Here is a 55919-nt window from a genome sequence, read left to right as displayed (position 1 = left end):
TGGGGACAGTTTTTTGCGTGAGACTCAGCGATGACGTCGCCAAGCTGAGGCTGTTTCTGCTGGTGCCAGAGGCGCGCGGCCTGGGGTTGGGTAAGACGCTTTTGACCGCCTGTATGAGCTTTGCACGGGCCAGCGGATACCGGCAAATGCAGCTTTGGACGCACGAAAGCCACGAAGCGGCCTGTGCGCTTTACAGGAAATCTGGTTGGCAGCTTGTGGACTCGAAACCGGTGCACAGCTTTGGTGTCGATCTTGTCGAACAAAGCTGGGAAATTACACTTTAGGCGCTTGCATTCGGGGCGCGGGTTGTCTAAATCGCCTGTGAGTGCCGCCTTAGCTCAGTAGGTTAGAGCGCCTGATTGTGGATCAGGAGGTCCCCCGTTCGAGCCGGGGAGGTGGTACCATCACCCCCCTTAGGGGCGGATGCAAACGGCGCAGGATGCGCCGTTTTTTGTTTTCTCAGGCAGTGTAGTCGAGCGGCAGTCCTTTGGTGGGCCATGTACCGTGGTACAAGACGCCCGTGCTCGAGGCCGTGATCCAGACATCCTGCATCTCTGGTCCACCGAAACAAAGGTTGGTGGTGAAGGGGTCCTGAACCTTAAGTTCAGACGTTTCGCCGGTTTTCGTATCAAAGGTGGTGATTCCGCCGCCTTCCATCGAAATGGTGCCGACGCAGACATTGCCGTCGGCCAGAACCTTGAGGCTATCCACCCAGTGAAAGCCGGACAGGGTCTGCACAGCTTTGCCGGGCATGTCGGGCAAGATGGTTTTTGCAACCTCGCCGGGGCCGGTGATTGCCAGCGCCCAGAGCCGCCCAAAGATCGTATCCGAGACATAAAGCGTGTCGCCATCTGGCGACAGGCCGACACCGTTGGGCGTGGTGATGGTGCAGACCTTTTTCAGAGGCGCGCCGTCGATGGTGCCAAAATACAGGCCGCCTTTCTGGATATGGTCGGGGTATTGCAGGCCGGTGTCGGTGAACCAGAAGCCACCACGCTTTTTGTCAAAGACGATATCGTCAGGCGTCAGCAGCGGCATGTCGGGGGTGCTTTTGTAGAGTGTCGTGACCGCGCCTGTTGCCAGATCGACGCGCTCGATCGCGCCGCTGGTGTAATCATCGCTGGGGCCCTTGGACGAAGGGATGCGCACGCCTTTCTGAATTTCATCGAAATCATAGACACCGCCGTTGTTGCAGATATAGGCGGCGCCATCCGGTCCGATGGCCGTGCCGTTGGGGCCGCCGGGAATATGGGCAATGGGTGTCACCGCGCCGTCTTTCCAGCGCGACAGGCTTTTTCCTTCGATCTCGACAAAAATCACGGAGCCGTCGTTCATGGCGACGGGACCTTCTGGGAACCCAAGGTTCCCGGCGACTGGTTTCAATTCCACGGTCAAAGTCATTGCTCCCCTAATCTGGTTGGTACTGAAATCTCGCGAGCACGCGGGGTTTCTGCAGGTTGGTCCCTAAGAGGTTGTGCCTATACCCATGGCTTAAACAAACAGAGACAATACATCTTTAGCGTAAAATCCCGTTTCGCGCTATCTTGGTGACTCAACATGGCACGCGGGCACGCGGTATCTCCATGTTTGTAAAGGGACTTTCACGTCGCAGTTTTCCTGAGATTTCCGCTGTGAGAACCGCGCGTGCTGTAAAAGGTGCACGCCGACGAAATGCTGCCCCGGTGATGTGGCGCAAAATCACAAATCTGGGTTGTGGCGCGGCCGGGTGGTTTTCGGAAAAATTGCGCGATTGCGATTTTCATGTTAACTATTAAGGCATTACCGCATTTCATGAGCTGCCAGAGGCAGTTGTTTTTTTGAAACGCCAATACCAGTGACAGGGTTACAGGAGCGCGCAGCCGGACCGGTGTTCACGGTTGGACACCCGGCCCTAATTGGCAAAATACACGTCCTGATGACCCAGCGGGCCCATGTGCCTTCGGGGGGACAAAACATGCACTACTCAGACCTTGCCAAGCGCATTGTGGATGAACTTTTGCGACCGGATGGCAGTGACAAACTAAGGCCGGTGCACACGATTGGCATTGGCGCAACGGGCTATTTCGAACCTTCGGAAGTGGCGCCGCAGTATTGCAAGGCAGACCATTTCATCACCCCGCGTACCAAGGCAACCTTGCGGTTCTCCAATGGTTCGGGCAGCAAAACCCAGCATGACGACTGGTCCGATGTCCGGGGCATGGCCACGCGGTTTCATCTGTCGGACGGCACGGACACCGACCTGATCATGATGACGCTGCCCGAGTTTTTCGCACGGACCCCCGAGGAATTTCTGGAGTTCACGCTGGCGGCCAAGCCAACAGAAGTGCATTGGGTCTCGCCGTGGAAGAAGATCTGGCAGATGTTGCATCTGATCCCGCCGCAGCCCGATCCCTATCCCGATGAAGAGATCAGCCCCAACGAAGGGGCCATCAAGTTTGCCAATGAAAACCGGTACTCGCAGCTGGCGGTGTTTCAGGCTGCTGCGATTGGGGCGCCGGTCAGCTACCTGCGGGCGGCCTATCATGCGGTGCATACCTTTGTTGTTACAGGCGAGGACGAGGTAGAGCGCTGGGTGCGGTTCACCTGGCAACCGATTGATGGGGTAAAGAATGAAAACCCGTTGGATCCACCGGGGGCGGACTATCTTCAGGGGCGTTTGCGGGACCGGCTGGCGGATCACACCTCGCGCTTTACGCTGATGATGCAGATCGGTGAGGTCGGGGATGCCTTTGACGACAGCACCAAGCCCTGGCCGCCGCATCGCCAGCGGGTGATGATGGGCACACTGACATTGGATCACGCGGCGGAGGATACCAAGGCGCAGGATGACTATTTTGAGAAGCTGAGTTTCAACCCGATGTTGCTGACGCCGGGTATCAGGGCGTCGGAGGACCCGGTGCTGCACATACGCAAAGAGGCTTATGCCTATTCGAGTGGAAAACGCGACGCCACCCCTTGCCCGTTCTCAGGAGGCGCAGAAGATGACCAATAAGGACACCTGGTTCAATCGTTATGTGAACAGCCTGCCGACACGGGGCTGGTTCAAGCTGTTGTCACGTTATGTGGTGGTGCCCTACTGGATCTGGCGCGACCCCAAGCCCAAGTTGCCGGGAGGGCCAAGAGAAAGCCCGCAGCCTAGTGAAAATACCCAGCGCATGATGAACCTGATCATGCCGCTCAAGGATCCGTCGCCCATGGGCCGTGCCATGGCCGCCATGGCCATTGCGCAGAACGTCGATGAGATCTTTTCGGGGCTCGACAACGTTGGCACCGTGCACACGGCGCGGTTTTTGATCCTGGGCGACAACCTGTGCATGATCTCGGTCTACGATGGGGATTTCAGCAATTACATCCGCGACTTCATCGAAACGATTGGCAGTGTGTTTGATGCCGTAATCTCGCAGATCAAGGGGGCTGAGCACATGATCCCGACCTGCGATCACGTTGAGGAGTTCATTGAATGGGTTCATGACCATGACCTGTTCCAGGCTCCGGACTTTCCCACCGATCTGTTTGCGCTGCAGGACGCGGCCAAGGGGTTGCCGACGGACGGGCCGGCGCATGAGATCATGACCCTGCCGCGGGATCTGATCCTGCAACTGCATGCCAATCCCAACCTGTCTCTGGGCGGGGGCTATCGGTCGTATCCGGGGTATTCTGCAGCGCAGGTGCGCGACAAATTTGGAGTGGGCTGGTGAACAAACAGGTGAAAAAAGACGTCGATATCGACGCGATCGAACGTGATGTTCAGGGCAACATCCTGCGCAGCTACAGCCGCCATCTGGTGCGCCACTTGATGCTCGAGGTCACGAACGTTGCGGCTGCGCGACGGTTCCTTGGGGTGGCCGCAAACGGGGGCAGCGAGGCTGTGCCCGCGATCACGCCGGGCAGTGACTGGGGCAAAGCAAAGCCTCCGTCCAACTTTAACATCGGCCTGACCTTTGAAGGGTTGAAGGCTTTGGGTGTCTCGCGGCGCACGCTGCAGACCTTTCCGGTGGAGTTCAGCCAGGGCATGACCAAGCGCGCCATGAAGATTGGTGACTTTGGGGACAGTGCGCCGGACAAGTGGCCCGCACCCTTTGACACCCCCGAAAAGGTGCATATCGTGGCCTCAATCCATGCGGATGAAGAGGGACAGCTGGACAAGGTCGAAGCGCAGGTGGCCAAGGCGTTCACCGTGCTTGGTGTGCGCGATGGGCGCGGGCTGGGACGCGGCAAGGTGTTCTTTGGCTACAAGGACAGCATCTCGCAACCGCGGTTCAAATGGGTCAAGGACCGCACGCAGGCCACCGCCGACGAGCCCTTGGATCCATTGGGGACCATTCTCTTGGGATACCCGACCTCGATGGAGGACATGAGTTTTCGCGTTCCGTACCCTGATGCTCTGGGTCTTAACGGCAGTTTCAACGCCTTCCGGATTCTGGCGCAGGCTTCGTATGATTATGAAATCTACCTCGATGAAGCCGCAGACTTCCTGTTGAAACACAAGGATGTGGACCTGCTGTTGCCGCCGGGTGCTGAAAAGAAGGTGGGCAAAGGGCTGGATCGCCACGCCGCATTGCGCGAGATCGTGGCGGCGCAGATGTGTGGGCGCTGGCGCAATGGCACGCCTTATGAAACCTCGCCGGACACCATGGACCCGGACCCCGATGTGTCCCCCACGAATTTCGACTATTCCGCCCAATCGAGATGCCCGGCAGGCGCACATATGCGGCGCGCCAACCCGCGGGGCGGGCACATTGTGCAGCGCATTGCCACCTACACCCGGCGGTTGGTGCGGCGGGGCATGTCTTATGGGCCGGATTTTGATCCCGATGACTTTGATCGCAAGAACCCCGACCGGCGTGAGCGCGGGCTGCTGGGCAACTTTCTCTGCGCCAACCTGGGTGCCCAGTTTGAGGCGGTGATGTGTGACTGGCTGAATGTCGGGCTCCAAACCCCCAGCATCACCGGCACAAACGATCCGCTGCTCGGGGCCAATACGGCTGAGACCAGCCGCTTTGACCTGACGTTGCCGGACAATGCAGGGACGATTTCGATCTATGGATTTCCCCGGTTCGTGACGGCACGCGGAGGAGCCTATACGTTCCTGCCAAGCCTGACTGCGATCCGCTATCTGTCAGAGCTTTAGCCGAGATCGGCCAGTTCCTTTTCGATGCGGTCCAGCATCGGAGAGGGGCCGGTCGGTGCGACGATGCGCTGGGCTTCGGTCAGGTGCTTGCGCGCCAGGTCGTGCTTTTTCTTGATCTTGTAGAGGCGCCCCAGAATCATTTCCGCGCGCCCGATGTGGTGGCCATCTGGGTCGAACATCGGATTGGCACGGGCTTTTTCGATCATTTGCGGGATCAGCTTGGGCCCCCGCAACATCACCTTGCTGAGCGAGCGGATATTGCGGACCAGAACGCCCAGCGAGGCATCGCCCTCACCGGCGAGGATTTCCAGGTAAACCTCGCATAGGAATAGGCGGTACCAGTCGGCGGCGATGTCATACCCTTCGGCCTCGCGGCGCGCGATGGAGGCTTCGATCAGGCGCAGGCCTTCGTCGATACGCCCCTCGATTGCCAGGGCGACGCCCATCATGGTGTCGGTGGTCGACGTGAACAGGGTCCAGCCCCGGTCGGCGCAGCGATCGCAATAGGCCTGAACCTGTTCGGCTGCACCGGGCAGTTCCAGTGGGATCATGGAGGCATAGCGCGCCGCGTCGGAAATGGTGATCTCAAACTGCACGCGCGACAGCACACGCGCCTGTTCGGAGATTTCAAAGGCCTGCTGGTGATCGTCGCTGGCCAGCGCAATCAGTGCCTTCATGCTGACGCCATATCCCAACGAGCGCGGGTCGTTCATCTTGCGGCCATGCACCACCATTTGTTCGGCAGCATCGCGCGCTTCGGCCACACGCCCACGGCAGACGGCATTCCAGCCGATATGTGCCAGGAAGAAGTTCTGGAGATAGGCGTCGTCCAGCCCTTCGAGAATGGTTTCGGCTTCGGCCCGCTTGGCCTCGAACGCGTCACTGGAGAGTTTGCCACTGTAGCAAGACAACACAAGCTCGCTGACAATGGCATAGGCAAGCGTGTCGCGGTCGCCTAGGCGTTCGGCCATGGCTGAGAGGTCCTGTTGCACGTCAACGGCGTCACGATAGCGGCCATTCCAGATCAGGCACGACACATAGTGGTGCAGGAAATGTACGTGATGCGGGCTGTCACCGAATTCGGTCAAGAAGGGAAGACCGCTGTCCGCCAGCTTCATCATCGTTTTTACCCGCAGGGAAATGTTGGAACACAGCGCGTAATCGGCCAGCAGTGCAGCGTATTGTTCGTCGGTGGCGCACCCGGGGTCTCGCTCATAGAGCTTGAGCGCGGTCGTCAGGTAGCGGTCAGCTTCGCCCAGAGAAAAGATGCCCAGTCCCTTGGCCCCGGCCATGGCCGCGAATTTGAACGCCTGATCCTTTCGGTCGGTCAGACTGTAATGGTAGGCCAGTGTTTCAGCGACTTCGATCAGACGCCCTTCTGCGCGGTTTTCAACCGCCGAGGCGATGGCGAGGTGCAGCTCGGTTTTTGCCTCTGACAACAGGCCTTGATAGACGGTTTCACGCAGCAGGACATGTTTGAAGGCATAGTCGTGGCTGTTGCGGTCATGGTAGACGATGTCGAGATCCCGCAGGCGCTCCATCTCGCGGTCCAGGTTGACAGAATGCCCAAGCACCACCGAGAGAAGCGCCGGCGCAAAGCGGCGACCTATCACGGCGGCGGCCTGCAAAAGGTTGCGTTGTTCGGGTCTCAGGCGGTCTATGCGGGCGGTGAGCAGCCCCTGCATGCTGAGAGGCAAGGAACTGGCGCCCTGCTCGGCGTCAAATGTAACGGTGCCATCAATGACATGGACAGCGCCTTCTTGTTTCAGGAAGGCGATGATTTCCTCGCCAAAGAGGGGATTGCCGCCAGCGCGCTCAGTCAGTTGCGAGACCAGGGTATCTGGCAGGTCTTGTGCCCCAAGGCGCTTTTGCGCGATGCGAATGATGTCATCATCACTCAGCGGTTGGAGGGCGATCTGTGTCACAGGTTTGGCGTTCAGCCAGTCCGGCACATACTCGGGTCGGCGGGTCTGTATGACCAGGAGGTTGGGCAGACTTGCGTCGTCCACCAGATTTTTGACCAGTTCTTGTGACGCGTTGTCGAGCCAGTGCACGTCTTCCAGATGCAGGATAACCGGCCCATTGCGGCATTGCGCAGCGAGAAGCGCCGGCAAGAGGTCGCGCGTGCGCAGACCTATCAGAACTCCGTCGAGCCCTTGCAAAGCGCCCGCAGGGGGCTGCATGCCAAGGAGATTGAGAAGCAGGCCGAGGTTTTCGTCGGAGAAAAGGTCAGCCCCTTCCAGCCCCTTGGTCAAGAGACGCAGGATGCGGTCGGGATCGTCGTTGTCGCGCAAATGAAAGGAACTGCGCAGGACTTCGAGAAAGGGGAAAAAGGGCACCTGCTGCCCGTCAGCCGAGCAATGCCCAGCCAGCACCGTTGCATTCTGTGACTTGGCGCGTTCCAGAAACTCGAACACGAGGCGGGTTTTGCCGAGTCCCGGCTCTGCGACCATATCCAGAAGTTGCAGCCCATGTGGCACGGCCTCGAGCACTTGGGCCATGGTTGCCAACTCGTCCACGCGGCCGACGTAGTCGCTGAGACCACGCGCAAGCGATGCGTCAAATCGGGTGGCCGCCTTTTTGATGGTGTGCAATTGCCACAGATCTTGCGGGTCAGCCACGCCCTTGATCTCATGCGCTCCGCCAAAACTGTGATCCACCTGCCATTCCACCAGGCGGCGCGTGGTGTCACAGAACAGGCTGCCGCCTTCGGGCGCGAGCGACTGAATGCGCGAGGCGAGGTTCACGGTGTTGCCAACGGCGGTCAGTTCTGCGCCTTCGACCGAGGCCATGACAGCGACGCCGGAGCTGATGCCGACCCGCATCTTGGGGCGCACATCAAAGCGGGACTGGATGTCATCCGCCGCATTGTCAAAGGCCGCGTGGATCGCCAGGCCTGTGCGGCATGCCCTGAGAGCCGCATCTTCCAGGGCTTCGGGGATGCCGAACACGGCCATGATGCTATCGCCCGCAAAGCCACGCACGGTGCCGCCATGGGCCTGAACCACGCTGGTCAGCGTATCATAGATCATCTTGGTGAAACCGACGGCGCGTTCCTCTCCCAGCCCGGCCACAATCGCAGTGTAGCCGACCATATCCGTGAACAGGACGGTAACCTGGCGTCGATCGCCTTGCGTGGTCATTTGGTCCATGGCAGATCCCGATGCGGGAAGGATTAATCTATTCATAGACCATTTGGCGCAAAATCGCTAGCGACCCAATACTTACGGCTTTGTGAGAGGATCGCCCCTCTGACCCCGCGAAAGAGGTTGCGACATCGGTGTATGCTGGCTGGTGATCGGGCTTGCTAGTCCGGCTCGGGTGCCAGGTGCACTGCCTTGGCAGCCAGTGTTTTGAAAACCTCGCGCTCTTGCGGTGTCAGACCCGCCAGAATGTCGTCTTGCAGCGCGATGATCACCGGCAGAATTTGCGCAAGAAGGGTTTCACCGGCCTCGGTCAGGCGCACCTCGCGGGCGCGTCGATCCTGTAACGAGACGTTGCGCGCAACCAGGCCCTTTTGAACAAGCCGGTCAATCACGCCTCCGATTGTGGCGCGGTCATAAGCGATCATGGTGGCGACCCCGGCCTGGTCGATCCCGGGGTGCGTTGCAATGGCGTCCATGGCTGCAAACTGGACTGGGGTCAGGGAAAACCCCGCCGCCTGAGCCTGCTGGGTGAACGTCTGAGTCGAGCGTTGGTTCAGGCGCCGGATCAGGTGCCCGGCCATATCATGTGTCCGCATGTCCACCTCCGTTTGGTAAGAGTATTGAATTAATAATGATAAAATACATATAGTTAGGAGAAAAAGATTTGTATACTTATTTCTCTTGACTGAAAATAGTAAGTATAGATACTAATTTCAACAACCAGATAGAGAAGGTGCGTGGCAATGAAGTATTATGTTGATGGATTTCGAGGGGGTGACCCGGATGTCAAATCCGGGGCTCTTGGCTGGAGAGAGCAGGGTGCCCATGCACCCTTGCCCGACGAAGTGGATGTCCTGATCGTGGGAACCGGCCCGGCCGGGTTGTGCCTGGCAGCACAATTGGCGCAGTTTCCGGAGATCCGCACGATGATCGTCGAGCAAAGCCCCTGCAATATTGAAAAGGGCAAGGCGGACGGAATCAACACGCGCACGATGGAGATGTTCCAGGCCTTTGGCTTTGCAGACAAGGTGAAGCGCGAGAGTTACTGGGTGAACCAGACGGCATTTTGGATGCCCAACCCGGAAAAGCCTGAACATATCCAGCGCATTGGGCGTGTGCAGGATGTGGCGGATGACAGTTCGGAGATGCCGCATATCCTGATCAATCAGGCGCGGTTGCACCAGTTGTTCCTGGACGTCATGAAAAATGCCCCGGCCCGGATGGCGCCGGACTACAGCTGGGGCCTCAAGAGCCTGACGGTAGACCCGGATGCGGATGACTATCCTGTCACTGTGACTCTGGAGGACACCGGCGTGAATTGGGGCGAAACCCGCAAGGTGCGCGCCCGCTATGTTGTTGGCTGTGATGGCGCGCGCTCAAAGGTGCGTGAGGCGATTGGCGGCAAGCTGGAAGGAGATGCCGCGCATCAGGCCTGGGGTGTGATGGACATTCTGGCCAACACGGATTTTCCTGACGTGCGCCAGAAATGTCTGATCACCTCGGCCAGTGAAGGCAATGTTCTGATCCTGCCACGCGAGGGCGGGTACCTGTTCCGCATGTATGTTGAGTTGGACAAGCTGAACCCGGACGAGCGGGTCGGTAGCCGGAACTTTACCCAAGATGACATGATCGCAGCCGCGAACCGCATCATCCAACCCTATTCACTGGACGTGAAAGAGGTGGTCTGGTGGTCGATCTACGAGATCGGGCACCGGATGACGGACCGTTTTGACGATGCGATCGAAGGCGAAGACCGCGCACCACGGGTGTTTACGGCCGGAGATGCCTGTCACACCCACAGCCCCAAGGCGGGGCAGGGCATGAATGTGTCAATGCAGGACACGTTCAATCTCGGGTGGAAGCTGGCTCATGTGTTGCAGGGGCGCGCTGATGCGCGGCTGTTGCACAGCTATTCCGGGGAGCGCTGGGTCGAGGCCAAGCGGTTGGTTGAGACTGACCACAAATGGGCGCGCATCATGTCCGCCCCTCCGGGTCAGTCGGATTTGGACAGCACGGACGAACCACGATTTGTGCAGGCGTTCAAAGAAAACCTCGAGTTCACCGGCGGGTTGGCCGTGACGTACGACGCGTCGAACCTGATAGGCGGGCCGGATCATCAGGCGCTGGCCACAGGGTTGGAAGTGGGTCGCCGGTTCCATTCGGCCCCGGTTGTACGTCTGGCAGATGCCAAGCAGATGCAGTTGGGACATGTGGCCGAGGCCGACGGGCGCTGGCGGATCTATGCATTTGCCGGGGCAGGAGATGACGGGCAGCAGGGTGGTGCAATCCACCAGTTGGCAAGCTGGTTGGCAGAGGATGCGCACTCGCCAGTTGTGCGGTATCGGCGCGCAGGTGAGGATGTTGACGCGCTGATTGAGACATTGGCGGTGTTCCAGCAGACCTTTGAAGTGCTGGCCTTTGAGCAGATGCCAGACTTGTTAAGGCCGGAGACCGGAAAACTGGGGCTGACCGACTACCAAAAGATCTATTGCGTCGATCACAAAGGGCTGGGCGATATCTTTGATATGCGGGGCATTGACCGGGCAGAGGGCTGCATGGTTGTGGTGCGTCCGGATCAGTACATCGCGCAGGTCTTGCCGCTGGGCGGGGTTGAGGAGCTATCGGCGTTCTTTGAGGGGATCTACGGTTAGGGGCTCTTCCGCCCTTGCGGGCATCCTCGCCATTAATTGGCGGGGATGAGCGGGATTTCCTGACGCAGGGCTCCGGTCAGCTGGTCGTAAATCAGGATGTGCTGATCGTCGGTCACCACGGCCCACCAGCCCTCGCCGATGGTCAGGGCAGTGGCGTTGACGCCCTCGGGAAGGGTGATTTGGTCCGGCATTGTCGGGCCATTTGCATTCAGGCGGATGACAATCAGCGCGACAACCACTACAAGCCCCACCATCATCACGGCGGTCATCGTCGTCACCAAGCGGCGCAGAAAGCGCAGGTTTGCCGGTTCGACCGGTTCAGGAGCTTCTTCCATGGCCACTCGCCTTGTCACGTTTCAGATTGCGGAGACCCCGCCCAAGCGTCTTGATAAGGCGCTTTCGCGCGATGTGCCAGAGGCGGAAGCCCTGTCGCGCACGCGTCTGGCGCGTTTGATGGCAGAGGGCCATGTGCGTCTGAACGGGGCCGAAGTGCGTGATCCCAAGGGCAAGGTTGCCGAGGGGGACAGTGTTGAGATCACCGTGCCGGTGGCGGATGAGACCCATATCGGCCCCGAAGATATCCCGCTGGATGTGATCTATGAAGATGACGATCTGATCGTCATCAACAAGCCCGCTGACATGGTGGTGCATCCGGCGCCGGGCACGCCAAACGGCACGTTGGTCAATGCGTTGCTGCACCATTGCGGCGATACGTTGTCCGGAGTGGGCGGCGTACAGCGTCCCGGCATCGTGCACCGGATCGACAAAGAGACCTCGGGTCTGCTGGTGGTAGCTAAATCGGATCGCGCGCATCAGGGGCTGGCGGCGCAGTTCGAAAAACACAGCGTCGAGCGTTATTATCGCGCGGTTGTCTATGGCGTGCCGGATGCCAATGACCCACGCCTGCGCGGCGTGCGAGGGGTGAGTTTCGAATCCGGCAATATCATGCGCGTCACCACCATGCTGGCGCGGCACAAGACCGACAGGCAGAAACAAGCGGTGTACTTTGATCAGGGACGCCATGCGGTGACGCGCAGCCGCATCGTCGAGGCGTTTGGAACACCGCCAGTGGTGTCGCTGATCGAGTGCTGGCTGGAAACCGGACGTACGCACCAGATCCGTGTGCACATGGCCCATGCCGGTCATGGCCTGGTCGGAGATCCGACCTATGGCGGGCGGCGTAAACTGGCGGAAAAGGCTATCGGGGCAGGGGCACTGGCCGCGGTTCAGGCCTTTCCCCGGCAAGCGCTGCACGCGGCAGTCCTGGGGTTTGAACACCCCGTCAGCGGTGAAATGATGCGCTTTGAAGCGCCGTTGCCCGAGGATATGGCGGGGCTGATTGAGGCGCTGGGTCCACGGTAGGGAACCCTGATTCAGGTGCGACATCAGGCCCGGAAATGGCGGGCTCTCTCACGTTGATATTGAGCATCCTTCCTGTAGGTTGATTTTCAGTAACCTCTTAAACCACCAGGAAATTTTATGAAGTTTTTGACCCTTTTGGCTGCGGGCGCAGTCGCTTTGACTCTGTCTGCCTGTAACAGCACGACAAACGAGCCCAAGCAGAGCCCGACACCAGAGCAACAGGCCGAGCTGGAGCAGGCCCGCGCCGAGATGATCAAGGCAGAGTGCAATCTCTACAAAGAAGCGATCAAGCGAGACCCCAAAGTGACACTGCCCGAGCAGTGCATCGGGCTCTGACAATGTGCCAATCCCCTGCCACAAAGCCTGCGTGGCGCCGCGCGGTGCGGGAGTTGGGGATGTTTTGTGGTATCGGGGTCGGACTCTTGATGATCGCGGGCTGTGAAAGTGCCGAGCAGGTGCAGGCCCGCGAAACCCAGTTCAATGGTCTGCCGCTCACCCAGGTGATTGCCCGGATCGGTGCACCCCAACATCAGGACGCGTCCCGTGCCGTGTGGAAACATAACGAAAAGGTCACTCAGGCGATCCCGATTCAGACCTATCGGGATGGCAGGTATCAGTTTGACGGCTACCGCTATGAGACGCGCCACCTGACCTGTACCTATGTGGCGATCTTTCGCGCAGGCTATGTTCAGGAAAGCCATTACACGGGCAATGACTGTCGCCGCTATGCTCCAAAGCTTTAGAACTCTGAAAACCGGGGCGTGTGAAACGTGTTACTGACCCAGTGCAAAAGTCATGCCAGCGGTGATCACGGCACCGGTGTCACCGTTTGACTGCGGCGCGGGGATGATCTGGGCAAAGACGTTGCGATAGTTCATCTGAAAGGCCGGGAGAAACACGATATCCGAGCTGCCGAGCGTGTTGTCGAAATGCTGGGCATTGTCGCCATAGTCGGCAAAGATGACCGTCGCGCCAAGCCTGACCTGGCCCACGTCCCAGAGCTTGCCCACTGAGACCATGGGCGAGACGTCTTCGTAGCTGTTCAGAAACAGACCGGCGCTGTAGTCAAGCGTGCCCAGACGGTCCTCCCAGGTCAGGATCAGGCCCGGGTTGAACTCATTCCAGCTGTTCATGCCGGAAGCCGCGGGCGGATCGATGTTGACGTGGTGCGAGGCCAGTGGAACGTAAAGACGGTCCGGTTTGGCACCCTCAGCGAGTGCACTGGTTGCCAGACCAAGTCCCAAAAGAGCTCCGAAAAGCGGTTTCATTGTCGTCTCCTGCCCGAAGGACGCTGTTTCGCGTCGCATATTGCTGCCTAAAATACCCATCCCGCTTTTGCGGGTTCGTTAAAATTGTCATCTCTTCTGGGCGCCATGAGGGTAACAGTTTGGCAAAACAGCGACAGGGGGCACAAAGAGGTTTGCCAGAACCTGTGGTAAATAGGACTCGGCACAGGTGGCTTTGAAACAAATGCTGCACCTGCAACACAACGCCGTGAAAGCGCTGTCATAGTTATGGTAAAGCGGCTTCGAAGCCTTAATCTTTTCATAAGGAAATTTTGTTAGCGGTCCTTGAAAGGCCGTTAGCGCCAACCTAGATGAATGTTAAGACCTATAACATTCGACAGAACAGGGGGCATACTATGGGTAATTACGCAAACCTCCCGGCACCGACACCTGAAGGCGGCTTGAACCGCTACATGCAGGAAATCCGCAAATTCCCGCTCTTGGAGCCGGAAGAAGAATACATGCTGGCCAAGGCGTGGGTCGAAAAAGAAGACACAGCCGCGGCGCATAAGATGGTCACCTCGCACCTGCGGCTCGCCGCCAAAATCGCCATGGGCTATCGCGGCTATGGGTTGCCGCAGGCTGAAGTGATTTCCGAGGCCAATGTGGGCCTGATGCAGGCTGTGAAAAAGTTTGATCCTGAAAAAGGCTTCCGTTTGGCGACCTATGCCATGTGGTGGATCCGTGCCTCGATCCAGGAATATGTCCTGCGGTCATGGTCGATGGTCAAGTTGGGCACAACGTCGGCGCAGAAGAAACTGTTCTTCAACCTGCGTAAGGCCAAGGCGCGTATCGGCGCGCTGGAAGAGGGCGACCTGCGTCCTGAAAACGTTCAGCGCATTGCCACTGATCTTGGTGTGACCGAGGACGAGGTGATCTCGATGAACCGGCGCATGAGCGGTGGGGACGCCTCGCTGAATGCACAAGTCGGCTCCGAGGGCGAAGGCACGATGGAGTGGCAGGATTGGCTGGAAGACGAAGATGCCGATCAAGCCGCAGACTATGAGGCCAGGGATGAGTTGGATGCGCGCCGTGAACTGCTTGCGCTGGCCATGGATGTGCTGAATGACCGTGAAAAGGACATTTTGACCCAACGCAGGCTGAGCGAGAAAAACGTGACGCTGGAAGATCTCAGCACGCAATATGAGGTCAGCCGCGAACGTATCCGCCAGATCGAAGTGCGTGCGTTTGAGAAGTTGCAAAAGCGCATGCGCAGCCTGGCGGCCGAACGCGGTATGCTGACCGCGGGATGATTGCGGCGCTCTGACCGCGCAACACATTCTGAAACGCCCTGGTGAACACGCCAGGGCGTTTTGCTTTGGGCTGGGTGGGGCCGGAATTTGGCCAACGCCCACCCACCCACCCCGTTGCCCAAATTCCGGTCTCCGGTTAGGCTGCATTCTGGCAGGAGGACATGTCATGGCAACAGGTTGGGCCAAAGACGGGGCGGTTCAGGAACAGATTGAAGCGTCCATCAACGATGAATTGGCGCGTTTGAAGGCGCAGAAAACCCCGGTGGGGGAAAGCCTGCGGTTTTGCGCCGAGTGCGATGAGGAAATTCCCGAAGCCCGACGTCAGGCCGTCCCCGGGGTGAAGCTGTGCATCGATTGCATGCAGGAACGCGACGCCGCCCACAAGGCGCGCGGTGGCATCAACCGGCGCGGCTCGAAAGACAGTCAGTTGAAATAGGAACAGATGATGGGTGAACCGATCCGCTGGGGTATTCTGGGGTCTGCGAATTTCGCGCTGAAACACATGGCCCCCGCGATTCATGCCGCCGAAGGGGCCGAGCTGGTGGCTTTGGCCACACGCAATGCCGCGCGGGCCGCGCCGTTTCAGGCGTTTTGCCCCGGATTGCGGGTGCATGAGAGCTATGACGCCCTGCTCGCGGATCCGGATGTGGATGCGATCTATATTCCACTGCCCAATACTTTGCATGTGCCCTGGAGCACCAACGCGATGCAGGCGGGTAAACATGTTCTATGTGAGAAACCCCTCGCGATGCGGGCGGCAGAGATCGACGCGCTGATTGCATTGCGAGATCGCACAGGTCTGGTCATGGCCGAGGCCTACATGATTGTGCACCACCCGCAATGGCAGCGGGTCAAGGCCTTGCTGGCAAATGGGTTTATCGGTGACCTTTTACATATTAACGGTTTGTTTTCGTTCCGAAATACCGATCTCGATAACATTCGCAATCGACCAGAAATGGGCGGTGGCGGGCTGCCTGACATCGGTGTTTACACGCTGGGTGCGGCGCGGTTCGCAACGGGGCTGGAGCCTGAAATCCTTTCTGCGCGGCTGACCTATCAGAACGGCGTCGATGTCAAAGCCGAGGTGCATGCGACGCTGGGACCGGCGAGCCTGTTCACCATGGTGTCGACGCGTATGCAGCCCTATCAGGAAATGCTGTTTCATGGCACCGAGGGCTCCATCAAGATTCGGGTGCCTTTCAATGCGGGGGTTGCCGGTGAGGCGCAGATAGAGATGCGGCAAGGCAACGGCCCGGTGCAGGTCGAGAGTTGGCCGCAGGTGGCGCAATATGTCGAACAGGTCGAGGCCTTTGGGCGTGCGGTGCGCGGGCAGGCGGCCTTTCCCTGGTCGCTGGAGGATGCGCGGGGCACCCAGGCGGTGCTGGATCGGGTGTTCGAGATTGCGACACGGGTCTGAGCTGATGGCGAAGCTTCTGATTGTCTATCACTCGCGCACCGGCGGCAGCCGACAGATGGTTGAGGCTGCGGCAGAGGCCGCACGGAGCGAAGTTGAGGTGGAAGTGTTGCGAGCAGATGAGGCCGGGCCGGATGCCTTGCTTGCGGCACAGGGTTATCTCTTTTGCGCGCCGGAAAACCTCGCGGCCCTGTCCGGGCAGATGAAAGAGTTCTTTGATCGCTGTTACTATCCGGTGTTGGGTCAGATTGAGGGACGCCCCTATGCACAGATGATCTGTGCCGGATCTGATGGAGAGAATGCGGCGCGGCAATTGGCGCGGATCGCGACGGGATGGCGGCTGCGCGAAGTGCAACCCGCGGTGATTGTCTGCACCCATGCGCAAAGTCCCGAGGCGATTTTGGCAGAGAAAGTGATTAATGCCAAAGCGTTGGAACGCTGCCGCGAGATCGGCCTGGCGTTGGGCGCTGGGCTGGCAATGGGGGTGTTTTAGTTCGCCGCGTCACGGGCCAGCCGGTCGGCTGCGGTCAGCAAGGTCGGCAGGCGGTGGGGCCCGTGCATGGCCCGGATGCAGGATTTGGCATCCTCAACGGACATGCCAGCGGCGGTGACATAGAGCGGCTGCTGACTGGTGCCGCGCAGGAGTTCTGCGGTGTCGGGGGTGCCTTGGAATTGGGTTTTGGCGACGCCGATCACTGGGATTTTTTCGTTCAAGGCCCGGAAGAGGTGCATGCCCAACCCATCACGCTCTTCGGCCCCCAGAGTGACATAGCCGTCGATGATAATCAGGGTTGGCGGTGTCTGCATCTTGTCCAGAAGCGCGAAAATGCAGGGCAATTCACGTTTGTAAAACGCGCCCGGTTCATAGGCGGCAACGGGTGAGATCGTGGTGGTGAGGGTTTCTGAAGGGTCCTCGCGGTGCCAATCCGCAAAGAGAATAGCGGCGGCGGTGGCGGTGTCGCCTGCGTAATGCACGTCGACGACCATCAGGGGGCCTTCTTCTCCGTCGTCCTCTTCTTCTTCGTCCTCGGGCAGGACGGGGGTGATCTTGCACTCTTTGGAGAGAAACCATGCCGACGTGAGATCCCAGGGGTCAATCCAGACCGGGTAGGGATGTTTCAGGTGGCGGGGTTCGTGGATGTGGTGCTTGTCGTGCCAGTAAAGGCGGTAGGTCTGATCTTTCCATGTGAAGCGAAAGTCGTGATAGAGGAGGCCGGGCAGCTCTTTTCGCGGGCCACTGAATATGGCGTCAGCGGTGGTGAGTGAGCCTGCGTAGTGATCGGTTGTTTGGTGAAATGCATTCAGTTTCTTGCGAAACCGAAGAGGCGCGCCGGGCACGCGTGGGAGAGGGGCCAAGAGCCAGATGACGAGGCGGCGAAACGGGGTCAACGTGTCGGGTCCGAAGCTGGGTAATACGGGGGGGATTTGGCGGCAAATGCCGTGGAATTGCAAGCGGGCAGTGGGGATCACACAATAAGCGGGAGTGGTGCCTGAGGGGGCTTTTCTTTGCGGGGCGCAACGTGCAGTTATGGGACATCCATAGTGACAAGGCGGGCGGTGATATGAACAACAGCAAGGTTTTCTGGGGCGTGACGGTTGCTGTGCTGTTGTTGTGTGTCCTGCTGTTTCTGGCAGGGGTGCCGGTCACGGCAGAGAACCAGTTGATGGAAATCGCGCAGGTGGTTGTGTTGATCCTGGCGTTTCTCATCATGGCGCAAAGTCATGTGATGGCCTTTGGCAAATCCCCGCGCACATCATCCGAAAATGCCGATCTCTCTTTTGCCCTGTTCCTGTCGGTCATTCCCTTTGCGGGCGCGGGGCGGGAGCTGAACTTTGGTCGGATGCTGGGGGCTGGGCCGGATGTTGTCGGTGTTGTCGAATTGGTGATGGGGGCGATTGTCCTGATCCTGATCGGCTTCAGCCTGTTCCTGCTGGTCGCTCGGGTAAAAAACCGCTTGTCAGAGGCCAAGCGCATTTTCACCGGCCCGATCTGCCGCGCGATGTACCTGGCCACGGCGGCCTTTATCGTCGCGGATGTGTTCGAGAAGCAAAAGACCGGCACCGCGGGGATGGTGTTCATGGAAGAGGTAATGGAGGTCTTTGCCTTTTTCATGATCCTCCGTGCCGCGATTAATGTGCGTCGGCGGGTGCTGGAGTGGGGGTAGTCGGAATGACTTCGGGATTCGATTGTCGCGACCTTTAGGAAGTCGGATCAAGGCCCTGAAGCTTGCAATCAAGCGGCGTACTAATACCCGCTAGCTGAAAATGGTCAGGCGCCAGAAACGTAATCTCATCCCGGATCTGACCCATATTCAACCATTCTTTTTTTGCTTCTGCCACCAACTCTGGAGACGGATTGTCGTCATTTCCAAAACGAACGGAAACCACTTCGGTAACTTCTGTCAGCAAGACATTGCCTTTGAGGGACCACGTCTCCTTGGTGCTGATTTCGGTTTCCGACTCGTAATCCTGTTCGAAAAAAGTGAATTTCATGCGCGTGACACGCTCCAAGGTGCCAAGTGGGCGAAATGTCATCGCGACCATTGTCGCAATATGCGTTGGCGGATTTGACACTTCCGTCTGAGCGTCACATTCCCATCTCCCCAAAAGAGTGTTGGCTGCGACAGCAGTCCCAGCGAGGCAAAAGATGCCAAGACTGCCCAGAAAAGTTCTCACCCTTCCATCGCCTCCAACTCATCAATCATCTCGGAGATCATCGAGAGACCCTTGTCCCAGAATTTCGGATCACTGGCATCCAGACCGAATGGCGCGAGCAGTTCCTTGTGGTGCTTGGAGCCGCCGGCTTTCAGCATGTCGAAATACTTGTCCTCGAAGCCCTCGGCGCCCGAGGCATAGACCGCGTAGAGCGCGTTGACGAGGCCGTCGCCAAAGGCATAGGCGTAGACGTAGAAGGGCGAGTGAACGAAGTGCGGGATATAGGCCCAGAAGGTCTCGTATCCTTCCATGAAATCAAAAGCTTCGCCCAGGCTTTCCGCTTGTACGGACATCCACAGCGCGTTGATGTCATCGGGGGTGAGTTCCCCTTCGCGGCGCGCAGAGTGCAGTTTGCATTCGAAATCGTAAAACGCGATCTGGCGCACCACGGTGTTGATCATGTCCTCGACCTTACCGGCGAGCAGGATCTTGCGCTGTTCCTGGGTCTCGGCATTGTCGAGCATCTTGCGGAAGGTGAGCATCTCGCCAAACACTGAGGCAGTTTCGGCCAGCGTGAGCGGGGTGGAAGAGAGCATTTCGCCCTGATCTGCCGCCAGAACCTGGTGCACGCCGTGGCCCAGCTCGTGGGCAAGCGTCATCACGTCGCGTGGTTTGCCCAAGTAGTTCAGCATCACGTAGGGGTGCACGTTGGTGACGGTGGGGTGGGCAAAGGCGCCGGGGGCCTTGCCGGGCTTCACCGCCGCATCAATCCAGCCCTTGTCAAAGAAGGGTTCCGCCAGCTCGCCCATACGCGGGTCAAAGGCGGTGTAGGCATCCATCACCATCTTGCGTGCGGTGGGCCAATCGACGGTCTTGGTGTCTTCCATCGGCAGGGGCGCGTTGCGGTCCCAGACCTGCATGCGATCGAGGCCGAGCCATTTGCGTTTCAGCTCGTAATAGCGATGGCTGAGTTTTGGATAGGCGGCGACAACGGCGTCGCGCAGGGCCTCGACCACTTCTGGCTCAACATCGTTGCTGAGGTGGCGGCCGGTCTGGGCGCTGGGCATGTTGCGCCAACGGTCGATGACCTCTTTTTCCTTGGCGGCGGTGTTGTGCACGCGGGAGAAGATCTTGATGTTTTCCTGAAAGACCCGCGCCAGTTCACGCGAGGCTGCCTCGCGTTTGGAGCGGTCCTGTTCGGTGAGGTAGTTGAGCGTGGCCTCGATATTGAGATCTTCGCCCTCCATCTCGAACGTCAAACCGGCGATGGTTTCGTCAAACAGCCGTTCCCATGCGTCGCCAACCACACCGAGATCGTGCAGGAATTTCTCAAGCTCGTCCGACAATTGGTGCGGTTTCATTGCGCGAATGCGGCGAAAGACCGGTTCGTAGCGCGCCAGCTCGGCATTTTCTGCAAAGGCAGTGGTCAGCACATCGTCCTCCAACCGGTTCAGTTCCAGCGTGAAGAACACCAGCGGTGTGGTGAAATTGGTGATCGCCTCCTGACAGTTCGACATGAACTGCGCGCGTTCGGCATCGGTGGTCAGCTGATAATAACGCAGGCCTGCATAGGACATGACGCGACCTGCGACCTGATTGATTCTCTCGTTGCGCTGGACGCAGATCAAGAGACCCGCGGCGTCAAGGTCAGCCAGCTTCCCCTCGTAATCAGCGGCAAAGGCGGCGCATTCCTGTTCAAGCCACTCCAGATCCGCTGTCAGTTCAGGCGCGTCGTCGCCAGTGTAGAGATCGCTCAGGTCCCATTCGGGCAGGTCGCCCAGATTGTCAGAACCGTGGCTGGCATTGGCGTCTCGAACGGGAAAGGGCAGGTCGCGCATTTAGGGCCTCTTGGAAGGTGTACAATTGTCAGGTGACAGATAGGCAGAGGGGGCGGGGGGGTGCAAGGGGGCGCGGCGATCTGTGAACGTGCTTTTCCGTGGTGCCAAAGTTCATTAGGCAGGAAGCAACAGCAATGGGTCAGATATTGGAGGAATGCGCATGAAGTTTGTGAGGTTTGGCGATGTCGGCCAGGAAAAACCGGGTGTTCTGGACGCTGATGGGCACATTCGGGACCTGTCCGGTGTGATTGGGGACTTGGCTGGAGATACTCTTGCCAGCTTGCCTGACATCGACCCAACGGATCTGCCGCGCGTTGAGGGCACCCCACGGTTGGGCGCGCCGGTGGGGCAGGTCGGCAAATACCTGTGCATCGGATTGAACTATTCCGATCACGCTGCAGAAGCGGGGATGGCGCTGCCGGACGAGCCGATCCTGTTCATGAAAGCCACCAGTGCGATTGTCGGCCCGAATGATCCGATCATTCTGCCGCGCGGGTCTGAGAAATCCGACTGGGAAGTAGAACTGGGCGTGGTGATCGGAAAACCTGCGAAATATGTCAACGAGGCTGAGGCGCTGGATCATGTGGCGGGTTATTGCGTGGCCAATGACGTTTCGGAACGTGCGTTTCAGATCGAGCGGGGTGGTCAATGGACCAAAGGCAAGAGCTGTGACAGCTTCGGCCCGCTTGGACCGTGGTTGGTGACGCCGGACGAGGTGGGGGATCCGCAGGATCTGTCGTTGTCGCTGGATGTGAATGGTGCCCGGATGCAGTCCGGCAGTACCCAGGCCATGGTGTTTTCGGTGGCCCAGGTGATTTCCTACCTGTCGCAGATGATGACCCTGCATCCGGGGGATGTGATTGCGACAGGGACGCCGCCGGGTGTGGGCATGGGAATGACGCCGCCAAGGTTCCTGAAAGCCGGAGATGTGATGGAAACAACCGTCGAGGGGCTGGGGAGCCAGCGCAATAGGGTCATGGTGGACGCCTGAAGCTATCAGGGATGCTGGTGCTTACCGGTTGGCGTCGAAAAAAGCGGCAGTCCGGTCGTGGATCATCTCGCGAATGGCCGGGAGCTCCATCAGCACTTCGTGTTCAGCACCTTTGATCATCACCAACTCACCGTCCGGCCAGTTTGCCATGCGGGTGTGGATGGCTTTTGGCTCGACGATCTGTTCCAGGTCACCGAGAAAGGTCAGGCAAGGCACATCCGGAGACGGTTGCCCGGCGAGGTCTTTCATGTCACCCAGGGCCTCGTGCAGCCAGTGCAACGAGGGTCCCCCCAGCGCCATGTCCGGGTACCGGCGCATCTGTTCCTGCATGTAGCGGTACATATCGTCGTCGTGGGTCAGGTTGTTGCCCTCAAAAGGCTCGGCAAGGACGTAGGTGTGTGCCTTGGTGCCCGGGGTTAGCTTGTGGCCGATCCCGGTCTTTTTACTGGCCCAGCTGAGAGCCCATGCCGTCGGGCGCATGACCGCTGACATCAGGATGCCCCACATTGGCGCCGAGAACACGGCGGCCTTGATCGGAAGCCCCGACATCACCGCACGCAATCCAATAGCGCCGCCCATGGAGTGAGCGATCAGGAAATAGGGTTTGGGCAGGTCCAGATCCTCGGCTGCTGCCATCACCACAGCGAGGTCTTTCTGATAGTCGGCAAATTCCGCGACGTACCCCGAGTCGCGGTCCTCGATCAGACGGTCGGCAAGACCTTGTCCGCGCCAGTCGATGGCCAGCATTGCGTAACCACGCTTGCCAAAAGCCTCGGCCGTGCGTCCGTATTTTTCGACGTATTCCGTGCGGCCGGGGAAGAGCAGGATGGTGCCTTTTTCTTCTTCCGCCCGCCAGTGTGCCATGCGAATACGCACCCCGTCCGACGTGGTTAGCCAATGGGCGGTGCCGTTTTCCGGCCCGTCCGCCACATCATGATAAAACGGAGCGGGGTGCATCTGCATCAGGCGAGAACGGCGCCCAGTTTCATCGCCATGCCCATGTCGCCGTCAACGGCCAGACGTCCGCCCATGAAAGCAGCGGTTGGGTTCAGCTCACCTTCAAGGATCGCCTGAAAGGTTTCGGCGTCGGCGGTCATGGTGACGTCGGTTTCGTCGTCGGCGGCGCGCACGCCATCGCCATCAATCACGACGGCGCCTTCGTCTTCGATCACGAACTTGGCCGAGCCGTCAAATGCGTCGCCACCCAGTTTTTCGGTGAGGGCGGTGACAGCTGCGTTGATGATATCGCTCATTTGTGTTGTCCTTTGCTTGAAGCGCATCTGGTAAATACAGGGTTACGCGCTAATATCGTGATTGTTATGGGCATGCGAATTCGATTTCTCAAACTTACCGTGGCGGCAGTCTTGCTTGCAACTGTGTTTTTTCAACCTGTGGTTGTTAATGCGGGACAAGAAGAACTTGACGCGCTTTTGCTGGAGCTGCGTGAGGCTGACCCTGCGGACGCGACGCGTATTGCGAACGAGATATCCCTGGAGTGGCAAAAATCCGGGTCTGCCAGTGCAGATCTTTTGCTCAAGCGAGGTCGGGAGGCGATGGAGCGGGGCGAGTTTGAGGTGGCGATTGGCCACCTGACTGCGCTGGTTGATCACGCACCGGGGTTTGCCGAAGGCTGGCATATGCGGGCGGGTGCCTATTTCAATGTGGGTCTGATCGGCCCTGCGCTGAGCGATCTGGAGCAGACGCTGGCGCTGAATCCGCAGCATTACGAGGCGATTCTGGGTCTCGCCAGCCTGTTCGAGATGATCGAGCGCCCGGCAGAGGCCTATGAGGCCTATGTTCAGGTCAAGGCTATACATCCACACCATCCGGACGTTACAGAAGCGCTCGACCGACTCGAGCCGATGGTCAAAGGCCAAGAGCTCTAATCCACAAAAAGGCAGCGACATGTCCTTGCAGGGGCGCATCACGGCGGTTCTTGGGCCGACGAACACGGGCAAGACGCACTACGCGATCGAACGCATGCTGGGCTATCGCTCGGGTGTGATCGGCTTGCCTTTGCGGCTCTTGGCGCGCGAAGTTTATGATCGAATCGTTGCGGTGCGCGGGCCCTCGGTCGTGGCGCTGGTCACCGGCGAGGAACGGATTGTGCCGCCACGCACGCAGTATTGGGTCTGTACTGTCGAGGCGATGCCAGACGGCTTGGGGGCTGATTTCCTGGCCATCGACGAAATCCAACTGTGCGCCGATCCTGAACGTGGTCATGTCTTTACCGACAGGCTGCTGCGGGCGCGCGGTACTCATGAAACCCTGTTCCTGGGCAGCGACACGATGCGCGGGGCCATTCGCGAGTTGGTGCCGGAAGCCGAGTTCGTGCAACGCGAGCGAATGTCGACATTGAGCTATTCTGGTAGTCGCAAGATTAGCCGGATGCAGCCGCGCTCGGCCATCGTGGGGTTTTCGGTGGACAACGTTTATGCCATTGCCGAGCTGTTGCGCCGCCAAAAGGGGGGCGCAGCCGTGGTGATGGGCGCGCTCAGTCCGCGCACGCGCAACGCGCAGGTCGAGCTGTATCAAAACGGGGACGTGGATTACCTCGTGGCGACCGATGCGATCGGCATGGGGCTGAACCTGGATATTGACCATGTCGCGTTTTCCTCGCTGACAAAGTTTGATGGGCGGCGTATGCGCGCATTAGCTCCGAACGAGTTGGCGCAGATCGCAGGCCGCGCCGGGCGCGGGATGAGCCAAGGTACATTTGGAGTGACGGGCGAGGCACCACCTCTGGATGTCGGGGTGGCCGATGCCATCATGGAGCACCGCTTTACTCCGATCCGCAAACTCAACTGGCGCAATGCGCGGCTGGAGTTCGGTACGGTGGATGCGCTGATCCGCTCGCTTGAAGTGGCCCCGGATGACGAAATGCTGATGAAGGCGCGTGAGGCGGATGACCTCATGGCGCTAAAGACCGTGAGCCAGGTCGACGAGGTTTTTGCCCGCGCCAGTGATGCGCAGTCCGTGAAGCTCTTGTGGGATGTCTGCCGCATTCCCGATTTCCGTGGTATCAGCCATGCGGAACATGCTGGCATGATTGAGGGGATTTTCAGCGATCTGCACCAGTATGGCCGCGTGCCGGACGATTGGATGGCGCGACAGGTCAAACGGCTGGATCGCGCCGATGGCGACATTGACACATTGTCGAAACGACTGGCTTATATTCGCACGTGGACATATGTCGCGCAGCGAAATGGCTGGGTCAGAGACGAAAACCATTGGCGTGGCGAGACGCGCGCTGTAGAAGACCGCCTGTCAGATGCGTTGCACGCAAAGCTGACGGAAAAATTTGTGGACCGGCGTACAAGTGTTTTGCTGCGGCGGCTCAAACAGAAGGAGGCCCTTTTGGCCGATGTGAATGACAAGGGTGAGGTGACCGTCGAAGGAGAATTCGTCGGTCGGCTCGAAGGGTTCCGTTTTATCGCGGACAAGGAAGCAGCCGGAAACGAGGCCAAGACGCTGAAGCAAGCGAGCTTGCAAGCTTTGGCGCCGCATTTTCATCTGCGCGCGGACCGGTTCTATAACGCGCCTGACACCGAGATCGACTTTACCGATCAGGGTGGTTTGATGTGGGGTGAATACGCGATTGGCAAGTTGGTCAAAGGGGCCGACCCCCTGAAGCCGGGTGTTGCCGTGTTTGTCGATGACGAAGCCGGTGCCGAAGTTTCGCAAAAGGTCGAGCGCCGTTTGCAACACTTTATCGACCGCAAGGTTGCGGCGTTGTTCGAACCCCTTCTGAACCTTTCCCGGGACGAAGAGCTGACGGGTCTGGCGCGCGGCTTTGCGTTTCGCATGGTCGAAGGCCTCGGTATCCTGCCGCGTGGCGACGTTGCCACCGAAGTGAAAGAATTGGATCAGGACGCCCGCGGTGCGTTGCGCAAGCATGGTATTCGCTTTGGTCAGTTCACCATCTTCATGCCCTTGCTGCTGAAACCTGCCCCAACCCGTTTGCGTCTGGTTCTTTGGGCGCTGGCCAACGATCATCAGGAATTCCACGAAGCGCCGCCTCCGGGTCTGGTGACCGTGCCTGCAGGGCAGGGTGTGCCGCAGGGGTTCCATGCGATGTCTGGCTATCGGGCCGCTGGCGAACGGGCGATCCGCATCGACATGCTGGAGCGTCTGGCTGACATGCTGCGCGCCGAAGACAGCCGTGGTGGCTTTGAGGCCAAGGCGGACATGCTGTCGATCACTGGGATGACGTTGGAACAGTTTGCCGACCTGATGCAGGGTCTGGGCTATAACGCTGAAAAGGGCGAACGCGAGAAAGTCAAAGCGATTGCCGAGTCTCCGGTTGAAGCAAAGGCGGAAGCTGCGGCAGAAGGCGAAGCACCTGGTGAGGATGCCGTGTCTGCTGAAACTGAGACGCCCGCTGAGGTTCCGGCAGAAGCCGAGGCACCTGTTGCGGAAGCCGCTGTCGAAGCACCGGCTGAAGATGCCGCCGAAGAGGCGCCAGAAGACACTGGCCCCGAGATGGAGGTGTTCTACAGCTTCACCTGGGCGGGCAACCGCGGCAACCGTGGCCCACGCCGCGAGCGTGGTGGCCAGCAGGGTGGCGGTCGTCGCGACCAGGACAATCAGCGGGGCGACAAGCCACGCGGCAAAGGCAAACCCAAAGGCAAAGGTGGCCCGCGCCGTGATCAGGGACCCAAACAGTTCCAGTCACGCCCCCCGAAGAAAGAAAAAGCCATTGATCCCGATAACCCCTTTGCAGCCGCATTGATGGGTCTCAAGGACAAGGGCTGAACCGCACATAACCCCGATCTGCGCGACCCGTCTCGCGCAGATCACAGGATGCCTCTCTCGTGAGCGAACCCACCCCAAAAACCCGTCTCGACAAGTGGCTGTACCACGCGCGGTTCTTCAAGACCCGCACGCTGGCAGCCAAGCAGGTGTCTGGTGGGCACATACGCGTCAACAGCGACAAGGTTTCCAAGCCCAGCTATGGCGTCTCAATAGGGGATGTTCTGACATTTCCGCAGGGGCGATCTATCCGAGTCGTGAAGATTGAAGCTTTTGGCAACCGTCGCGGCCCTGCGCCCGAGGCGCAAACGCTGTACTCGGACTTGAGCGAAGTCAAAGAAAATGTCCCCCGTGCCCCTAGATACGAGGGAAAGGGGCGTCCCACTGGGCGAGATCGTCGCAAACTCGACCTTAAACGGGGCGAGGAACTTGAATGATCGGGCCTGCTGATTTAGCTAGTCCCCAAGAGAGCTTTAGAGAAGTCGAAAACCCATGACCTATATCGTCACTGAAAACTGCGTGGCCTGCAAATATACCGACTGCGTCGAAGTTTGCCCCGTTGACTGTTTCTATGAGGGCGAGAATTTTCTGGTGATCCACCCAGACGAATGTATCGACTGTGGTGTCTGTGAGCCGGAGTGCCCTGCCGATGCGATCCGTCCGGACACCGAGCCGGACATGGAAAAATGGGTGGAATTCAACCGCAAGTACTCGGAACTGTGGCCGGTCATCATCAGCAAGAAAGATCCGCTGCCCGACGCAGACGAGCGCGACGGCGAACCCGGCAAGATGGAGAAATACTTCTCCGAAGCCCCGGGCGAGGGCGGCTGATTCGCCCGCAATCGGGGGTTTTTTGACCTAAAAGTCGCAAAATCCCGCCTAAAACGCTGACAATCAACGGGAAATGGACCGTTTCCCGGTGCTCCGCTTTTATCGGGGTGTATTTTGTGTTATGGTCATTTCAGAAATGAAATATCGCCTGTGAGCCATCCGTCTGCTGTTGCCGAGGATGGCTTTTGTGCCAGAGAGACCAGAGCGCACGGGAAAATGCTTTTCCCGGACGTGTGATTTTGTCTGGTCTGTTTGGGCTCACCTTTGGAAAGGTCAAAATGAGCAAGAAGAAGAATGAATTCCGCCCCAATGATTATGTGGTCTACCCGGCGCATGGTGTGGGCCAGATCGTGTCGATCGAAGAGCAGGAAGTTGCGGGCATGGAGCTTGAGCTGTTTGTGATCTCGTTTGAGAAAGACAAGATGACACTGCGCGTGCCAACCAACAAAGCGACCGAGATCGGGATGCGTGGGCTGAGCAGCCCGGATGTTGTGAACCAGGCTATGACGACCCTCAAGGGTAAGGCCAAGGTCAAACGCGCCATGTGGTCACGTCGCGCGCAGGAATATGAGCAAAAGATCAACTCGGGCGACCTGATCGCAATTGCCGAGGTGGTGCGCGACCTGCACCGCACCGATGACCAGCGCGAGCAAAGCTACTCCGAGCGTCAGCTTTACGAAGCGGCACTCGAGCGTTTAACCCGCGAAGTCGCTGCCGTGGACGGTGGTGACGAGGTCGCTGCCGCCAAAAAGGTGGATGACGTACTGGTGTCGCGCGCTGCAGCTGCATAAGCGTCTTTACCGTGAATTTGGAAACCGCGTCTCTTATTCCCGAGGCGCGGTTTTCTTTTGCGCGGCTGGATTTTAGGTGCTCGCACCCGGTAAGAAAGCTTAGATTGCCAGAGCCATCAACAGCGCGACTTCGGTCAGTTGTTGCGTCGCGCCAAGAACGTCACCGGTCTGTCCGCCGATCTTAGACTTTGCGATGGCGAAGCAGGCCAAAGCCGTCAGGGCGGCGACAACAATCAGGCCAAAGGTACTTCCCCCGGACGTCAACACCAGTGCGGCAATGGCGAGTACGGCAGCCACAGCGGCGGTTTCACGCACAGGGCGGCCCTGAGATTGGCTGAGGCCAGTGTCGCGGGCATGGGGTAAGGCGGTCATGAGCGCTGGCATGGTCGCGCGTGAGGCAACAGCGACGCCAATCAATGCAGCCAGCCAGGCAGGCTCTTGCAGGATCATGCTCACGGCAATCCAGCGCGCCACCAACGAGAGGCAGAGCGCAATAACGCCATAACTGCCAATCTGGCTGTCTTTCATGATCTCCAGGCGGCGTGCCCGGTCCCAGCCCCCCCAGAACCCGTCGGCGCAATCGGCCAGCCCGTCTTCGTGCATGGCGCCGGTGAGGATAACGCTGCCCGCCACCCAGATCAGAGCCGCCAGCGTTGCGGGCAGCCCCACGGCCAAGGCAATGCCGGTTGGAACGGCTGCGAGGGTTGCCACGACAAGGCCCACTAGTGGATAGGCCCAGGCCGCCTTGGCCCCGCGGCTGAACGAGGCGCGCACCGGTAGACGCGTCAGCAGCGCCAGCGCCGTGGCGATATCCCCAACCTCAATCCGCCATTTGTCGTGCATATGCGTCCCCGCGTCTTTTTCCTCACTTGTGCTGTCCGACTTGTCGGCTAAACAGACCACAAAGACAAGAATTGATGGGAGTTCCTGTATGTCCGCCACATTTTCAACCCTGGCCGAGTTCCGCGCGATCCTGGCCGCCGCACCTGCACCGGATGCCAAGGCGCAAGGCGAAGCCGAAGCGCGCAATGGCCAGCTGACCAAGCCACCGGGCGCTCTTGGCCGACTGGAAGACATGGCGATTTGGTATGCGAGCTGGCGCGGTACTGGCCGTCCGTCAATCGATGCGCCACAGGTCATCGTCTTTGCGGGCAATCATGGTGTGACCGCGCAGGGTGTGTCGGCCTTTCCGGCGGAAGTGACTGAACAGATGGTACTGAATTTTCAGCACGGTGGCGCGGCGATCAACCAGCTCTCTAAAGCCGCTGGCGCCAGCATGGACGTGCATGCCCTGTCGCTCGACACGCCGACCGCCGACTTCACCCAAGCCCCCGCCATGGACGAAGCTGGTGTGATCGCGGCGCTGCAAACCGGCTGGAACGCGGTGGACGAGAATGCCGACCTTTTGGTTGTCGGCGAGATGGGTATTGGTAACACCACTTCAGCTGCGGCGATTGCCCATGCGCTCTATGGCGGTGACGCCGAAGACTGGGTCGGGCGTGGCACCGGTGTTGATGACGACGGTCTGGCGATCAAAGCCCGCGTGGTGCGCGAAGGGGTTGCCTTGCACGGAGGAGGCGATGGCCTTGTGACCTTGATGCGTCTTGGCGGGCGCGAACTGGCCGCCATGGCCGGTGCGATTGCGCGCGCGCGCGCCCTGTCTATTCCGGTCATTATGGATGGCTTTATCTGCACGGCCGCTGCGGCCACGATGGAGGCCGCGCAGGCCGGGGCACTGGATCACGTGATTTCAGGTCACGTCAGCGCCGAAAGCGCCCATGCAGTGTTGTTGGAAAAACTCGGAAAAGAGCCGATCCTGAGCCTCGGGATGCGCCTGGGTGAAGGCTCGGGCGGTGCGCTGGCGATCAACATCCTGAAGTCCGCCGTGGCGTGCCATTCCGGGATGGCCACCTTTGCCGAAGCCGGTGTGTCGGACAGCTAGGCCTATTCACGTTTTTCTGAGCAGGTCGCGCCGCAGGCACCCCCCCAGGGGCTACCGGCGCGACCACTACCCTGTCTCGTCGCCGTCTCCATCGAGAGCTGCCAGCAACGAAAGCTCCAGTTCCTTTTCCAGCTCTTTTGACCGCGCAATGTAGGGGGCGTTCTTTTCCACTGGAACGTTCTCTTTCCACAGGTTCGCCAGTTCGCGGATCGTGTAGCGGTCGTGGTGGAAGAATGCCTGCTCTGCCTTGGCTGCTTCGTATTCGTTGAGGCCAATGTTTTCCAGAACGTAACGCCCGGCACGCAGAGAAGAGTCAAAAAGCTCGCGCACGATGTCATTGGCCCCGGCTTGGTACAGTTGGAACGTGTGGTGGCGATCGTGCGCCCTTACGACGATATGAAGGTCCGGGCGTTCGCGCCGGGCGTGACGCACCAGGTTGATTGACGCCTTGGGATCGTTGATGGTGATCACCAGAACGCTTGCCTTGCCGAGACCCGCGGCGTGGAGCAATTCAGGCCGGGTTGGATCGCCGAAAAAACCTTTGACCCCGAACTGACGCATCAACTCAATCGCGCGCATGTCATGGTCCAGCACCACTGTTTGCACCCCGACCGAGCGCACCAGGCGATTCACGATCTGCCCAAAGCGACCGATGCCAACGATGATTACGGGCCCCTGTTCATCGATTTCATCCGCTGGCTGATCTGCGCTTTCTGGGTCTCGCAGGCGTTTGGAGAGCACATCGTAAAGGATGAACAGCAACGGCGTGATCAGCATCGACAGGGCAACAATCAGCATCAGATGTTCCGCCAGGTCCTTGGGCAACACGTGTTGCTTCAGGCTAAAGGAAATCAGAACAAAGCCAAACTCCCCGGCTTGGGCCAGACCCAGTGTGAACAGCATCTGGTCCCGCCCCCGAAGGCCAAAGGCTCGCCCTAAAACAAGCAGGACCAGCCCCTTGATCAGCATGATCGCCAATGTGACACCAAGGATCGGAACCGGATTGGCGAAGAACCCTTCAAAATCGATCTGCGCGCCTACGGTGATGAAAAACAGCCCCAGCAAAAGCCCCTTGAACGGTTGAATGTCGCTTTCAAGTTCATGGCGAAACTCGGTATTGGCCAAGAGCACCCCAGCCAGGAACGTCCCGAGCGCCGGGGACAGGCCCACCAGCATCATCAACAGGGCGATGCCGACGACGATAAGCAGGGCAAAGGCGGTGTACATCTCGCGCAATCTGGCGCCATGGATGAAGCGAAACACCGGCCGAACAAGGAATAGACCCGCCAGAACCACCAGAAGAACTGCGCCAAGGGTCACCAGTGTCACGCCCCAACCCGGCAATCCATCAACCAATGACAGGTTGGAGTGTCCGTCCTTGTGAACACTCGGGCCGATCGAGCCATCCGCGGCTATTTGCATTTGCGGTGCCATCGCCAAAAGCGGCAAGACGGCAAGCATCGGGATCACGGCAATGTCCTGTGACAGTAGCACGGAAAACGTTGAGCGCCCCCCGCTGGTCTGCATCAGATTCTTTTCGGACAATGTTTGCAGCACGATGGCAGTTGACGACAGGGCAAAGATCATGCCCATCGCCGTTGCCATCCTGAGGTCGTACCCCATGAGCAGTGTCAGCGTGGTTATGGCTCCGCCGGTAATACCAATCTGCATGCCGCCTAACCCGATCAGCTTGTCCCGCATGGCCCAAAGCGCACGCGGATCCAACTCGAGCCCGATCAGGAATAGCATCATGACCACGCCGAATTCGGCGTAGTGCAACAGGTCCTCAGGTTGTTCGATCAGGCCCAGCACCGGGCCGATCACGACCCCGGCCAGCAAATACCCGAGCACCGATCCCATGCCCAACCGCGCCGCAATGGGCACGGCAATCACGGCAGCCAAAAGGAAAATCGTTGCCTGATACAGCACACCTTCCATGAATTATCCCTTTTCCTTTGATCAGTGCCTTTAGGTTGGCAAAGGTGTGTCGCGTTTGAATTGATCCATGACGATCTGGCTCTGCACCCGGCTGACGGCTGGATGTGGCAAAAGAACTTCGTGAATCAAACTGTTAAGCGCGCTCAGGTCTTCACAATAGACCCGCAAAAGGTAATCCGCATCCCCTGTCAGCGTCCAGGCGCTGATAACTTCGGATCGCGTTGAAACCATCGAGATGAACCCGCGCCCGTGTTCCGGGCCGTGCACGCCCAAGGTCACCTGCACAAAGGCCTGTACACTCAAACCCAGCTTGCCGGCATCCAGTCGCGCTGCGTAGCCCTGAATATACCCGTCGCTTTCCAGCCGCTGTCGTCGTCGTCCAGCCTGGCTAGGGGATAGGTTTAGAATCTCACCCAACTCCTGTGCGGTCAGATGCGCGTTTTTTTGCAACGCCTCCAGGAGGCGTTTGTCCATGTCGTCCAGCATTGCGTGTTTCCCGCGTCAATGAGGGGTTTCATGCTCAGCCTACGCAAAAAACATGAAAGATGCACGACACTTCGCGCAAATAATGCATGTGGGTGCCTTTATGCTGAACGCAAGCGAACAGACCAGTTTTCCAGACGAGGAGATGCACCATGGGCCCTTTCCCGCATGACGCCCCGCGCGCCGAGATTTCCGGCTACAATCCTGCGGGCACCGACGGGTTCGAGTTTGTCGAATTTGCCCATCCAGAACCTCAGGAACTTCGTGATCTGTTTCAGCGCATGGGGTTTGCGCATGTGGCGACACACAAGCACAAAGCGGTGGAGTTGTGGCAGCAGGGTGATGTGACCTATATCCTGAACACCGATCCCAACAGTTTTGCCGCCCGTTTTGTCAAAGAGCACGGTCCCTGTGCACCCGCGATGGGGTGGCGCGTGGTTGACGCCCAAAAGGCCTTTGAACACGCTGTTTCCCGTGGCGCGGAACCCTACATTGGCGCGGACAAAACCCTGGATTGGCCTGCGATCAAAGGTATTGGTGGCAGTCTTTTGTACTTTACCGATCAGTATTATGACACTTCGCCGTACAACGCCGAATTTGACTGGTTGATCACGTCGAAACCCGAAGGAGACGGGTTCTACTATCTCGACCACCTGACCCACAACGTGTTCAAAGGCAACATGGACAAATGGTTCAAATTCTACGGCGACCTTTTCAACTTTCATGAAATCCGGTTCTTTGACATCGAAGGCAAGTTCACTGGCCTGTTCAGCCGGGCATTGACGTCGCCCTGTGGTAAAATTCGCATTCCGATCAACGAAGATCGTGGAGAAACCGGGCAGATCGTCAGCTATCTCAAGAAATACAACGGTGAGGGTATTCAGCATATCGCAGTTGGCACCGATGACATCTATGATTCAACAGACCGGATCGCCAACAAAGGTCTCATGTTCATGCCGGGCCCGAATGAGGCCTACTATGATCAAAGCTACACGCGTGTGGCCGGTCATGACGAGCCCAAGGACCGCTTGATGAAACACGGTATCCTGATTGATGGCGAAGGCGTGGTGGATGGTGGCGAAACCAAAATCCTTTTGCAGATTTTCTCGAAGACCGTGATCGGTCCAATCTTTTTTGAATTCATCCAGCGCAAGGGTGATGACGGGTTTGGCGAGGGAAACTTCAAAGCATTGTTTGAGTCGATCGAACGGGAACAGATCGAATCCGGAGAGATCCAGGCCGCGGAATAAGCGCCGGATAACAGACGCGGGGTCCAACCGCGGGGAGCGAAGCGTCGTTCGGGAGTATCCCGGGCGGCGCTTTTTCGCTGAACCTACAGGCTATGGAGACGATACAAAGAGGGGTAATGGTGGGTCACAGAGACCAAATCTTTAGGGTGTGCTTTGAAACCAGCATAGGGGAACCGATTGATTTTGTTTGCCTGACCCGGAAGACTATCGGTGATTTGAGGAGCGCCTCTTATGCCCAGACCAAACATTGTTCTGATCCTGGCCGACGACATGGGCTTTGCGGATCTTGGCTGTACTGGCTCTGAGATCCGAACGCCCCACATTGACTCGCTTGCTGCTGGCGGGCGGCTTGTAACTTCCATGTACAATTGCGCCCGTTGTTGCCCGACACGCGCGTCTCTCTTGACTGGGCTTTATCCGCACAATGCAGGGATTGGCCACATGGGTGCAGATCTTGGGACGCCCGCCTATCAGGGCTTTCTGCGCAAGGACAGCGCCACGATTGCCGAGCATTTGAAAGCTGCAGGATACCGCACACTCATGAGTGGCAAGTGGCATGTCGCCGGAGAGTTTGAATCGCGTGATGTGGCAACCTGGCAGGTTGGAACCGAAAAGCACCCGACGCCAAATCAACGCGGGTTTGACCACTTTTACGGACTTATGGATGGGGCTGCGAATTTCTTTTCGCCGCATCACCTCTTGGAAGATGACTGTCGGGTCGATGTGATCCCGGATGATTTCTATTTCACAGACGCGATCACGGACAAGGCCATCTCGATGATCGAGGGCAGTGTCGCGGACGAGGCCCCGTTCTTTCTGTATCTCGCGCATACTGCGCCACATTGGCCGTTGCACGCACCTCCGGAAGACATCGCGCGCTATGAGGGCGTCTATGACAAGGGGTGGGATGCAATACGTACCGCGCGTCATGAGACCATGAACGCAAACGGGTTGTTTCAGGCCAATTGGGACATCTCGCCCCGCGATCCGGATGTGCGCCCCTGGGAAGTCGAGGATAACCCGGATTGGGAAGCACGTAAGATGTCCACTTATGCGGCCATGGTGGACCGTATGGACCAGTCGATCGGACGTCTGGTCGCGGAACTGAAGCGGCTCGGGCAGTTCGACAACACGCTGATCCTGTTCCTCAGCGACAATGGAGGCTGCGCCGAGTTCATGGCCGAGGATGGTTGGGCGCGGTTCTATCCAGATCGCACGCATGACGGCCAAAAGGTGATCCTTGGCAACCGGCCTGATGTCATGCCGGGGGATGCGGGCACATTCCAAAGCTACGATCGCCCATGGGCCAATGTTTCAAACGCACCCTTCCGGCTGTTCAAACACTATGTCCACGAGGGCGGTATTTCGACACCGCTTGTGGCCCACTGGCCCAAAGGATTTGCGCCTGGTGGCACAGCCCATGCTCCCTGTCATGTGGTCGACATCCTGCCGACGATCCTTGAAGTTGCGGGTGTGGACTATGCCTCCGAAGTCGACGGGCACGCCATTCAGCCCTGTCAGGGGGAAAGCTTTCTCAGCCTCTTGCGCGGATCAGACTGGCAACGCGAGGCGCCGATTTTCTTTGAGCATGAGGGCAATGGCGCCGTTCGCGCCGGGCCGTTCAAGCTGGTGCGCCTGCATGGTCGGGATTGGGAGCTTTACGACATGGAAGCAGACCGAACAGAGTTAAACGACCTTGCCGGCAGGGGCGGGCGTATTGAAGCTGACTTGCAGCGCCAATACGCCAATTGGGCCGAGGCATGCGGGGTTGTGGACTGGGATCTACAGGTGCCAAAGCTGCTTGCGGCATGGGGAATGCCCAGCATTGATGGGTAGATTGAGGGGGCTTGCCCCTCTGGATCGGCAGGCACCTTTTGAGGCGTGAGTGGATCAGACGTCCGCGTAGAGGTGCGGCACCAGCGCCTCTGCCGCAGCCTTGAGTTCTTCCGGCTCTGTTCCGGATGGCATGGGGGCACCGTAATGCACCTGGTAGTGGCCACCAAATTGGGCATCAAGTTCGGCAAAAAAGCGCAAGGAAGCGATGTTGAGCGCGAGGTCTTCGTTTTTGCTCAGCCGTCGCACGAGGTTTCGCAGACCATAATAATACCTCGAATTCTGAGCGTCGATTCCGGCGGGTACGATGGGCAGGCCGCAATCCCGTGACACGCGCGTCGCACCGGGGCGCCATGAGCGTTCCACCAGCTTGCCATCCTGCATCACCGGCACGCGACCTGAACCAAAGATCAAGAGCGCGCCGCCTGCGTTCAGATGGTCGTGCATACCAGAACTGGTCGGGTTCCGGGCGTTCAAGTGTGTGCGTTTGTCAATTCTGACCGGAACAATGATTTCGGGGCCGAGAAAACGGGCCATATCGGCATTGGCGACGACCTTGAAATCAGGACGACGCTCCAGAAGCGGACCGGCATGGGCGAAAAAATCCAAGGGACCCGTCGGGTGGTTCGAGGCAATCAGGACTGGTCCGGTTTCAGGAATGTTTTCGATCCCATGGGCCGTGATGCGGGTGCCGCCATTCAGGTTCAACACAGCCCGCACAAAGGGTGCGTCGGTAAGATCGCCAAGCGCACTGCGCAAGGCTTCGGCCTCGCGCAGACCAAAGAAAGGCTGGCCCGCGATCAATCGGCTGATGGCATCACCGCTGTGTATCAGGCCACGCACCAGCTTGAGCCGCAGGCGCGCATCCGTGCTCAGGCGGAGCCGGTCCAACAGCTCGTCGTCGAGCGGGTTCTTCTTGGGTGAATTGGTCAATTGAGGGAGTGTCCAGGCACGTGGTGCCATTTGGTTTGGTTAGCCCTTGGGCAGCTTCAGGATGACATTCTTGCCAGATTTGACATAGCGCAGTTCTGTATCCGAGATTGCTGCGACGTTGCCACCGTCAATCCTGTCGCCCACCTGCACTTTGCGGTAGCGGCCATTGGCCAGTCGGACCAGAGCGCGGCGGCTAGTGGTTGTGCCATAGACGCCGATCAGATTGATTTTGTTGAGGTTGATCGCGTTCTGAATCGTCGCCTGGCGCGCTACCGAAGCACTCGACGGGATCGAGGGTGTCACTGTCGCTGCCACCGGCGTTGCCACCACTGGATCGGACGGTGTCGCACGGGCGACAAGCTGGGCCATGTTCGAAGGCCGCACCCGCGGTCGCACCGAAGCGGTTACAGCGGCCTCTGTTGGGGTTGTGTCCTGTTCTTCTTCGGCTTTGGCTGACTCCGGGCGCAGACGCGGGCGCACTTTGGCCAGTTCGGTCAGCGTGCGACCACCATATGAGGCGCGTTCAATCTGTTCGATCAGGTCGTCGGGCCGTGCCTTGGGACGGATTTTGCTCAGGCGGACCACCTGTTCTGCGCTGACCCCTTCGCCGGTGGCCGGAGTGCGCTCCGGGAAGGACTGGGGCAGGGTAGATGGTCTGCCAAGATAGACCATGACACCTCCGGGGTTCAGCGCCCCTTGGGGGGTGGCGCGCACCAGCCCTTGCGCGTTCAGGTCAAATTTGGTGTCAAAGGGCAGGGGGGTGCCCTGTGCCCCGATGGGCCAATCCTGCGCCATGGCCTCGGTGGACGGCAGGGCCACCGCATCTCGGCCGGGCAGATTGCGATCAATCGAAGTCAGATAAAAGGTGTCGGTGCTGCCCACGCCCGGGGTGGCTGGTTGCTCGGGCGCGCGTTCCCAGATACCGGTCACGGCATACCGTGCCTCGGCTTCGTGCGTGGTCGGGGCGGTTGGATGGATCACGTCAGTGTCTGCCTCAACCAAGCCGGACTCTACAAGGTCCGTGCCCTCACCTTCCATGGCTTCAATCTCGGCGGTATCCGTGATCGAGTCCGCGCTGATCGGTGCCAGGGCGTCGGTCTCAACCATATCGGCCGGGTCAGGTACAACTTCAACCGGCTTGCTTTCCGCTTCCATCTCAGCGATCTGCGGAACCGGGTCACGGCGGAACAATCCGGCCACGCCGTCTTCCAGGAACAGGGATGCCCAGATGGCAACGCCCGCCAGAAACACCAGAAGCACCACGGTCAGGATCAATCCCAGATGACGCGGTTTGCCGCCGACCTTGCCCTCACGCTCACCAAACAGCGTCATATTGTGCCGCTCGCTGGCGGCGGGACGCTTGGCTGCCGTGGTTTGTGGCTCAAGAGGCACCGCGTCAATCGTCTCTTCCGTTGGCACAGCACCTGCAGGCGGTGCCTCGACGTTGCGGCGGCTAAAGAACGAAGATGCGGCAGGCGGGGCCTCTTGCTCTTCGTCGAGAGGTTGGAAATCCGGTGGTGACGCCTTTAATCCGGCGATCACGCTTTTGGGGTCAAAGCGCAGGGGGGCTTCGGAATGTGGGCTTTTGTCACCTACGGGCGGCACGCTGGGTGCGTTGGTTCCGGCGACACTGCGTTCCGCCGCCCCGAGGGCAGGGGCACTTTTTGCGGATGGGTCGTCTTCCGTGCGGCGCGCGCGAATGCTGGAAAAGGCAGAAACCACCTCGGGTGGCGCTTCTTGCTCAGGCGGAGTGCTGCGGCCTGTGTCATTCGCGGCAGCTTCTTCCAGCGGAGAGTCCGGAGCCGGATCCAAGGGGGGATCTTTTGCAACAGGTTCAGGCGTTGGGTCCGATGGAGCCACTTTGGGCAAAGGACCCGACCCGGTGATCAGGATCACCGTATCATCCGCATCCAGAGGCTCTCCGTTCAAGAGGTCCGTTGCCGCTTGGGTCAGGTCAAATGTCGGCTCATTCGGATAGCCCCCGTCAGGGGGTATTGCCACGAAACTGACCGGGTTGAACTGGTTCTCGACCGCAAAAGCTTCGGCCTCTGCCAGAGTTTCCCGCGCGACAGCGGCCACATGGGTATTGCGTCCGGCGGCCACAAGATCAAAGGCAAGCTCGCTGCCGCTGTAGGGGGTTGCCTCTTCCAAGGCTGCAATGGCGGCAGCTTCGCGCTTGGCGCGCGAGCCCCGGCCCGTGTCCACCAAGAGGTACTTGACCTGATCGTTGGGCAGGATCAGCTTACAGCGAAAATCCGGACCGTCGATTTCCTCGGCCATTGCGCGCAACGCATCCAGCTCGGCCCCGAGGTCTTCTGACGCCAGCGACGCATCACCCAGCCGATGCCAGCCGTCTTTTACACGGCAGAGCAGGCTAATTCCCTCGAACGACAGGGACAGGGCGAAATTCGGCTTCATGCGGTGGCTCTAACACTCGGGTTACTGGAATACGTACTCTTCTCTCAATCTGGCGATTTTATAGCAGCTTCCCGCCGAAAGGAAGAAAAAGACCAACCCCGGTGACGATCTTTCGCGCCCCGGTGCTAAAGTCAGCGCATTGAGGTGAGTCTTGAAAGGGGCGGAGATGAGATTCGTTTGGATTATTATGGCGTTATGGGCCGTTGTTGGCCCGGTTTCGGCTGAACAGGGCCAGATCACGGTCATGGGTCATGGCACGGTTGACGCCGTACCGGACATGGCGGTGATCACCTTGGGTGTCAGCCACCAGAAAGACACTGCGCGTGACGCTGTGGCCGAGGTCGCCGTGACCTCGGGCGCGATCCTGTCGGCGCTGCGTGACATCGGTGTCGCACCGCGCGACATGCAAACCAGTGGACTTTCACTTACGCAGGTCTGGGATCACCGGACGTCTGGCCAGCCACCGCGCGTGACCGGATATGAGGCCAGCAATCAGGTAACGGTGCGGATCAGGGACCTTGCGGTTCTCGGCGAGATTCTTGGTCATGTCACTGCGGAAGGGGCAAATCGGTTCCAGGGGTTGCAGTTCACCCTTCAAGACCCAAAGCCCGTCTTGCAAGAGGCGCGCCGCCGTGCCGTCGCCGATGGCGCAGATCGTGCCCGGCTTTATGCGGATGCGGCTGGGGTGACCCTGGGGCCGCTGTTGGCAATTCAAGAGGCGGGCCCCAGTATGCCGCGTCCCATGCCCATGATGCGGGAGTCTCTGGCCGCTGATATGGCGATGCCGGTGGCTGAGGGCGAGCTGGCGTTCAGTGCGACGGTCACGATGATCTATGCGATTGCGGGATCTCAGTGATCACCTATGCAGCTGATTGAAGAATTGGCGATAACCTGCTGAAAAAAATAAAAAGCCGCGCTTTAAGGCGCGGCTTTCATCATATGGCTTGTGGGTGCTGAAACTCAGCTGTGCGCTTTGTTCAACGCCTGATCCAGATCGCCCATCAGGTCCTCTGCGTTCTCGATGCCGATCGAGATGCGCACCACGTTGGCACTCGCGCCGGCCGCGTCCTGTTGCTCTGGCGTAAGCTGACGGTGGGTGGTCGAGGCCGAATGGATCACCAGCGAACGTGTGTCGCCAAGGTTGGCGACATGGCTGAAGATTTCCAACGAGTCCACGAATTTGACACAAGCGTCATAGCCGCCCTTCAAAGCGACCGTGAACAACGAGCCTGCACCTTTCGGGCAAACCGTTGCAACGCGGCTGTTGTAAGGCGACGAAGGCAGCCCGGCATAGGTCACCGCCTCGACATGGTCATGGCCCTCAAGCCAGCTTGCCACGGTCATGGCATTTTCCACGTGACGCTCCATGCGCAAGCTCAGGGTTTCGATGCCCATCAGCGTATAGTGCGCAGCCTGTGGGTTCATGGTCATGCCGAGGTCGCGCAGACCGATGGCGATGCCGTGAAAAGTAAAGGCCAGCGGGCCAAAGGTCTCAGCGAACTTCAACCCGTGATAGGCTGGCTCTGGTGCGCTGAGCGACGGGAACTTGTCGCTCGCGGACCAGTCGAACTTGCCCGAGTCCACGACGCAACCACCCGTGACCGTGCCGTTGCCGGTCAGGTACTTGGTGGTCGAATGCACGACCAGCGTAGCGCCCAGTTCAATCGGCTTGCACAGGTAAGGCGTGGCCGAGGTGTTGTCGACGATCAACGGCACGCCAGCCTTGTCGGCAATCGCGGCGATGGCAGGGATGTCCGTTATGTAGCCACCAGGGTTGGCGACCGATTCACAGAAAACGGCACGGGTGTCATCATCGATGGCGGCGGCGACCGCGGCTTCATCGTCAAAATCGACAAACTTCGCCGACCATCCAAAACGCTTGATGGTCTGGCTGAGCTGTGTGACCGTGCCGCCGTACAGACGGGTTGAGGCAACCACGTTGGTGCCGGGACCCATCAAGGGGAACAGCGCCATGATCTGCGCCGCGTGACCCGATGAGCAACACACCGCGCCAACACCACCCTCGAGCGTTGCGACGCGCTCTTGCAGAACAGCCACGGTCGGGTTGGTCAGGCGGGAATAGATGTAGCCCACTTCCTGCAGATTGAACAACGCGGCCGCGTGTTCCGCGTCTCGGAACACATAGGCCGTGGTTTGATAGATCGGGGTCTGGCGTGCGCCGGTCGCTGGGTCGGGTCGTGCGCCAGCGTGGATTTGCAGTGTGTCGAAGCCGTAGTTGGGTCCGTCGGACATGAAACTTCCTCCCAAGAAAATGCGTTGGGCAAATGTTTAGGGGGTGCCGGGGCAGGGTGCAACGCGTTTGGCGGCTAAAGGAGGGTGTTCCGGTTATTGTAGACTGCGCGGGATAATGGTCTGATTGCAGTGTGATGATTGAGAGCATTAGGCTGCAGCGCAGCTTTCCGGCAGCATGTGCTTACCTCTGTTTGACGTTTGTCGGAACTGCGCACAGGAGAGTTGCTCGAATCTTTTTTTCGTCGCATGCTGGCGACTTTCATAGATAACCACCCGGTTACTTCATTGAGCTACAAAAGGAATGCACAGATGTCTCTTACCATGAATCGCCGTCATTTTCTGGCTGGAACTGCTGGTCTTGTCGTCATGCACCCATTTTCCGCCGCCGCAGCAGGAAACCAGGCGCATTTGCGTCTGATGGAAACGACGGACCTGCACGTCCATGTATTTCCTTATGACTATTATGCCGACAAACCCCGCGATACCGTTGGGCTGTCGCGGACGGCCTCGTTGATCCAAGGGGTACGGGCCGAATCCACGAACTCGTTGCTGCTGGACAATGGCGACTTTCTTCAGGGCAACCCGATGGGGGATTACATCGCCTACGAACGCGGCATGAAGGAAGGCGACAGCCATCCGGTCATCAACGCCATGAACGCGCTTGGCTTTGATGCGTCGACCCTGGGCAATCATGAATTCAACTACGGTATCTCGTTCTTGATGAAATCGTTGTCGGGCGCGAATTTCCCGGTTGTGTCGGCCAACGTCGTCAAAGACATGGGTGCGGCACCAACGGCGGATACCACCTTGGTCAAACCTTATGTGATTATGGAACGCGAGATCACCGATGGAAACGGTGAGAAACATCCCATCAAGATCGGGCTTATCGGATTTGTGCCACCCCAGATCATGAACTGGGACCGAAAGCACCTCGAAGGGAACGTGCAATCTCGCGATATCGTCGAGACCGCCAAAGCCTATGTGCCACAGATGAAAGAAGAAGGTGCGGACCTTGTCATCGCGCTGTGCCACTCTGGCATCGGGTCCGCGAATGCGGAAGACGGGATGGAGAACGCAGCCGTTCCCTTGGCACGTGTCGAAGGCATCGACGCGATCCTCACGGGCCATAGCCACCTTGTTTTCCCATCATCAAAATATGCAGATTTTGCAGGCGTTGATGTCGGGGCCGGCACCATTGGCGGCAAACCCGGCGTGATGGGCGGTTTCTGGGGCAGCCATATGGGCCTCTTGGACCTGTTGATCGAGCGTGATGGCAACAGCTGGCGCGTGCTTTCGCACACCGCCGAGGCCCGGCCGATTTCTAAACGCAACGAAGACCGTTCGTACACGGCCCTTGCCGAAGACTACGCCCCAGTGTTGGCGGCTGCGGCCAAGGAACATGAAGCGACCCTTAAGTACGTGCGCACAGCCGTTGGCAAAACTGATGCGCCTTTGCACAGCTATTTCGCGCTGGTCGCGGATGATCCGTCGGTGCAAATCGTCTCGAACGCGCAAACTTGGTACATCAAGGAACAGATGGTCGGCACCGCCTACGAAGGCCTGCCCATCCTTTCCGCCGCCGCACCGTTCAAAGCGGGCGGTCGGGGAGGACCTGAGTACTACACCGACGTTCCCGTAGGGGATGTGGCCATCAAGAATGTCTCTGACCTGTATCTCTACCCCAACACCGTGCGCGCGGTGAAAGTAACCGGTCAGCAGGTCAAGGATTGGCTGGAGCGGTCCGCAGGCATGTTCAATCAGGTTGAGGTTGGTGCACAGGATGCGCCTTTGCTGAACCCAAGCTTCCCGAGCTACAACTTTGATGTGATGGACGGTGTGAGCTATCAGATTGACCTGTCTCAACCGTCCAGGTTCGACAAGGATGGTGCCGAGGTGAACCCGGGTGCCAGCCGTATCGTCAACCTCATGTTCAATGGTGCACCGCTGAACATGGACCAAGAGTTTATCGTGGCCACCAACAACTATCGCGCGTCAGGCGGCGGCAGTTTCCCGGGCGCCAAGGGTGACACAGTTGTCTTTGAGGGACCGGACACCAACCGCGACATCATTGTGCGGTACCTGGTCGATCAGGGCACAGTGAATCCCAAAGCAGATGCAAACTGGTCCTTTGCACCACTTGCGGACACCACGGTGATCTTTGAAACCGGCCCAGCAGGGGCAGGCTATGCAGATAGCGTCGAAGGCGTGTCGATCGAACCTGCAGGTGCATCTGACACTGGTTTCGCGAAATTCCGCATTAAGCTCTGAACGTGAACCACCCAAAACCGACCCCCAAACAAGGGGTCGGTTTGTTTGTCACGTAGTCGGCGTGTGACTGCATCACAGCAGCAGGCGAACGAATTGTTTGGGCGTGCGGCACAGCCCGCCTAATGGCGGTCTCTACCGCATCCAAAAGCCATTGCGCTTGATCTTGTTGCGGATCGCTTGCTCCTTGCGGGGCAGGTTGTCCCGGTCAAATAGCTCGCGCACCTTTTGCCCACGGCCCTGATAGATCATGCGCTTCATCGGTTCGTACTGCTTGAGCACTTTCTTGATCTTGTTGGGGGCTGAGATTTCTTCCAGCACATCCACCACCCGGTCGTTTTCCCGCGCATAAAGCAGGGGCAAGAGCCGGTAGTGGCACGAGACATCCCCATCCAGATAGCCCTCGGGCAGGGCATCGCGCCCACCGCCGAACGAATGGATCACCAGGGGCAAGGCAACTTGGTCGAGCCACGGGTCAAGTGACTGGCACACCAACTCTTTCGGGGTGTTCCAGCGGATTTCAGCGGCGTAGTCTGAGAACCTTTGGCCAAATTCATGTGGGCATGTGTAGTAGAAAAAGCCCGCATTGAAATAGAGATAGCGCCGCCAGTATTCATCCGGCCAATTCAGGTCCAGCGAACTGTCGAAATCCAGCTCAAAGCGGTCATAAAGCGACTTCCAGATTTCGGTATAGCCCGGCCCGTACAACTCAATTGTGGGCCAGGTCCCTTCGACTTTTCGCGACGCGCTTGGGCGTGAAAAATCAAACGGCACCGAGGTAAGGTCGCCCGTGATCAGCGTATCCGTATCAAAAAACACAAACGGCTCGTCTTTGGGCATGGCCATCAGGCCATCGATCTTGTTGCCATAGGGGTAGTGTTCGCCAAAACGCATGCTCTCAAACGGCAGGATTTCTGCGCCCAGCATTTCCAGCGTCTCGCGCACATCATCTTGGGTGATGCGGGGATCGTTTTGCCAGTTTTTTCCGGGTTGCGGTTCCGCCACGATCAGACGGCCCGTGAAGTCTGGGGAATGCGCCCTGAGCGAGGCCGCAAACAGGATCGCCTCGTACTGAAGACGCCCATTTTGACCTACGATCATGATATTGAAATCTGGCTTTTTTTGCGACTTCGACGCTTTTCTTGCCATTTTACTCACTGCCCTGCACCATACTCTTGGGCGACTATAGGCCGGGGCGTGCGCGCAAAAAAGGCTGATTTGGCAAAACCCGCGGGTATCTGGCGATTTGGAAAAGGAGGATATGAGATGAAAGGCATAGCAGCTTTTGGGGCCGTGATCGGCCTGTGCACCTGCGCGGCAATCGCTGACACCCCAACTGAACCAGAAGATCAGACCCCGAGCGGCAAGTTCCTGACTGCGACGGAAGTGCGCCCCATCCTTGCCGCGACCCAAGGCAGTTGGATTGCCGTGCGAGAGTTCAATGGGCAGGACCTGCTGTATTTCACCCATCTTCTATCGTGGCGTTGTGGCCTCTATGGCATCAGGTTTGCCGTGAACGGCGCAGATCTTCAGGAGTTTCCCATGGCTGATTGCGATGTGAACGCACCAATGACTGTGCCCTCCGAAGCAACGATATATCTCGAGTTTCCACTCGGTTCGATTGAGACCATCGATGTCGAGTTGCTGTATGACGACCTTGGAACCGAAGTTGCCAGTTTCGAGCGGGCCAACGTGATGACACCCTAGCGGTTGATCGCAGCCTCTATTCCAGCTACACAAAAGCTGACCAGTTCGTCCAGATGACTGGCGGCGTCCACGCGTGGATCACCCAGTGCCTGAACACGCCACCCGGATGTGACCAGCGCCAGCATGGCAGAGACCGAATAGACAAAACCGGCAGAAATCGTCTGACGGTGCGCGTGGGGGTAGAGTGTTGAAATTGCGTCGATAAAGCGCCCTGCAGTGGGGTCGAAACATTCCGCCGCCAGAGCATGCCACCGCGCATCAGCCGACACGTATCCAACCAGCCGCGCATAGGCCCGCCATTGCGGTCCGCCGGTTTCCGCTTTTTCCAGGTAGGGACCAAAGAAGCACTCCAGAATTGCCGTCAGCGTCAGCGGACCCAACTCCGCGCGGGCGGCCAATGCGTTTGTCCGTGCCTCGGACAATTCCTCTGCGCGCCGACCCACAACGCTTGCAAACAGGGCTTCTTTGCTGCCGCCATGATGCGTGACCAACCCCACCGGAACATCGGCCGTTTTCGCAATGTCCCGCATAGAGGCCCCATCGAATCCCCGCTCGGCAAACAGCGATTCTGCGGCGTCCCAAATCCGTGCGCGGGTCTCGAGCGAGCGCTTGGAAGGCGCCCTTTGTCTTTGTTTTTCCTGCGGAATTGCGGCGTTCATAAAAACATCTTGCCTTATTTTGGACGATTGTACAAGTTAGCAAAAGCCAGCTCGGGGAGGGAGCATGACGGACACGCGCACAATGTACGCCCTGATTGGGGCGGGTCCAATGGGTTTGGCCGCCGCCAAGGTGCTGAAAGAGCAGGGGGTGCCTTTTCAGGGATTCGAGCTGCACGCAGATGTGGGTGGCTTGTGGGACATCGACGCTCCGCGCTCGACAATGTATGAGACCGCGCATCTGATCTCGTCCAAGACCATGACCGAGTTCGCCGATTTCCCCATGAAAGACGACGTGGCCGAATATCCGTCACACCGTGAAATGGCGCGATACTTTCGCGACTTTGCCGATCACTTCGACCTGCGCAAACACTACTGTTTCAACGCCGAAGTGACCAGGATTGAGCCTCTAGGCGAAAGCGGTGCAGGCTGGCAGGTCGACTGGACCGATGCCCAAGGCACGCATTCCGAGGTTTTTGCGGGTGTGCTGATTGCCAACGGCACCTTGTCCGAACCCAACATGCCCACCTTCAAAGGTGACTTTACTGGCGAGCTGATCCACGCCTGTAACTACCGCAACCCTTCTCAGTTCGATGGCAAACGTGTTCTGGTTGTTGGGGCCGGAAACTCTGGTTGCGACATCGCAGTGGATGCGATCCACCACGGGGCGTCCTGTGATCTTTCGATGCGGCGCGGGTATTACTTTGTGCCGAAGTACGTGTTTGGCAAGCCCGCCGACACCATGGGGGGCGCGGTGCAGCTGCCGATGTGGCTCAAACGCAGGATTGATGGCTTTTTGCTCAGGTGGTTCGTGGGAAATCCGCAAAAATATGGCTTTCCGAAACCCGACTACAAGCTCTACGAAAGCCATCCGGTTGTGAACTCGCTGGTGCTGTATCACGCGGGCCATGGTGACCTGACCATCCGTCCTGATATTGACCGATTTGAGGGGAATACGGTGGTTTTCACCGATGGCAGCTCTGCTGACTATGACTTGGTGCTGACGGCCACGGGGTACAAACTGCACTATCCCTTTATCAATCCGACCTATCTCAACTGGCAGGGTGATGCGCCGCATCTTTACCTGAATGCCCTGCATCCCCAGCGGGATGACCTCTTTGTGCTGGGTATGATCGAGGCTACCGGGCTTGGCTGGCAGGGACGTCACGAACAGGCCGAGATGGTGGCCCGCTACATCGCCGGATTGCGTGACGGAAATGCCGAGGCAACCGCCCTGAAACAGGAAAAAGCCCACGATTACCAGCGTGCCACCGGGGGCGTTGAGTATCTGAAGCTTGCTCGCATGGCCTATTACGTGGACAAATCCACGTATCGTAAGGCGGTAACGAATTGGATCAGCCGCCTCGCCAAAGGAGCGCGTGCATGAACAACGTTGACGAAGTCGTCCTGAATTTCAGCCCCGGATCGCTGACCCTTTTGAATGCCATCCTCGCGGTGGTGATGTTCTCGATCGCCATTGATCTCAAACCGGAAGACTTCCGGCGGTTGGCGCAAGCCCCCAAAGCGCTGCTGACGGGGTTGGTCTCGCAGTTTCTGCTCTTGCCTGTCCTGACCTTTGGTCTGGTGCTGGCCACGCAACCAAGCCCCTCTATCGCGCTGGGCCTGATCCTTGTTGCGGCCTGCCCGGGGGGCAATATCTCGAATTTCATCACGCACAGGGCAGGGGGCAATGCCGCGCTTTCGGTGTCGATGACTGCTTTTGCCACGGTTGGGGCGATTTTTCTCACGCCTTTCAACATAGCGTTTTGGGGCAGCATGTACGCGCCCACCCGTGAAATCCTTCAGGCGACGTCGGTTGATCCGGTTGCTGTTGCCATCACAGTCGGGTTCATGTTGGTCCTGCCCTTGATCCTTGGTATCACGCTCAACGTCAAACGCCCTGACATCACACGCAAAATCCGTAATCCGCTGCAGTGGCTATCGATGGGGATTTTCGTGGCTTTTGTGCTCATTGCGCTCGCCGCGAACTGGTCGCTGTTCCTGCAATGGGCGGGTCTGGTTGCCATTCTTGTCTTTGCGCACAACGCGCTGGCGTTGGGCGGAGGGTTCACGCTGGCCACGATCATGGGGCTGTCGCAATTTGACCGCCGCGCGATCACTATTGAGACTGGCATTCAGAACTCCGGCCTTGGCCTCGTGCTGATCTTTGCCTTCTTTCAGGGCCTCGGCGGCATGGCAGTGGTCGCAGCCTTTTGGGGCATGTGGCACATCCTGTCCGGCATCGGGCTGGCCAGCATCATGAACCGAACCGAGGCGGCCAGATGACACGCATTCTGGTCACCGGAGCCTGCGGCCTTGTTGGCCGTGCCTTTCTGCAAGAGATTGCAGGCAAGGGGCATGAGGTGATCGCAACCAGCCTGCACCAACCGGCAGAAATGCCGGCCTGCATGTCGTTCCTGCCGCTGGACGTCACAGGAGATGACCCGGCGCGGATCATCTCCGCGACACGGCCCGAGGTCATCGTGCATCTGGCTTCCGTGGTGAACCCACCCACAGGCGCGACCTGCGACTTTGCCTATCAGGTGGACGTCGAAGGCACCCGCAAGGTTCTGAATGCCGCCATTGCCGCGGGGACCCGTCGGATCGTCGTAACATCATCCGGGGCAGCCTATGGATATCACGCCGACAATCCCGAATGGCTGAGCGAAAGTGATACTCTGCGGGGCAACTCGGAATTCCCCTATAGCGATCACAAACGGCAAGTCGAAGAGATGCTGGCAGACGCGCGCGTCCTTCATCCACAGCTCGAACAGGTGATCCTGCGGGTTGGAACGGTGTTGGGTGAAGGCACGGAAAACCAGATTACCGCTCTGTTTCACAAGCCCAAACTGCTGGGGATCACAGGCAGCGACAGCCCCTTTGTCTTTATCTGGACCCGCGATCTCGCGCGGATACTGTTGCGCGCGGCAACCGATGGCCCTGCGGGGATCTTCAACGTGGCCGGAGACGGTGCCTTGGGGGTCGAAGACCTCGCCCGAGAAATGCACAAACCGCTGTTGCGTATGCCGGCGTGGGTGTTGAAAGCAGTACTTGCCATTGCCAAACCCCTGCGTCTGAGCCGCTATGGGCCCGAGCAGGTGCGTTTTCTGCAGTATCGCCCCGTGCTCGACAACACGGCGCTGAAACAACGGTTTGGCTATGTGCCCGAACTGAGCAGCGCACAGGTATTTGATTTGTGGCGCAAGGGGGCCGGCCTGTGAAAACTGCGGTGATTTCGGGCGGCAATGGTGGGCTTGGCCGTGCTTTGGCGGCGCGGCTGCAAAGCCGGGGCTGGCGTTGCGTCTTGCTGGACCTCACCATCGAGGGGCTTGAGACCACATCGCAGCAACTCCCGATTTCCTGTGATTTGACCGATCCTGAGCAGCTGGCCAAAGCCACCACTCACATCCTGGACAGTTCCGCATCGGTCGATCTCGTCATCTATAACGCGGGTATCACCCAGATCGGCGCTTTTGCCGATCTGGAAGAGACAACCCTGCGTAAGCTGTTCGAGATCAATTTCTTTGCCGCAACCAACATGGCGCGCGCCTTTCTTGGCCCTGTGCGGGCCGCGCGCGGCACCCACCTCGCCATCTCCTCTGTCGCGGGGTTCGCGCCGCTCTATCACCGTACGGCCTATGCCGCCTCAAAACATGCACTCGAAGGTTTTTTTGCGTCGCTGAGATCGGAAGAGGCCCCGTATGGCGTGCGTACCCTGATTGCAGCGCCCAGCTTCGTGGCGACCAATATCGGCAACGACGGGCGGCAGCCCGATGGCACGGCGCGACCGGGCTCGGCCACAGATGGCATGGACTACATGTCACCGGACGAAGCCGCCCATGTGATCCTGCGTGGCCTGACGCGGAGCCGTCCCTACACACCTGTCGGGCGTGTGGCCCGCCTCAGCCATTTGATCCACCGTCTCAGCCCGACGCTCTATCAATCCATGATGGAGCGCAATATCCGCGGCCAATAAAGGTCCGCATCCCCGTTTGTGATCCGAACAAGCCTTGCCCTTTGGTCAAAGGCTGAGGTAGGGCAGGGCGTCATAGGGGGACTGGATAATGTCTGAAGAGGTTCTTGCAACTGTCAGCGCATCGGCACCACGCCGCTGGATGGCGGTGGGTATCATGGGTATCCTGGGCGCACTCTTGCTCTACATTGCGATGACAACGCCACCGGCTGTCCTGGGCTGGCAGGTCTTTCTGATCGTGCTGGGTATCGTAGCGCTGGTCTTTGCCGACAAGACACGGCGCGCGACTGAGCGGGTTGTGGAACTGACAGCCCAAGGTCTGCGCGACAGCACCGGCACCGTCATTGCCCCTTTGGCAGACATCGACCGTATCAACCGCGGAATGTTCGCGATGAAGCCTTCAAACGGATTCACGCTGGTTCTGAAACACGGTCGCGATCGTTCCTGGCAACCGGGCCTTTGGTGGGCCATTGGCAAACGGGTCGGGATCGGTGGCGTAACGCCCGGCTCTCAGACCAAGTTCATGGCGCAGATGCTCGAGGCCATGGTCGCCGAAGCCAGGGCTCAGGACGACCAGACCAGCTGAGGTGCAAATCGAGGGCGGGTAAAGATGAACGTGTCCATCTTCAATTCTCCCAAACCCACATCCAATGGCGGATCATAGGTCGAGGTGGTTTCCACGATGATCAGGGTTTCGCCGGCGGACATGTTGGGCAACATGCCATCTAGATCATCCATGTCTGCCCCGGTCATGGCATGGATATTGCCTTTGACCTGGGACCACTTGAACACATAGTCCTGCTCGGCAAGCGAGTAGCTGATAACCGTCACCCGCAGACCAGACTCCGAGTCGCTGCTGGCCAGCATGTCAAACAGTGTCTTGGCGCTGGTCAGATAGGTGTCGTTGATGGCGTTGGTTTCACGTGACAGCATATCCGAGATGGTAAAGGCCGCCTTTTCCGTGGTTGATCGGGTCTTGTAGGCATCAAAGAAAACCCACATCGCCACAAAAGCCCACAGAAGGACCGGCAGGATAATGGCGACTTCGACCGAAACCGAGCCGCGCGCATCTTCGCGAAAGCGGCGCAAGAGGTTGTAGTAAGTGGTCAACATGGGTGTTACCTCGGTTCCTGTACAAAGGCTGCTTTGGCAATCAGCGCGGCATCGCCTGAGCTGTCCTTTGCCATGAAAGCCCCCAAGCCATAGTCTGCAAACATCGGTTCGTATTTGGCGCAGGCCCGGATGATCATCAGCTCGTTGTCCATCCCGTTGCGAAAGGCCGTTACGGGCAGCACTTCTTCAGATTTGTTGGTACAGGTCACTGCTGTCGGGATGTCGGTCCAGGCGCGCGGATCAACCAGATACATTTCCAATGCAAGGTTGTTATTGCAGTCAGACACGACGTTGGTCTCTGCGCAGACAGCAGTGCGGATATCGGTGTGCGACGGCGCTGTGCCTGTGGTCAGGCGGATGTCGCGTACCACAATGTCCAGCGCCCTCTCGAGCAGGGCTGAGCGAATGGTCATCATGCCCAGTTCGACCGAGGACAACAGGATAAAGAAAAACACCGGGAACATGACCGCGAATTCAACCGCAGCGCTGCCAGTGTCATCCCGGCGGAATTGTTTGAGGAACTTGATCATTGGGTCAGCTTCAGTTGTGCGATGGAAGAGGCGATGGCCGCGAAAGCATCAGAGATCTCCAGCCCATTGACGTCAAAATAGTGACTGACCGAGCTGGCACAGTCCTTGAGTACCGCCTGTCCAGTTGAAGGCGCCTCAAATCCAATCGTAAACACCACAATGTCCTGCGCTTTGGCTGCGTCACAGATGTTCTTGGTGCGCGTATTCTTGGTCGAGGAACCAACATATTTGCGCACGTCGTAGTACCAGTCATCCCATGCGGAATACGACCAGGGTTCGTAGTGTTCTTCGACGTTCCATTCCAGCGATGTATAGGCCCAGAGGTCGGGGTACTGCAAAAGAACGGCCTCACCTGCTTCAGAGACGGTTGTGATCACCTCTTCATAGGTGGTCTTGTTTCCCCACTTTCTACACTTGCCCTTTCTCGTGTCGTATCTTTTGCAATACTGTTCGACGTGTTCGATCCATTCGCTCGTGGTGATTTCGCCGTTGCCATAGGGGTGATCCGACCAGGAACCGTCATAGGGCCAATAGTATAGGTCGTCGTCATAGGCACCGTTGTTGTTGCGGTCATTATAGTCCACACCAACGTAAACTGAATAAACCTCTTCCTGGTCGTTCCACCAGATGTTCGAATCCCCTTCGCGGAACCCGTCCGCAACGTAGTACTGCGAAGTGTTCTGACCATCGGTCATCAACACGATCACTTTCAGAGACTCGCCGTCATTATAGCCGTGCGGACGCTCGATGAAGTCGCTGGAGACATCGCCTTGCTCGATCATGTAGTCAATTGAGGTTTGCGTCGATGGATCAAGCAGAGCGGCCCCCCACTTCATACCGAGGTCGATAGAGGTGTTACCGCTGGCCCAAAGGCCGTCGATGTAGCTCTTGAGTTTGGTCTGATCTTTTTCAAGCACCAGCACCTCGCTGGCACTGTCGGTCCGGCACACGGGACTTGAAACCAGTCTCTTGGGGTCATCATCCCGGCCATCAAAGTCGCTCCAGGGGCTGAAGTGCATGGCCTGCTGCCAGCGATCAGCGGGATCAAGCGCGGTGTTGTTAAAGTCAGCGCTGTCAAAGTGAAGACAGTGCGAATACCCCTGCTGGTTCGAGGCCGTGTCCGCCGAGCCGAAATCCAGAACGGTATCCACGTCGACTGTACCGCTGATTGAGGCATTGAGTGTGTTGAAAAGATTTTCAGGCACGGCGACCTGTGTGGCATAGGGGACGATCGAAACTGACAACTTTCCGTCGTCTGTATTATCGACCATTGTATCGATAAAGTCCTTTGCCGCGACCTTGAGGTTCGTAAGGCGGCTGTTGCTGTTCATCGAGCCAGAGACGTCCAGCACCAGCGAAATTTCAACGCCATCGATGCGTTCTTCTGCGACGCCGGATGCAGGCACGCTGATCGTGTCAATGCCAGCGAGATGCATAAAGTCGGTTTCCATGGACATCTCGGCTTTGGCCTCGACAACACGATAGTTCAGGCCCTCATCCACCGTGACGCTGGTCAGGTAGTCACTCATTCCTGACTTGGCAAAATAGTCGTTCACGACGGCTTCGGGGTCGAGTTCCTGGTTCAGGTCAGCCGCAGCCAGAATGGCGCGATCCAGGGTGTGTTGCATCTTGGTGCGCTTCATTTCCGAGCGCATCACATCAATGCCAATCCCGCCAACCATCAGGATCATGAGAAATAGAAAAATGGCGAAGCCGACCAGTGCGCCGTCTTCGTCACGTGTAAATTGCCGTAGTCCGGCCGCGCAGTGTTCCCGCACGCGCAACCGCGCTTTTTCTGTCAGTGAGTGTTCAAACAGAGGCATATTCGTCACCTAGAAATCCGGCGCAAACACAGGAATCAGCCTTTTGCGTTACCCACTGCGCCACAGTCTTTGTCCCATGCAAATCGGGCAAAACTGGGGCAAACTTGGCGCGAGATTGCGGAAACTATCCTGATTGCAAAGGGTTGCCTGAACAGTGCGATCAATTCGAAGGAATTGTTTCCAGTTTTCGAATTGCACAATAAATAGGCGCTAAAGCAAACATTCCCCTCGCCAGAGTGTTGTCATCCGTCATAGGCTGCGAGAATTCAGACCTGCGGCGTTGAGTCGCAAAAATGCTTGTCAGGAGGATATCGATGAGCACCCCCAAAGAGCCGAGTTTCAGAGAAAGCGTTGACCTGATGTTCAACCGCGCAGTGGCGCTGATGGACCTGCCGCCCGGGCTCGAAGAGAAGATCCGCGTATGTAACGCGACATATACGGTGCGTTTTGGTGTCCGGTTGCGTGGGCAAATTCAGACCTTTACCGGATACCGCTCGGTGCATTCCGAACACAAGGAACCGGTCAAGGGCGGCATACGCTATGCCATGGGTGTGAACCAGGATGAGGTCGAGGCGCTGGCAGCGCTGATGACCTATAAGTGTGCCTTGGTCGAAGCGCCTTTTGGCGGCTCCAAGGGGGGGCTGCGGATTGATCCCCGCCAATACGAAGACCACGAATTGGAACGTATCACCCGCCGGTTTGCCTATGAACTGGCAAAGCGCGATCTGATCCATCCCTCGCAGAACGTGCCAGCCCCGGATATGGGGACGGGCGAGCGTGAAATGGCCTGGATTGCCGACCAATACGCGCGCATGAACACCACCGACATCAATGCGGTGGCCTGCGTCACCGGCAAGCCGCTGAATGCAGGTGGGATCTCGGGCCGGGTCGAGGCAACTGGCCGTGGCGTGCAATATGCCCTGCGCGAGTTCTTCCGCGATGCGCGCGATATGGAAAAGGCTGGCCTGACTGGTTCGCTCGATGGCAAGCGCGTGATCGTGCAGGGGCTGGGCAACGTGGGCTACCACGCGGCCAAGTTCCTGTCGCAAGAAGACGGATCAAAAATCACCGGCATCGTTGAATGGGACGGTGCTCTGGTCAACGAAGCCGGGCTGGATGTGGATGCGGTGCGGGCCTGGATCGGCAAACACGGCGGGGTGACGGGCTTTCCTGATGGCACCTATGTCAAGGAAGGCGCGGTTGTTCTGGAAGAAGACTGCGACATTCTCATCCCTGCTGCGCTGGAAGCGGTTATCAACCTCGGCAACGCAGAGCGCATCAAGGCCCCGCTGATCATCGAGGCGGCGAACGGTCCGGTAACCGCTGGCGCGGACGCCATCCTGCGTGAAAAGGGCACCGTGATCATTCCCGACATGTATGCCAACGCAGGCGGTGTGACCGTCTCTTACTTTGAATGGGTCAAGAACCTCAGCCACATCCGTTTTGGCCGGATGCAGCGCCGCCAGGAAGAGGCGCGCCACCAGCTGGTGGTGGATGAGCTGCAACGCATCTCGGATGCGATGGGCAACACCTATTCGATCACCGAGAGCTTCAAGCAAAAGTACCTGCGCGGTGCGGATGAACTGGAGCTGGTGCGCTCAGGTCTCGATGACACCATGCGGATAGCCTATCAGTCGATGCGCGATGTCTGGCACGAGCGCGGCGATGTGGATGATCTGCGCACTGCCGCGTATCTCGTGGCCATCGACAAGGTTGCCGCCAGCTACCGTGCCAAGGGGCTCTGATTTGTGAGTGACCTGAGATTTTCATGTAAATGCGGCACCCTTTCGGGGGTGCTGCACGACGTGTCGCCCAAGGCAGGTTCGCGTGTGGTGTGTTACTGCAAGGACTGTCAGGCTGGCGCGGATGCGTTAAATGCAGGCTATGTGCTGAATGACCGGGCTGGCTCGGACATTTTTCAGACCGTGCCGTCTTTGGTCGACATTCAGACGGGCAAGGAACACCTGGCTTGCATGCGCCTCTCTCCCAAAGGGCTCATGCGGTGGTATGCCGGTTGCTGTGATACCCCCCTGTTCAACACGTTGTCCTCGCCCGGTCTGAGCTTTGTCGGCATTGCGACCAGCAATCTGCACGGCAACAAGGATGCACTCGGCCCGGTGATTGCCGTGAACAAAGGCGAGTGCGCGACCCCCGGCGATCCCATCAAGAGCTACGGCTTTCTGAGCGCAGGCTGGCAGATCATGAAGCGCAACCTGTCCGCCAAGCTGCGCCGCGACAAGGCCACGCCTTTCTTTGACGCGTCTGGTCATCCGGTGGTCACACCACGCGTGCTGACTCTGGAAGAGCGCAAGGCGGCGACACCCGACTAAGGGGCAGCAAAAACTTTTCCGAACTATTTTCGATCGCTCCGACGTCCTGCTTCGTAGTGACTGTAGATCCGCGTGAAACTGCGCGGAATACAATGAGCGAGAGCAGAATGACGAGACGGATATGGCGGGTGATGGCGGCTGCGGGACTTCCGGCACTGATGGCGACAGAGGGGTCCACACAGCAAAGTGGCTGGACAACGGTTTTTGATGGCCTTGTTGTGGCACAGGATGACGCCAACCTCAGCGGCGGTGGGTCGTTCTCTTCCAGCCGCGCGTTCCTGCGAGGCGGCGCGCTCTATCGCGACGACGATCTGTCTTACGGGTTCCTGCTCAGCCTTGGTGAATACTCCTACGATTTCGCCACACCCGGC

At 58.6% G+C, this 55919-nt stretch carries 54 protein-coding genes and 1 tRNA gene (2 of these 55 running past the window's edge); 34 read left to right on the top strand and 21 right to left on the bottom strand.

Features of this window, described 5'->3' with window-relative positions:
• Together EK369_RS10555 and EK369_RS10550 are read left to right on the top strand one after the other, a co-directional pair.
• Positions 1–284 carry the 3' portion of a GNAT family N-acetyltransferase gene (locus EK369_RS10555; protein WP_127114210.1) on the top strand. Its footprint begins 202 nt before the window's first position, so only the last 284 of its 486 coding nucleotides appear in the window; its start codon lies beyond the left edge, outside the window; the stop codon is at positions 282–284.
• 43 nt (positions 285–327) lie between these two features.
• Positions 328–404, top strand: a tRNA-His gene (locus EK369_RS10550).
• Between the two features lie 55 nt (positions 405–459).
• Here the strand turns inward: EK369_RS10550 and EK369_RS10545 are convergent.
• Positions 460–1401, bottom strand: a complete 942-nt coding sequence (locus tag EK369_RS10545; RefSeq protein ID WP_206198071.1) for an SMP-30/gluconolactonase/LRE family protein — start codon at positions 1399–1401, stop codon at positions 460–462.
• Positions 1402–1915: 514 nt separating this feature from the next.
• Between EK369_RS10545 and EK369_RS10540 the strand changes: the two genes are divergently transcribed.
• The 3 genes from EK369_RS10540 to EK369_RS10530 are packed head-to-tail and all read left to right on the top strand — an operon-like array spanning position 1916 to position 5131.
• On the top strand, positions 1916–2992 hold the full coding sequence (locus EK369_RS10540) for a catalase (RefSeq protein ID WP_127114209.1): 1077 nt from the start codon (positions 1916–1918) through the stop codon (positions 2990–2992).
• Positions 2982–3698, top strand: coding sequence for a hypothetical protein (locus tag EK369_RS10535; protein ID WP_127114208.1), 717 nt, complete (start codon positions 2982–2984; stop codon positions 3696–3698). Before EK369_RS10540 ends, EK369_RS10535 begins: the two co-directional genes overlap by 11 nt.
• Positions 3695–5131, top strand: coding sequence for a Dyp-type peroxidase (locus EK369_RS10530; protein WP_127114207.1), 1437 nt, complete (start codon positions 3695–3697; stop codon positions 5129–5131). Before EK369_RS10535 ends, EK369_RS10530 begins: the two co-directional genes overlap by 4 nt.
• On the opposite strand, the gene EK369_RS10525 is transcribed toward EK369_RS10530, so the two are convergent.
• Together EK369_RS10525 and EK369_RS10520 are read right to left on the bottom strand one after the other, a co-directional pair.
• Positions 5128–8274 (bottom strand): ATP-binding protein, encoded by a 3147-nt coding sequence (locus tag EK369_RS10525; RefSeq protein WP_164726962.1) that lies wholly within the window; start codon positions 8272–8274, stop codon positions 5128–5130. The genes EK369_RS10530 and EK369_RS10525 overlap by 4 nt on opposite strands.
• A gap of 164 nt (positions 8275–8438) precedes the next feature.
• Entirely contained in the window at positions 8439–8873 is a 435-nt protein-coding gene (locus EK369_RS10520; protein ID WP_127114205.1) for a MarR family winged helix-turn-helix transcriptional regulator, read from the bottom strand.
• 147 nt (positions 8874–9020) lie between these two features.
• Between EK369_RS10520 and EK369_RS10515 the strand changes: the two genes are divergently transcribed.
• On the top strand, positions 9021–10928 hold the full coding sequence (locus tag EK369_RS10515) for an FAD-dependent monooxygenase (protein WP_127114204.1): 1908 nt from the start codon (positions 9021–9023) through the stop codon (positions 10926–10928).
• A 32-nt stretch (positions 10929–10960) separates the two neighbouring features.
• Here the strand turns inward: EK369_RS10515 and EK369_RS10510 are convergent, their stop codons facing one another.
• Positions 10961–11263 (bottom strand): DUF6476 family protein, encoded by a 303-nt coding sequence (locus EK369_RS10510; protein WP_127114203.1) that lies wholly within the window; start codon positions 11261–11263, stop codon positions 10961–10963.
• Between EK369_RS10510 and EK369_RS10505 the strand changes: the two genes are divergently transcribed.
• The 3 genes from EK369_RS10505 to EK369_RS10495 all read left to right on the top strand — a co-directional run bounded on the left by EK369_RS10505 (position 11262) and on the right by EK369_RS10495 (position 13033).
• Positions 11262–12290, top strand: coding sequence for an RluA family pseudouridine synthase (locus EK369_RS10505; RefSeq protein ID WP_127114202.1), 1029 nt, complete (start codon positions 11262–11264; stop codon positions 12288–12290). The genes EK369_RS10510 and EK369_RS10505 overlap by 2 nt on opposite strands.
• A 117-nt stretch (positions 12291–12407) precedes the next feature.
• Positions 12408–12626: a hypothetical protein gene (locus EK369_RS10500; RefSeq protein WP_127114201.1), complete on the top strand. Its 219-nt coding sequence runs from the start codon at positions 12408–12410 to the stop codon at positions 12624–12626.
• A gap of 59 nt (positions 12627–12685) precedes the next feature.
• Positions 12686–13033, top strand: a complete 348-nt coding sequence (locus tag EK369_RS10495; RefSeq protein ID WP_127114200.1) for a hypothetical protein — start codon at positions 12686–12688, stop codon at positions 13031–13033.
• Positions 13034–13063: 30 nt separating this feature from the next.
• Here the strand turns inward: EK369_RS10495 and EK369_RS10490 are convergent, their stop codons facing one another.
• Positions 13064–13558: a hypothetical protein gene (locus EK369_RS10490; protein WP_127114199.1), complete on the bottom strand. Its 495-nt coding sequence runs from the start codon at positions 13556–13558 to the stop codon at positions 13064–13066.
• A 374-nt stretch (positions 13559–13932) separates the two neighbouring features.
• Here EK369_RS10490 and rpoH point away from each other — a divergent pair, with 374 nt between their 5' ends.
• The 4 genes from rpoH (at position 13933) to EK369_RS10470 (ending at position 16736) form a co-directional block, all read left to right on the top strand.
• Positions 13933–14829, top strand: a complete 897-nt coding sequence (rpoH, locus tag EK369_RS10485) for an RNA polymerase sigma factor RpoH (protein WP_127114198.1) — start codon at positions 13933–13935, stop codon at positions 14827–14829.
• Between the two features lie 166 nt (positions 14830–14995).
• Entirely contained in the window at positions 14996–15265 is a 270-nt protein-coding gene (locus tag EK369_RS10480; protein WP_127114197.1) for a DksA/TraR family C4-type zinc finger protein, read from the top strand.
• A 9-nt stretch (positions 15266–15274) separates the two neighbouring features.
• Positions 15275–16246 (top strand): Gfo/Idh/MocA family protein, encoded by a 972-nt coding sequence (locus tag EK369_RS10475; RefSeq protein ID WP_127114196.1) that lies wholly within the window; start codon positions 15275–15277, stop codon positions 16244–16246.
• 4 nt (positions 16247–16250) lie between these two features.
• The gene (locus EK369_RS10470; RefSeq protein WP_127114195.1) at positions 16251–16736 is read left to right on the top strand and encodes a flavodoxin family protein; all 486 of its coding nucleotides are present in this window, start codon (positions 16251–16253) and stop codon (positions 16734–16736) included.
• Here the strand turns inward: EK369_RS10470 and EK369_RS21985 are convergent.
• Positions 16733–17632, bottom strand: a complete 900-nt coding sequence (locus EK369_RS21985; RefSeq protein WP_206198069.1) for an endonuclease V — start codon at positions 17630–17632, stop codon at positions 16733–16735. The genes EK369_RS10470 and EK369_RS21985 overlap by 4 nt on opposite strands.
• A 131-nt stretch (positions 17633–17763) precedes the next feature.
• Here EK369_RS21985 and EK369_RS10460 point away from each other — a divergent pair, with 131 nt between their 5' ends.
• Positions 17764–18408, top strand: a complete 645-nt coding sequence (locus tag EK369_RS10460; RefSeq protein ID WP_127114194.1) for a hypothetical protein — start codon at positions 17764–17766, stop codon at positions 18406–18408.
• A 34-nt stretch (positions 18409–18442) separates the two neighbouring features.
• Here the strand turns inward: EK369_RS10460 and EK369_RS10455 are convergent, their stop codons facing one another.
• Positions 18443–18787, bottom strand: coding sequence for a hypothetical protein (locus EK369_RS10455; protein WP_127114193.1), 345 nt, complete (start codon positions 18785–18787; stop codon positions 18443–18445).
• Between the two features lie 128 nt (positions 18788–18915).
• Entirely contained in the window at positions 18916–20736 is a 1821-nt protein-coding gene (locus tag EK369_RS10450; RefSeq protein WP_127114192.1) for a M3 family oligoendopeptidase, read from the bottom strand.
• 160 nt (positions 20737–20896) lie between these two features.
• On the opposite strand from EK369_RS10450, the gene EK369_RS10445 reads away from it, so the two are divergent.
• On the top strand, positions 20897–21727 hold the full coding sequence (locus EK369_RS10445; protein ID WP_127114191.1) for a fumarylacetoacetate hydrolase family protein: 831 nt from the start codon (positions 20897–20899) through the stop codon (positions 21725–21727).
• A 21-nt stretch (positions 21728–21748) separates the two neighbouring features.
• On the opposite strand, the gene EK369_RS10440 is transcribed toward EK369_RS10445, so the two are convergent.
• On the bottom strand, positions 21749–22690 hold the full coding sequence (locus EK369_RS10440) for an alpha/beta fold hydrolase (RefSeq protein ID WP_127114190.1): 942 nt from the start codon (positions 22688–22690) through the stop codon (positions 21749–21751).
• Positions 22690–22980, bottom strand: a complete 291-nt coding sequence (locus EK369_RS10435) for an SCP2 sterol-binding domain-containing protein (RefSeq protein WP_127114189.1) — start codon at positions 22978–22980, stop codon at positions 22690–22692. Before EK369_RS10435 ends, EK369_RS10440 begins: the two co-directional genes overlap by 1 nt.
• Before the next feature lie 123 nt (positions 22981–23103).
• Here EK369_RS10435 and EK369_RS10430 point away from each other — a divergent pair, with 123 nt between their 5' ends.
• From EK369_RS10430 to EK369_RS10410, 5 genes are all read left to right on the top strand, one after another.
• On the top strand, positions 23104–23613 hold the full coding sequence (locus EK369_RS10430; RefSeq protein WP_235871398.1) for a hypothetical protein: 510 nt from the start codon (positions 23104–23106) through the stop codon (positions 23611–23613).
• A gap of 19 nt (positions 23614–23632) precedes the next feature.
• On the top strand, positions 23633–26482 hold the full coding sequence (locus EK369_RS10425; RefSeq protein WP_127114187.1) for a helicase-related protein: 2850 nt from the start codon (positions 23633–23635) through the stop codon (positions 26480–26482).
• A 59-nt stretch (positions 26483–26541) separates the two neighbouring features.
• Positions 26542–26916: an RNA-binding S4 domain-containing protein gene (locus EK369_RS10420; RefSeq protein WP_127114186.1), complete on the top strand. Its 375-nt coding sequence runs from the start codon at positions 26542–26544 to the stop codon at positions 26914–26916.
• A 55-nt stretch (positions 26917–26971) separates the two neighbouring features.
• Positions 26972–27310: a ferredoxin FdxA gene (gene fdxA, locus EK369_RS10415; RefSeq protein ID WP_127114185.1), complete on the top strand. Its 339-nt coding sequence runs from the start codon at positions 26972–26974 to the stop codon at positions 27308–27310.
• 278 nt (positions 27311–27588) lie between these two features.
• Positions 27589–28101 (top strand): CarD family transcriptional regulator, encoded by a 513-nt coding sequence (locus EK369_RS10410; protein ID WP_127114184.1) that lies wholly within the window; start codon positions 27589–27591, stop codon positions 28099–28101.
• Between the two features lie 99 nt (positions 28102–28200).
• Here EK369_RS10410 and cobS read toward each other — a convergent pair whose 3' ends face one another.
• Positions 28201–28944, bottom strand: coding sequence for an adenosylcobinamide-GDP ribazoletransferase (gene cobS / locus EK369_RS10405; RefSeq protein ID WP_127114183.1), 744 nt, complete (start codon positions 28942–28944; stop codon positions 28201–28203).
• Between the two features lie 88 nt (positions 28945–29032).
• Between cobS and cobT the strand changes: the two genes are divergently transcribed.
• Positions 29033–30043, top strand: coding sequence for a nicotinate-nucleotide--dimethylbenzimidazole phosphoribosyltransferase (gene cobT, locus EK369_RS10400; RefSeq protein WP_127114182.1), 1011 nt, complete (start codon positions 29033–29035; stop codon positions 30041–30043).
• A 66-nt stretch (positions 30044–30109) separates the two neighbouring features.
• On the opposite strand, the gene EK369_RS10395 is transcribed toward cobT, so the two are convergent.
• The gene (locus EK369_RS10395) at positions 30110–31981 is read right to left on the bottom strand and encodes a monovalent cation:proton antiporter-2 (CPA2) family protein (protein WP_127114181.1); all 1872 of its coding nucleotides are present in this window, start codon (positions 31979–31981) and stop codon (positions 30110–30112) included.
• Between the two features lie 30 nt (positions 31982–32011).
• On the bottom strand, positions 32012–32467 hold the full coding sequence (locus EK369_RS10390) for an Lrp/AsnC family transcriptional regulator (protein ID WP_127114180.1): 456 nt from the start codon (positions 32465–32467) through the stop codon (positions 32012–32014).
• Positions 32468–32616: 149 nt separating this feature from the next.
• Here EK369_RS10390 and hppD point away from each other — a divergent pair, with 149 nt between their 5' ends.
• Both hppD and EK369_RS10380 read left to right on the top strand, forming a co-directional pair.
• Positions 32617–33714, top strand: coding sequence for a 4-hydroxyphenylpyruvate dioxygenase (hppD, locus tag EK369_RS10385; protein WP_127114179.1), 1098 nt, complete (start codon positions 32617–32619; stop codon positions 33712–33714).
• A gap of 231 nt (positions 33715–33945) precedes the next feature.
• A complete protein-coding gene (locus EK369_RS10380) occupies positions 33946–35550 on the top strand; it encodes an arylsulfatase (protein WP_127114178.1) in 1605 nt (534 codons plus the stop codon).
• Positions 35551–35604: 54 nt separating this feature from the next.
• Here EK369_RS10380 and EK369_RS10375 read toward each other — a convergent pair whose 3' ends face one another.
• Together EK369_RS10375 and EK369_RS10370 are read right to left on the bottom strand one after the other, a co-directional pair.
• Positions 35605–36480 (bottom strand): 1-acyl-sn-glycerol-3-phosphate acyltransferase, encoded by an 876-nt coding sequence (locus EK369_RS10375; RefSeq protein WP_164726961.1) that lies wholly within the window; start codon positions 36478–36480, stop codon positions 35605–35607.
• A 39-nt stretch (positions 36481–36519) separates the two neighbouring features.
• The gene (locus EK369_RS10370) at positions 36520–38898 is read right to left on the bottom strand and encodes a hypothetical protein (protein WP_127114176.1); all 2379 of its coding nucleotides are present in this window, start codon (positions 38896–38898) and stop codon (positions 36520–36522) included.
• 187 nt (positions 38899–39085) lie between these two features.
• Between EK369_RS10370 and EK369_RS10365 the strand changes: the two genes are divergently transcribed.
• Positions 39086–39754, top strand: coding sequence for an SIMPL domain-containing protein (locus EK369_RS10365; protein ID WP_235871397.1), 669 nt, complete (start codon positions 39086–39088; stop codon positions 39752–39754).
• Between the two features lie 104 nt (positions 39755–39858).
• On the opposite strand, the gene EK369_RS10360 is transcribed toward EK369_RS10365, so the two are convergent.
• Positions 39859–41151 (bottom strand): O-acetylhomoserine aminocarboxypropyltransferase/cysteine synthase family protein, encoded by a 1293-nt coding sequence (locus tag EK369_RS10360; protein WP_127114174.1) that lies wholly within the window; start codon positions 41149–41151, stop codon positions 39859–39861.
• Positions 41152–41472: 321 nt separating this feature from the next.
• On the opposite strand from EK369_RS10360, the gene EK369_RS10355 reads away from it, so the two are divergent.
• On the top strand, positions 41473–43419 hold the full coding sequence (locus EK369_RS10355; protein WP_438672161.1) for a bifunctional 2',3'-cyclic-nucleotide 2'-phosphodiesterase/3'-nucleotidase: 1947 nt from the start codon (positions 41473–41475) through the stop codon (positions 43417–43419).
• Between the two features lie 132 nt (positions 43420–43551).
• On the opposite strand, the gene EK369_RS10350 is transcribed toward EK369_RS10355, so the two are convergent.
• Entirely contained in the window at positions 43552–44565 is a 1014-nt protein-coding gene (locus tag EK369_RS10350) for a GT-B fold glycosyltransferase domain-containing protein (protein WP_127114172.1), read from the bottom strand.
• Between the two features lie 117 nt (positions 44566–44682).
• Between EK369_RS10350 and EK369_RS10345 the strand changes: the two genes are divergently transcribed.
• Positions 44683–45123, top strand: coding sequence for a hypothetical protein (locus tag EK369_RS10345; protein WP_127114171.1), 441 nt, complete (start codon positions 44683–44685; stop codon positions 45121–45123).
• Here EK369_RS10345 and EK369_RS10340 read toward each other — a convergent pair.
• Entirely contained in the window at positions 45120–45782 is a 663-nt protein-coding gene (locus tag EK369_RS10340; RefSeq protein WP_127114170.1) for a TetR/AcrR family transcriptional regulator, read from the bottom strand. The genes EK369_RS10345 and EK369_RS10340 overlap by 4 nt on opposite strands.
• Positions 45783–45846: 64 nt before the next feature.
• Between EK369_RS10340 and EK369_RS10335 the strand changes: the two genes are divergently transcribed.
• The 5 genes from EK369_RS10335 to EK369_RS10315 all read left to right on the top strand — a co-directional run bounded on the left by EK369_RS10335 (position 45847) and on the right by EK369_RS10315 (position 50338).
• Positions 45847–47166: a flavin-containing monooxygenase gene (locus EK369_RS10335; RefSeq protein ID WP_127114169.1), complete on the top strand. Its 1320-nt coding sequence runs from the start codon at positions 45847–45849 to the stop codon at positions 47164–47166.
• On the top strand, positions 47163–48065 hold the full coding sequence (locus tag EK369_RS10330) for a bile acid:sodium symporter family protein (RefSeq protein WP_127114168.1): 903 nt from the start codon (positions 47163–47165) through the stop codon (positions 48063–48065). The genes EK369_RS10335 and EK369_RS10330 overlap by 4 nt, the downstream gene beginning before the upstream one ends.
• Positions 48062–49000 (top strand): SDR family oxidoreductase, encoded by a 939-nt coding sequence (locus tag EK369_RS10325; protein WP_127114167.1) that lies wholly within the window; start codon positions 48062–48064, stop codon positions 48998–49000. Before EK369_RS10330 ends, EK369_RS10325 begins: the two co-directional genes overlap by 4 nt.
• A complete protein-coding gene (locus EK369_RS10320; protein WP_127114166.1) occupies positions 48997–49755 on the top strand; it encodes an SDR family NAD(P)-dependent oxidoreductase in 759 nt (252 codons plus the stop codon). The genes EK369_RS10325 and EK369_RS10320 overlap by 4 nt, the downstream gene beginning before the upstream one ends.
• Before the next feature lie 88 nt (positions 49756–49843).
• Positions 49844–50338 carry a hypothetical protein gene (locus EK369_RS10315; RefSeq protein ID WP_127114165.1) on the top strand — a complete coding sequence of 165 codons (495 nt, stop codon included), beginning with the start codon at positions 49844–49846 and terminating at the stop codon, positions 50336–50338.
• Here EK369_RS10315 and EK369_RS10310 read toward each other — a convergent pair.
• From EK369_RS10310 to EK369_RS10300, 3 genes are read right to left on the bottom strand one after another with little or no spacing between them, the layout of a single operon-like run.
• Positions 50317–50865, bottom strand: a complete 549-nt coding sequence (locus EK369_RS10310; RefSeq protein ID WP_127114164.1) for a TadE/TadG family type IV pilus assembly protein — start codon at positions 50863–50865, stop codon at positions 50317–50319. The two genes, EK369_RS10315 and EK369_RS10310, sit on opposite strands and share 22 nt — an antisense overlap.
• 5 nt (positions 50866–50870) lie before the next feature.
• Positions 50871–51395: a TadE/TadG family type IV pilus assembly protein gene (locus EK369_RS10305; RefSeq protein WP_127114163.1), complete on the bottom strand. Its 525-nt coding sequence runs from the start codon at positions 51393–51395 to the stop codon at positions 50871–50873.
• Positions 51392–53218, bottom strand: coding sequence for a TadE/TadG family type IV pilus assembly protein (locus tag EK369_RS10300; protein WP_127114162.1), 1827 nt, complete (start codon positions 53216–53218; stop codon positions 51392–51394). The genes EK369_RS10305 and EK369_RS10300 overlap by 4 nt, the downstream gene beginning before the upstream one ends.
• A gap of 314 nt (positions 53219–53532) precedes the next feature.
• On the opposite strand from EK369_RS10300, the gene EK369_RS10295 reads away from it, so the two are divergent.
• The 3 genes from EK369_RS10295 to EK369_RS10285 form a co-directional block, all read left to right on the top strand.
• Positions 53533–54963, top strand: a complete 1431-nt coding sequence (locus EK369_RS10295) for a Glu/Leu/Phe/Val family dehydrogenase (RefSeq protein ID WP_127114161.1) — start codon at positions 53533–53535, stop codon at positions 54961–54963.
• A 3-nt stretch (positions 54964–54966) separates the two neighbouring features.
• On the top strand, positions 54967–55548 hold the full coding sequence (locus EK369_RS10290) for a DUF6151 family protein (protein WP_127114160.1): 582 nt from the start codon (positions 54967–54969) through the stop codon (positions 55546–55548).
• A gap of 107 nt (positions 55549–55655) precedes the next feature.
• Positions 55656–55919, top strand: the 5' end (the start) of a protein-coding gene (locus EK369_RS10285) for a DUF6268 family outer membrane beta-barrel protein (RefSeq protein WP_235871396.1). 630 nt of this gene lie beyond the right edge of the window; the window shows 264 of its 894 coding nt (coding positions 1–264); the start codon lies at positions 55656–55658; the stop codon falls past the right edge of the window.

The organism is Shimia sediminis, from assembly GCF_003990645.1.
GTDB lineage: Bacteria > Pseudomonadota > Alphaproteobacteria > Rhodobacterales > Rhodobacteraceae > Shimia > Shimia sediminis.
The sequence above is the reverse complement of the archived record's forward strand: the minus strand, read 5'-3'. Positions and strand labels throughout refer to the sequence as shown.

Bases quoted from the DNA above. Each gene is read 5' to 3' on its own strand.
- EK369_RS10545 (WP_206198071.1), bottom strand. From the start codon at position 1,401: ATGACTTTGACCGTGGAATTGAAACCAGTCGCCGGGAACCTTGGGTTC.
- EK369_RS10540 (WP_127114209.1), top strand. From the start codon at position 1,916: ATGACCCAGCGGGCCCATGTGCCTTCGGGGGGACAAAACATGCACTAC.
- EK369_RS10535 (WP_127114208.1), top strand. From the start codon at position 2,982: ATGACCAATAAGGACACCTGGTTCAATCGTTATGTGAACAGCCTGCCG.
- EK369_RS10525 (WP_164726962.1), bottom strand. From the start codon at position 8,274: ATGACCACGCAAGGCGATCGACGCCAGGTTACCGTCCTGTTCACGGAT.
- EK369_RS10520 (WP_127114205.1), bottom strand. From the start codon at position 8,873: ATGCGGACACATGATATGGCCGGGCACCTGATCCGGCGCCTGAACCAA.
- EK369_RS10515 (WP_127114204.1), top strand. From the start codon at position 9,021: ATGAAGTATTATGTTGATGGATTTCGAGGGGGTGACCCGGATGTCAAA.
- EK369_RS10505 (WP_127114202.1), top strand. From the start codon at position 11,262: ATGGCCACTCGCCTTGTCACGTTTCAGATTGCGGAGACCCCGCCCAAG.
- EK369_RS10510 (WP_127114203.1), bottom strand. From the start codon at position 11,263: ATGGAAGAAGCTCCTGAACCGGTCGAACCGGCAAACCTGCGCTTTCTG.
- EK369_RS10500 (WP_127114201.1), top strand. From the start codon at position 12,408: ATGAAGTTTTTGACCCTTTTGGCTGCGGGCGCAGTCGCTTTGACTCTG.
- EK369_RS10495 (WP_127114200.1), top strand. From the start codon at position 12,686: ATGTTTTGTGGTATCGGGGTCGGACTCTTGATGATCGCGGGCTGTGAA.
- EK369_RS10490 (WP_127114199.1), bottom strand. From the start codon at position 13,558: ATGAAACCGCTTTTCGGAGCTCTTTTGGGACTTGGTCTGGCAACCAGT.
- rpoH (WP_127114198.1), top strand. From the start codon at position 13,933: ATGGGTAATTACGCAAACCTCCCGGCACCGACACCTGAAGGCGGCTTG.
- EK369_RS10480 (WP_127114197.1), top strand. From the start codon at position 14,996: ATGGCAACAGGTTGGGCCAAAGACGGGGCGGTTCAGGAACAGATTGAA.
- EK369_RS10475 (WP_127114196.1), top strand. From the start codon at position 15,275: ATGGGTGAACCGATCCGCTGGGGTATTCTGGGGTCTGCGAATTTCGCG.
- EK369_RS10470 (WP_127114195.1), top strand. From the start codon at position 16,251: ATGGCGAAGCTTCTGATTGTCTATCACTCGCGCACCGGCGGCAGCCGA.
- EK369_RS10455 (WP_127114193.1), bottom strand. From the start codon at position 18,787: ATGGTCGCGATGACATTTCGCCCACTTGGCACCTTGGAGCGTGTCACG.
- EK369_RS10450 (WP_127114192.1), bottom strand. From the start codon at position 20,736: ATGCGCGACCTGCCCTTTCCCGTTCGAGACGCCAATGCCAGCCACGGT.
- EK369_RS10445 (WP_127114191.1), top strand. From the start codon at position 20,897: ATGAAGTTTGTGAGGTTTGGCGATGTCGGCCAGGAAAAACCGGGTGTT.
- EK369_RS10440 (WP_127114190.1), bottom strand. From the start codon at position 22,690: ATGCAGATGCACCCCGCTCCGTTTTATCATGATGTGGCGGACGGGCCG.
- EK369_RS10435 (WP_127114189.1), bottom strand. From the start codon at position 22,980: ATGAGCGATATCATCAACGCAGCTGTCACCGCCCTCACCGAAAAACTG.
- EK369_RS10425 (WP_127114187.1), top strand. From the start codon at position 23,633: ATGTCCTTGCAGGGGCGCATCACGGCGGTTCTTGGGCCGACGAACACG.
- fdxA (WP_127114185.1), top strand. From the start codon at position 26,972: ATGACCTATATCGTCACTGAAAACTGCGTGGCCTGCAAATATACCGAC.
- EK369_RS10410 (WP_127114184.1), top strand. From the start codon at position 27,589: ATGAGCAAGAAGAAGAATGAATTCCGCCCCAATGATTATGTGGTCTAC.
- cobS (WP_127114183.1), bottom strand. From the start codon at position 28,944: ATGCACGACAAATGGCGGATTGAGGTTGGGGATATCGCCACGGCGCTG.
- cobT (WP_127114182.1), top strand. From the start codon at position 29,033: ATGTCCGCCACATTTTCAACCCTGGCCGAGTTCCGCGCGATCCTGGCC.
- EK369_RS10395 (WP_127114181.1), bottom strand. From the start codon at position 31,981: ATGGAAGGTGTGCTGTATCAGGCAACGATTTTCCTTTTGGCTGCCGTG.
- EK369_RS10390 (WP_127114180.1), bottom strand. From the start codon at position 32,467: ATGCTGGACGACATGGACAAACGCCTCCTGGAGGCGTTGCAAAAAAAC.
- hppD (WP_127114179.1), top strand. From the start codon at position 32,617: ATGGGCCCTTTCCCGCATGACGCCCCGCGCGCCGAGATTTCCGGCTAC.
- EK369_RS10380 (WP_127114178.1), top strand. From the start codon at position 33,946: ATGCCCAGACCAAACATTGTTCTGATCCTGGCCGACGACATGGGCTTT.
- EK369_RS10370 (WP_127114176.1), bottom strand. From the start codon at position 38,898: ATGAAGCCGAATTTCGCCCTGTCCCTGTCGTTCGAGGGAATTAGCCTG.
- EK369_RS10365 (WP_235871397.1), top strand. From the start codon at position 39,086: ATGGCGTTATGGGCCGTTGTTGGCCCGGTTTCGGCTGAACAGGGCCAG.
- EK369_RS10360 (WP_127114174.1), bottom strand. From the start codon at position 41,151: ATGTCCGACGGACCCAACTACGGCTTCGACACACTGCAAATCCACGCT.
- EK369_RS10355 (WP_438672161.1), top strand. From the start codon at position 41,473: ATGAATCGCCGTCATTTTCTGGCTGGAACTGCTGGTCTTGTCGTCATG.
- EK369_RS10350 (WP_127114172.1), bottom strand. From the start codon at position 44,565: ATGGCAAGAAAAGCGTCGAAGTCGCAAAAAAAGCCAGATTTCAATATC.
- EK369_RS10345 (WP_127114171.1), top strand. From the start codon at position 44,683: ATGAAAGGCATAGCAGCTTTTGGGGCCGTGATCGGCCTGTGCACCTGC.
- EK369_RS10340 (WP_127114170.1), bottom strand. From the start codon at position 45,782: ATGAACGCCGCAATTCCGCAGGAAAAACAAAGACAAAGGGCGCCTTCC.
- EK369_RS10335 (WP_127114169.1), top strand. From the start codon at position 45,847: ATGACGGACACGCGCACAATGTACGCCCTGATTGGGGCGGGTCCAATG.
- EK369_RS10330 (WP_127114168.1), top strand. From the start codon at position 47,163: ATGAACAACGTTGACGAAGTCGTCCTGAATTTCAGCCCCGGATCGCTG.
- EK369_RS10325 (WP_127114167.1), top strand. From the start codon at position 48,062: ATGACACGCATTCTGGTCACCGGAGCCTGCGGCCTTGTTGGCCGTGCC.
- EK369_RS10315 (WP_127114165.1), top strand. From the start codon at position 49,844: ATGTCTGAAGAGGTTCTTGCAACTGTCAGCGCATCGGCACCACGCCGC.
- EK369_RS10310 (WP_127114164.1), bottom strand. From the start codon at position 50,865: ATGTTGACCACTTACTACAACCTCTTGCGCCGCTTTCGCGAAGATGCG.
- EK369_RS10305 (WP_127114163.1), bottom strand. From the start codon at position 51,395: ATGATCAAGTTCCTCAAACAATTCCGCCGGGATGACACTGGCAGCGCT.
- EK369_RS10300 (WP_127114162.1), bottom strand. From the start codon at position 53,218: ATGCCTCTGTTTGAACACTCACTGACAGAAAAAGCGCGGTTGCGCGTG.
- EK369_RS10295 (WP_127114161.1), top strand. From the start codon at position 53,533: ATGAGCACCCCCAAAGAGCCGAGTTTCAGAGAAAGCGTTGACCTGATG.